This is a genomic window from Pantoea sp. ACRSC, from assembly GCF_022346785.1.
Lineage (GTDB): Bacteria > Pseudomonadota > Gammaproteobacteria > Enterobacterales > Enterobacteriaceae > Pantoea > Pantoea alvi.
In genome coordinates this window covers 56,769-113,819 of sequence record NZ_JAKRNN010000014.1, presented here as the reverse complement: position 1 = coordinate 113,819, position 57,051 = coordinate 56,769, and the positions used below count along the sequence as shown (strand labels likewise).

The 57,051-nt window shown below is 58.7% G+C and carries 53 protein-coding genes and 1 pseudogene (2 of these 54 running past the window's edge); 33 read left to right on the top strand and 21 right to left on the bottom strand.

The features are described 5' to 3' along the window. The 23 genes from viaA to MHZ97_RS14740 all read left to right on the top strand — a co-directional run. Positions 1-1,079 carry the 3' portion of an ATPase RavA stimulator ViaA gene (gene viaA / locus MHZ97_RS14850; protein WP_239315220.1) on the top strand. It extends 382 nt beyond the left edge of the window, so 1,079 of the gene's 1,461 nt are visible here — the last part of the coding sequence; its start codon lies off the left edge, out of view; it ends in the stop codon at positions 1,077-1,079. A 70-nt stretch (positions 1,080-1,149) separates the two neighbouring features. Then, positions 1,150-3,288, top strand: coding sequence for a 5-histidylcysteine sulfoxide synthase (gene ovoA / locus MHZ97_RS14845; RefSeq protein ID WP_239315219.1), 2,139 nt, complete (start codon positions 1,150-1,152; stop codon positions 3,286-3,288). A gap of 103 nt (positions 3,289-3,391) precedes the next feature. Continuing rightward, a complete protein-coding gene (gene asnC / locus MHZ97_RS14840; RefSeq protein WP_033755376.1) occupies positions 3,392-3,853 on the top strand; it encodes a transcriptional regulator AsnC in 462 nt (153 codons plus the stop codon). 153 nt (positions 3,854-4,006) lie between these two features. Further along, the gene (gene mioC, locus MHZ97_RS14835; RefSeq protein WP_239315218.1) at positions 4,007-4,447 is read left to right on the top strand and encodes an FMN-binding protein MioC; all 441 of its coding nucleotides are present in this window, start codon (positions 4,007-4,009) and stop codon (positions 4,445-4,447) included. Positions 4,448-4,888: 441 nt separating this feature from the next. Beyond that, entirely contained in the window at positions 4,889-6,778 is a 1,890-nt protein-coding gene (gene mnmG / locus MHZ97_RS14830) for a tRNA uridine-5-carboxymethylaminomethyl(34) synthesis enzyme MnmG (RefSeq protein WP_103797085.1), read from the top strand. A gap of 47 nt (positions 6,779-6,825) precedes the next feature. Beyond that, positions 6,826-7,443 carry a 16S rRNA (guanine(527)-N(7))-methyltransferase RsmG gene (gene rsmG / locus MHZ97_RS14825; RefSeq protein ID WP_239315217.1) on the top strand — a complete coding sequence of 206 codons (618 nt, stop codon included), beginning with the start codon at positions 6,826-6,828 and terminating at the stop codon, positions 7,441-7,443. Between the two features lie 713 nt (positions 7,444-8,156). Then, positions 8,157-8,537, top strand: a complete 381-nt coding sequence (atpI, locus tag MHZ97_RS14820) for a F0F1 ATP synthase subunit I (protein WP_103797168.1) — start codon at positions 8,157-8,159, stop codon at positions 8,535-8,537. Between the two features lie 8 nt (positions 8,538-8,545). Next, positions 8,546-9,364, top strand: a complete 819-nt coding sequence (atpB, locus tag MHZ97_RS14815) for a F0F1 ATP synthase subunit A (RefSeq protein WP_103797087.1) — start codon at positions 8,546-8,548, stop codon at positions 9,362-9,364. 48 nt (positions 9,365-9,412) lie between these two features. Further along, positions 9,413-9,652, top strand: a complete 240-nt coding sequence (gene atpE, locus MHZ97_RS14810) for a F0F1 ATP synthase subunit C (RefSeq protein WP_003849523.1) — start codon at positions 9,413-9,415, stop codon at positions 9,650-9,652. A gap of 111 nt (positions 9,653-9,763) precedes the next feature. Further along, positions 9,764-10,234 carry a F0F1 ATP synthase subunit B gene (atpF, locus tag MHZ97_RS14805; RefSeq protein WP_033755393.1) on the top strand — a complete coding sequence of 157 codons (471 nt, stop codon included), beginning with the start codon at positions 9,764-9,766 and terminating at the stop codon, positions 10,232-10,234. Between the two features lie 14 nt (positions 10,235-10,248). After that, a complete protein-coding gene (atpH, locus tag MHZ97_RS14800) occupies positions 10,249-10,782 on the top strand; it encodes a F0F1 ATP synthase subunit delta (RefSeq protein ID WP_103797088.1) in 534 nt (177 codons plus the stop codon). 14 nt (positions 10,783-10,796) lie between these two features. Then, complete coding sequence (gene atpA / locus MHZ97_RS14795) at positions 10,797-12,338, top strand: F0F1 ATP synthase subunit alpha (RefSeq protein WP_103797089.1); 1,542 nt, start codon at positions 10,797-10,799, stop codon at positions 12,336-12,338. Positions 12,339-12,390: 52 nt separating this feature from the next. Beyond that, positions 12,391-13,257 carry a F0F1 ATP synthase subunit gamma gene (gene atpG / locus MHZ97_RS14790; RefSeq protein WP_103797090.1) on the top strand — a complete coding sequence of 289 codons (867 nt, stop codon included), beginning with the start codon at positions 12,391-12,393 and terminating at the stop codon, positions 13,255-13,257. 29 nt (positions 13,258-13,286) lie between these two features. Beyond that, positions 13,287-14,684: a F0F1 ATP synthase subunit beta gene (gene atpD / locus MHZ97_RS14785; RefSeq protein ID WP_103797091.1), complete on the top strand. Its 1,398-nt coding sequence runs from the start codon at positions 13,287-13,289 to the stop codon at positions 14,682-14,684. A 24-nt stretch (positions 14,685-14,708) separates the two neighbouring features. Beyond that, the gene (locus MHZ97_RS14780; RefSeq protein WP_033755408.1) at positions 14,709-15,128 is read left to right on the top strand and encodes a F0F1 ATP synthase subunit epsilon; all 420 of its coding nucleotides are present in this window, start codon (positions 14,709-14,711) and stop codon (positions 15,126-15,128) included. 158 nt (positions 15,129-15,286) lie between these two features. Beyond that, entirely contained in the window at positions 15,287-16,657 is a 1,371-nt protein-coding gene (glmU, locus tag MHZ97_RS14775) for a bifunctional UDP-N-acetylglucosamine diphosphorylase/glucosamine-1-phosphate N-acetyltransferase GlmU (RefSeq protein WP_103797092.1), read from the top strand. Between the two features lie 148 nt (positions 16,658-16,805). Then, positions 16,806-18,635 (top strand): glutamine--fructose-6-phosphate transaminase (isomerizing), encoded by a 1,830-nt coding sequence (glmS, locus tag MHZ97_RS14770; protein WP_103797093.1) that lies wholly within the window; start codon positions 16,806-16,808, stop codon positions 18,633-18,635. 324 nt (positions 18,636-18,959) lie between these two features. Further along, positions 18,960-20,003 (top strand): phosphate ABC transporter substrate-binding protein PstS, encoded by a 1,044-nt coding sequence (gene pstS, locus MHZ97_RS14765; protein WP_103797094.1) that lies wholly within the window; start codon positions 18,960-18,962, stop codon positions 20,001-20,003. Positions 20,004-20,091: 88 nt separating this feature from the next. Further along, the gene (pstC, locus tag MHZ97_RS14760) at positions 20,092-21,054 is read left to right on the top strand and encodes a phosphate ABC transporter permease PstC (protein WP_103797095.1); all 963 of its coding nucleotides are present in this window, start codon (positions 20,092-20,094) and stop codon (positions 21,052-21,054) included. Further along, positions 21,051-21,941, top strand: coding sequence for a phosphate ABC transporter permease PstA (gene pstA / locus MHZ97_RS14755; protein WP_103797096.1), 891 nt, complete (start codon positions 21,051-21,053; stop codon positions 21,939-21,941). The genes pstC and pstA overlap by 4 nt, the downstream gene beginning before the upstream one ends. Before the next feature lie 44 nt (positions 21,942-21,985). Next, positions 21,986-22,759 (top strand): phosphate ABC transporter ATP-binding protein PstB, encoded by a 774-nt coding sequence (gene pstB / locus MHZ97_RS14750; RefSeq protein WP_033755421.1) that lies wholly within the window; start codon positions 21,986-21,988, stop codon positions 22,757-22,759. 15 nt (positions 22,760-22,774) lie between these two features. Beyond that, entirely contained in the window at positions 22,775-23,509 is a 735-nt protein-coding gene (phoU, locus tag MHZ97_RS14745) for a phosphate signaling complex protein PhoU (protein WP_033755423.1), read from the top strand. 108 nt (positions 23,510-23,617) lie between these two features. After that, on the top strand, positions 23,618-24,853 hold the full coding sequence (locus MHZ97_RS14740) for an MFS transporter (protein WP_224481580.1): 1,236 nt from the start codon (positions 23,618-23,620) through the stop codon (positions 24,851-24,853). Between the two features lie 21 nt (positions 24,854-24,874). Here MHZ97_RS14740 and yieH read toward each other — a convergent pair whose 3' ends face one another. Further along, positions 24,875-25,540, bottom strand: a complete 666-nt coding sequence (gene yieH, locus MHZ97_RS14735; protein WP_239315216.1) for a 6-phosphogluconate phosphatase — start codon at positions 25,538-25,540, stop codon at positions 24,875-24,877. Between the two features lie 149 nt (positions 25,541-25,689). On the opposite strand from yieH, the gene MHZ97_RS14730 reads away from it, so the two are divergent. Next, a complete protein-coding gene (locus tag MHZ97_RS14730) occupies positions 25,690-27,003 on the top strand; it encodes an NCS2 family permease (protein ID WP_239315215.1) in 1,314 nt (437 codons plus the stop codon). Positions 27,004-27,119: 116 nt separating this feature from the next. Here the strand turns inward: MHZ97_RS14730 and MHZ97_RS14725 are convergent, their stop codons facing one another. From MHZ97_RS14725 to rpmH, 9 genes and pseudogenes are all read right to left on the bottom strand, one after another. Then, the gene (locus tag MHZ97_RS14725; RefSeq protein ID WP_103797099.1) at positions 27,120-27,869 is read right to left on the bottom strand and encodes a 4'-phosphopantetheinyl transferase superfamily protein; all 750 of its coding nucleotides are present in this window, start codon (positions 27,867-27,869) and stop codon (positions 27,120-27,122) included. A gap of 166 nt (positions 27,870-28,035) precedes the next feature. Continuing rightward, positions 28,036-28,626, bottom strand: a complete 591-nt coding sequence (locus tag MHZ97_RS14720) for a malonic semialdehyde reductase (RefSeq protein ID WP_103797100.1) — start codon at positions 28,624-28,626, stop codon at positions 28,036-28,038. Positions 28,627-28,806: 180 nt separating this feature from the next. After that, on the bottom strand, positions 28,807-29,100 hold the full coding sequence (locus tag MHZ97_RS14715) for a type II toxin-antitoxin system RelE/ParE family toxin (RefSeq protein WP_239315214.1): 294 nt from the start codon (positions 29,098-29,100) through the stop codon (positions 28,807-28,809). Next, positions 29,088-29,369, bottom strand: coding sequence for a CopG family ribbon-helix-helix protein (locus MHZ97_RS14710; RefSeq protein WP_103797102.1), 282 nt, complete (start codon positions 29,367-29,369; stop codon positions 29,088-29,090). Before MHZ97_RS14710 ends, MHZ97_RS14715 begins: the two co-directional genes overlap by 13 nt. Before the next feature lie 97 nt (positions 29,370-29,466). Next, the gene (gene mnmE, locus MHZ97_RS14705) at positions 29,467-30,831 is read right to left on the bottom strand and encodes a tRNA uridine-5-carboxymethylaminomethyl(34) synthesis GTPase MnmE (RefSeq protein ID WP_084884316.1); all 1,365 of its coding nucleotides are present in this window, start codon (positions 30,829-30,831) and stop codon (positions 29,467-29,469) included. An 82-nt stretch (positions 30,832-30,913) separates the two neighbouring features. Next, positions 30,914-32,560, bottom strand: coding sequence for a membrane protein insertase YidC (gene yidC, locus MHZ97_RS14700; protein ID WP_239315213.1), 1,647 nt, complete (start codon positions 32,558-32,560; stop codon positions 30,914-30,916). Positions 32,561-32,562: 2 nt separating this feature from the next. Continuing rightward, positions 32,563-32,821, bottom strand: a pseudogene (yidD, locus tag MHZ97_RS14695) (membrane protein insertion efficiency factor YidD). Further along, entirely contained in the window at positions 32,785-33,144 is a 360-nt protein-coding gene (gene rnpA / locus MHZ97_RS14690) for a ribonuclease P protein component (protein ID WP_033755442.1), read from the bottom strand. Before rnpA ends, yidD begins: the two are co-directional and overlap by 37 nt. A gap of 15 nt (positions 33,145-33,159) precedes the next feature. Then, complete coding sequence (rpmH, locus tag MHZ97_RS14685; RefSeq protein WP_003849659.1) at positions 33,160-33,300, bottom strand: 50S ribosomal protein L34; 141 nt, start codon at positions 33,298-33,300, stop codon at positions 33,160-33,162. Positions 33,301-33,897: 597 nt separating this feature from the next. On the opposite strand from rpmH, the gene dnaA reads away from it, so the two are divergent. The 7 genes from dnaA to MHZ97_RS14650 all read left to right on the top strand — a co-directional run bounded on the left by dnaA (position 33,898) and on the right by MHZ97_RS14650 (position 44,109). After that, positions 33,898-35,304, top strand: a complete 1,407-nt coding sequence (gene dnaA / locus MHZ97_RS14680; RefSeq protein ID WP_103797104.1) for a chromosomal replication initiator protein DnaA — start codon at positions 33,898-33,900, stop codon at positions 35,302-35,304. Positions 35,305-35,308: 4 nt separating this feature from the next. Then, on the top strand, positions 35,309-36,409 hold the full coding sequence (gene dnaN / locus MHZ97_RS14675) for a DNA polymerase III subunit beta (RefSeq protein ID WP_103797105.1): 1,101 nt from the start codon (positions 35,309-35,311) through the stop codon (positions 36,407-36,409). Between the two features lie 216 nt (positions 36,410-36,625). Further along, entirely contained in the window at positions 36,626-37,711 is a 1,086-nt protein-coding gene (gene recF / locus MHZ97_RS14670) for a DNA replication/repair protein RecF (protein ID WP_103797106.1), read from the top strand. 17 nt (positions 37,712-37,728) lie between these two features. Then, a complete protein-coding gene (gene gyrB / locus MHZ97_RS14665; protein ID WP_103797107.1) occupies positions 37,729-40,137 on the top strand; it encodes a DNA topoisomerase (ATP-hydrolyzing) subunit B in 2,409 nt (802 codons plus the stop codon). 260 nt (positions 40,138-40,397) lie between these two features. After that, positions 40,398-41,207, top strand: a complete 810-nt coding sequence (gene yidA, locus MHZ97_RS14660; protein WP_239315212.1) for a sugar-phosphatase — start codon at positions 40,398-40,400, stop codon at positions 41,205-41,207. A 284-nt stretch (positions 41,208-41,491) separates the two neighbouring features. Then, a complete protein-coding gene (locus tag MHZ97_RS14655) occupies positions 41,492-42,808 on the top strand; it encodes an MFS transporter (protein WP_239315211.1) in 1,317 nt (438 codons plus the stop codon). Between the two features lie 47 nt (positions 42,809-42,855). Then, positions 42,856-44,109, top strand: coding sequence for a DUF3748 domain-containing protein (locus MHZ97_RS14650; RefSeq protein WP_239315210.1), 1,254 nt, complete (start codon positions 42,856-42,858; stop codon positions 44,107-44,109). Here the strand turns inward: MHZ97_RS14650 and MHZ97_RS14645 are convergent. Then, positions 44,093-44,458: a YceK/YidQ family lipoprotein gene (locus tag MHZ97_RS14645; protein ID WP_224481582.1), complete on the bottom strand. Its 366-nt coding sequence runs from the start codon at positions 44,456-44,458 to the stop codon at positions 44,093-44,095. The genes MHZ97_RS14650 and MHZ97_RS14645 overlap by 17 nt on opposite strands. Before the next feature lie 286 nt (positions 44,459-44,744). Between MHZ97_RS14645 and ibpA the strand changes: the two genes are divergently transcribed. Beyond that, complete coding sequence (gene ibpA, locus MHZ97_RS14640) at positions 44,745-45,161, top strand: small heat shock chaperone IbpA (protein ID WP_033755460.1); 417 nt, start codon at positions 44,745-44,747, stop codon at positions 45,159-45,161. Between the two features lie 82 nt (positions 45,162-45,243). Here the strand turns inward: ibpA and MHZ97_RS14635 are convergent, their stop codons facing one another. Genes MHZ97_RS14635 through MHZ97_RS14610 form a run of 6 tightly spaced genes read right to left on the bottom strand, consistent with a single transcriptional unit; the run spans position 45,244 to position 50,972 of the window. Beyond that, entirely contained in the window at positions 45,244-46,155 is a 912-nt protein-coding gene (locus MHZ97_RS14635) for an EamA family transporter (RefSeq protein ID WP_103797112.1), read from the bottom strand. A gap of 16 nt (positions 46,156-46,171) precedes the next feature. Beyond that, on the bottom strand, positions 46,172-46,672 hold the full coding sequence (locus MHZ97_RS14630; protein ID WP_239315209.1) for a YbaK/EbsC family protein: 501 nt from the start codon (positions 46,670-46,672) through the stop codon (positions 46,172-46,174). A gap of 36 nt (positions 46,673-46,708) precedes the next feature. Continuing rightward, positions 46,709-47,509: a hypothetical protein gene (locus MHZ97_RS14625; protein ID WP_239315208.1), complete on the bottom strand. Its 801-nt coding sequence runs from the start codon at positions 47,507-47,509 to the stop codon at positions 46,709-46,711. A gap of 5 nt (positions 47,510-47,514) precedes the next feature. Further along, positions 47,515-48,213 (bottom strand): class II glutamine amidotransferase, encoded by a 699-nt coding sequence (locus tag MHZ97_RS14620; RefSeq protein ID WP_103797114.1) that lies wholly within the window; start codon positions 48,211-48,213, stop codon positions 47,515-47,517. Next, positions 48,210-49,487 (bottom strand): acetyl-CoA carboxylase biotin carboxylase subunit family protein, encoded by a 1,278-nt coding sequence (locus MHZ97_RS14615; protein WP_239315207.1) that lies wholly within the window; start codon positions 49,485-49,487, stop codon positions 48,210-48,212. Before MHZ97_RS14615 ends, MHZ97_RS14620 begins: the two co-directional genes overlap by 4 nt. An 18-nt stretch (positions 49,488-49,505) precedes the next feature. Continuing rightward, positions 49,506-50,972 carry a hypothetical protein gene (locus MHZ97_RS14610; RefSeq protein WP_239315206.1) on the bottom strand — a complete coding sequence of 489 codons (1,467 nt, stop codon included), beginning with the start codon at positions 50,970-50,972 and terminating at the stop codon, positions 49,506-49,508. A 237-nt stretch (positions 50,973-51,209) separates the two neighbouring features. Between MHZ97_RS14610 and MHZ97_RS14605 the strand changes: the two genes are divergently transcribed. Then, a complete protein-coding gene (locus tag MHZ97_RS14605) occupies positions 51,210-52,664 on the top strand; it encodes a PLP-dependent aminotransferase family protein (RefSeq protein WP_239315205.1) in 1,455 nt (484 codons plus the stop codon). 36 nt (positions 52,665-52,700) lie between these two features. Here MHZ97_RS14605 and MHZ97_RS14600 read toward each other — a convergent pair whose 3' ends face one another. From MHZ97_RS14600 to MHZ97_RS14585, 4 genes are all read right to left on the bottom strand, one after another. Continuing rightward, complete coding sequence (locus tag MHZ97_RS14600; protein WP_239315204.1) at positions 52,701-53,954, bottom strand: valine--pyruvate transaminase; 1,254 nt, start codon at positions 53,952-53,954, stop codon at positions 52,701-52,703. Positions 53,955-54,031: 77 nt separating this feature from the next. Further along, positions 54,032-55,003: a glyoxylate/hydroxypyruvate reductase GhrB gene (ghrB, locus tag MHZ97_RS14595; RefSeq protein WP_103797117.1), complete on the bottom strand. Its 972-nt coding sequence runs from the start codon at positions 55,001-55,003 to the stop codon at positions 54,032-54,034. A 72-nt stretch (positions 55,004-55,075) separates the two neighbouring features. Next, on the bottom strand, positions 55,076-56,356 hold the full coding sequence (locus tag MHZ97_RS14590) for an MFS transporter (protein ID WP_239315203.1): 1,281 nt from the start codon (positions 56,354-56,356) through the stop codon (positions 55,076-55,078). A gap of 35 nt (positions 56,357-56,391) precedes the next feature. Continuing rightward, positions 56,392-57,051: the 3' portion of a sugar kinase gene (locus MHZ97_RS14585; protein WP_239315202.1), read on the bottom strand. Its footprint extends 294 nt past the window's final position; only the last 660 of its 954 coding nucleotides appear in the window; the start codon falls outside the window, past its right edge; its stop codon occupies positions 56,392-56,394.

Sequence of the window (57,051 nt, the reverse complement as noted above, 5' to 3'; positions counted from 1 at the left end):
CGCTGTTTCTGCAACGCTGGCGTCTCAGCCTGACGCTGCAGACGCTGACGCTCAACGAACAGCTGCTGGAGCAGCAGCGCGAACGACTGATGGCCGAACTACAGCAGCGTATGGCGCTGAGCGGCCAGCTGGCGCCCGTGCTGAGCGACAACGACGAGGCGGCGGCCGGGCGCCTGTGGGATATGAGCAAAGCCCCACTGCAGCACGGCGACTATCAGCTGATGCTGGAGTATGGCGACTTCCTGGCGCAGCAGCCGGAACTGCTGGCGCTGGCGCAACAGCTGGGGCGCAGCCGCGAAGCAAAGTCGGTACCGTCGCAGGATGACCCGCTGGAGGCTTTTCACCAGCTGGTGCGCGAACCGGACGCGGTGCCCGAAGAGGTGAACGGCATTCATCAGAGCGACGACGTGCTGCGTCTGCTGCCGCCGGAGCTGGCGACCATTAGCATCAGCGAGCTTGAGCTGGAATTTTACCGCCGCCTGGTGGAAAAACGGCTGCTGACCTACCGGCTGCAGGGCGACGCCTGGCATGAAAAAGTCACTCTGCGTCCGGTCAGCCACCAGCAGCACGAAGAGCAGCCGCGCGGCCCCTTTATTGTCTGCGTCGATACCTCAGGATCGATGGGCGGCTTCAACGAGCGCTGCGCCAAAGCGTTCTGCCTGGCGCTGCTGAAGGTTGCGCTGGCCGATCGCCGCCGCTGCTACGTTATGCTGTTCGCCCACGACGTCATCGGCTACGAGCTTACCGGCGACGACGGGCTGGAGCAGGCGATCCGCTTTCTCAGCCAGCGCTTTCGCGGCGGTACCGATCTCGCCGCCTGTCTGGCAGCGGTGGTTAAACGTATGGAGGGATCGCTGTGGCAGGACGCTGACGCTGTGGTGGTCTCCGACTTTATCGCCCAGCGTCTGCCGGACGAGATCGTGAGCGTGGTGAAGCAGCGCCAGTTGCAACAGCAGCAGCGCTTCCATGCGGTAGCGATGTCGGCGCACGGCAAGCCCGGCATTCTGCGCATCTTCGACCATATCTGGCGTTTCGATACCGGCATGAAAAGCCGCCTGCTGCGCCGCTGGCGGCGTTAGTCACAGAGCAGAAACCCCCATTTGCTATAGTGAATTACCCGCTGTGTTTATTCAGCTAACGGAGTTCACTGTGACACTTGCCCAACACCAACCCAATTTACCGTTACCAACCCGTACGGTACGCCTTTCCGGCAGCAGCGTGGCAGAGAAACGCGCTGAGCTGCTGGCCTATTTCACCCAGACCTGGGAGCTGTATGAGAGCCTGTTCGATTGTCTGGCCGACGACCGCGCCTGGTTCAATAAAGCCATCAGGCTGCGCCATCCGCTGATCTTCTATTTCGGTCACACCGCCTCTTTCTATATCAATAAGCTGATGGCGGGCCGCTATATCGACGCGCGAATCGATGCCCGCATTGAGGCGATGATGGCGATCGGCGTGGATGAGATGAGCTGGGACGACCTTGACGACAGCCACTACGCCTGGCCGACAGCAGAAGAGGTGCGCACCTATCGTGGCAAGGTGAAAAACCTGGTTACAGAATTTATTCAGTCCATGCCGCTGGAGCTGCCGATCGACTGGGAGAGCCCGGCCTGGGTGATCCTGATGGGGATCGAACATGAGCGTATTCATCTGGAAACCTCCAGCGTGCTAATCCGTCAGCTGCCGCTGGAATGGGTCAAACCGCAGCCGCAGTGGCCAGCCTGCCAGCAAGCCCGTCACGCGCGCGAAAGCGTTCCCGCCAATAGCCTGATCGCCATGCCGGGCGGCACCGTGGTGCAGGGGAAACGCGACGATACCTACGGCTGGGACAACGAATATGGCAGCCTGACCACCGAGCTCAAGCCGTTTAAAGCCAGCAAGATGCTGGTAAGCAACGCCGAATTTTATGAGTTTGTTGCCGCCGGCGGCTATCAGCAGCGCCAGTACTGGGACGAAGAGGGCTGGGGCTGGCGCAGCTTCGCCGAGGCGCAGATGCCGACCTTCTGGGTTGGCGATGCGCACCAGCCCGACGCCCTTAAACTGCGTCTAATGACCGAAGAGGTGCCAATGCCGTGGGACTGGCCGGCCGAAGTTAATCAGCTGGAAGCCGCCGCATTCTGCCGCTGGAAAGCGCAGGAGACCGGCGCGTCCGTGCAGCTGCCGTGCGAAGCGGAGTGGATGCTGCTGCGCGAGCAGGTAGAGGGCGATCAGCCGGAGTGGCAGCAGGCGCCAGGCAATATCAACCTTGCATACTGGGCCTCCTCCTGCGCCGTTGACCGTTTCGCTCAGGGCGACTTTTTCGACATCGTGGGCAACGTCTGGCAGTGGACAACCACGCCGATCAACGGCTTTGAAGGCTTCCGCGTACATCCGCTCTATGACGACTTCTCGACGCCGACCTTCGACGGCAAGCATTCGATCATCAAGGGCGGCAGCTGGATCTCTACCGGCAACGAAGCGCTGAAATCGTCGCGCTACGCTTTTCGCCGCCACTTTTTCCAGCATGCGGGCTTCCGCTACGTCGTCTCCTCGCATCAGGAAACAATGACGCTCAACCCCTACGAAACTGACGACATGGTGTCGCAGTATCTCGACTTCCAGTATGGCCCGCGCTATTTCGGCGTCGATAACTACGCCGAGTCGCTGGTGGCGCTGGCGCTGCCCCACTGTCAGGCGCGCGGCACCGCGCTGGATATCGGCTGCGCCACCGGCCGCGCCAGCTTTGAGCTGGCGCGCCATTTTGAAAAGGTGATCGGGATGGATTATTCAGCGCGCTTTATTGACGTCGCGCTGCAGCTCACCTCCGGCGAAGATTTCCGCTACGTGGTGCCGGAAGAGGGTGAGCTGGTGGAGTATCGTCAGGTGCGGCTTAAAGATTTCGGCCTCGACGCCGAGCAGGCGCAGCGTATCCAGTTCGTGCAGGGCGACGCCTGCAACCTGAAGCCTCAGCCCGCGCAGTATGACCTCGTGCTGGCGGCGAACCTGATCGATCGCCTGCGTCAGCCACAGCGCTTCCTGCAGGATATCGCGCCGATGATCCGCTCCGGCGGTCTGCTGCTGCTCTCCTCGCCCTATACCTGGCTGGAAGCGTTTACGCCCAGGGAGAACTGGCTGGGCGGCATTCGCGAAAACGGCGAGGCGCTCACCACGCTGCAGGCGCTGCAGCGGCTGCTGGCAGCGGAGTTTGAGCCGATCGGCGCGCCGCAGGACCAGCCTTTCGTGATCCGTGAAACCGCGCGCAAGTATCAGCATTCGCTGGCGCAGGTCACGCTGTGGCGTAAGCGCTAACGCTCACCGGCAGCGGCAAACGCTGCTGCCGGTGATTGCCTGCCGCCTCTTTTTGCTGCACATTCTCCTCTGTTCAAATAAGAAGAGCTGACATGAGGATGATATGGCCGAATCACTGCAACTGGACAACCTGGATCGCGGGATCCTGAATGCGCTGCTGGACAATGCCCGCACCGCTTACGCCGAGCTGGCGAAACAGTTCAACGTCAGTCCGGGCACTATCCATGTTCGCGTGGAGAAGATGAAACAGGCCGGCATTATTCTCGGCACCCGGGTGGAGATCGATCCGCGCCAGCTGGGATTCGACGTTTGCTGCTTTATCGGCATCATCCTGAAAAGCGCGCGCGACTACCCGGCCGCGCTGAGCAAGCTGGAAGCGCTCGACGAGGTAGTCGAAGCCTGGTACACCACCGGACACTACAGCATCTTTATCAAGGTTATGTGCCGATCCATCGACGCGCTGCAGCAGGTGCTGATCAACAAGATCCAGACCATCGACGAAATCCAGTCCACCGAAACGCTGATCTCCTTACAGAACCCGATCATGCGCACCATTAAACCCTGATCCTTTTTTTTCTGTGCACAACCTTATCCCCGATGAACGCCGCCTGCGCCAACGGCTGCGTTCGCCTCTCTGTTTTTATTAACCCTGTTTTCCACAGGTGGATCACGGCTTGATCACAGCGTACAATGCTCGCCTTTATTCCGGGAGAGCATCATGGCCGATATTACTTTAATCAGTGGCAGCACGCTGGGCAGCGCCGAATATGTGGCCGAGCATCTGGAAGAGAAGTTGCAGGAAGCGGGTTTTTCCACGCAGCTGCTGCACGGCCCGGCGCTGGATGAGCTGCCGCAGCAGGGGATCTGGCTGGTGGTGAGTTCTACCCACGGTGCAGGCGAACTGCCGGACAATCTGCAGCCTTTATATGAGGCGATTGCGGAAACCCAGCCAGACCTGTCGGCGTTGCGCTTCGGCGCCATCGGCCTTGGCAACCACGAATACGATCTCTTTTGCGGCGCCATTCGTTCGCTGGACGCCCTGTTGATCGCTCGCGGCGCGCAGCGTATCGGCGATCGTCTGGAAATTGACGTGCTGGAGCATGAGATCCCTGAAGATCCGGCTGAGGCCTGGCTAAGCGGCTGGATGGGCCATCTTTAAGCGGATCCTTTGCCACAGGGGATCGGGTATTTCAACGGATCCCCAGTTTAAACCTCTGTTTTTATACTATCGCGCTCGCTTTATTTGTGGATAACTAGGCTTGATTGCTGCGTAAAACCGGTAGTTATCCCAAGAATAACCGATGATGCTTTTCTGAGCTGTGTATAAGTCGCCATTTTGATCTCAGCTTATACGGATCAGGATCACCGATCATTCACAGCAAAGGATCCTCGCTATAAGGTTGATAGAAAAAGGGTTTCCCGAGTTATCCACCGAAGTCCGCGATCCTAATAAAGAGATCTAACAGAAAGATCATATACAGAATAAAGATCCTTTCTTTTAAACCCGCAGATCCCGCCGCTTTCACCCTCGGCGGAATTTCAGTAGAATCCACCGCCCAGGGCAACGATCCCTGCCAGTTCATCAACGAGGTACCACTTCATGTTTTATCCAGATCCTTTTGACGTCATCGTAATTGGTGGTGGTCATGCGGGCACAGAAGCCGCAATGGCCGCTGCCCGAATGGGTCAGCAAACTCTGTTACTCACCCATAACATTGATACGCTTGGACAAATGTCCTGCAACCCGGCGATCGGTGGCATTGGAAAAGGACATCTGGTTAAGGAAGTGGATGCCTTAGGCGGCCTGATGGCCACGGCGATCGACAAGGCGGGTATTCAGTTTAGGATACTAAACAGCAGCAAAGGCCCGGCGGTGCGCGCTACCCGCGCACAGGCGGATCGCGTGCTGTATCGGCAGGCGGTACGCACCGCGCTGGAGAACCAGCCCAACCTGATGATCTTCCAGCAGGCGGTGGACGATCTTATCGTCGAAAACGATCGCGTCGTGGGCGCCGTTACCCAGATGGGGCTGAAGTTTCGCGCCAGAGCGGTGGTGCTGACCGTCGGAACCTTCCTCGACGGCAAAATTCATATCGGGCTGGATAACTACAGCGGCGGCCGCGCAGGCGATCCGCCGTCCATTCCGCTGGCGAAGCGCCTGCGCGCGCTGCCGCTGCGCGTCAGCCGTCTGAAAACCGGTACGCCGCCGCGTATTGACGCGCGCACCATCGATTTTTCCGTGCTTACTCCGCAGCACGGCGATAACCCGATGCCGGTCTTCTCGTTTATGGGCGACAGATCGCAGCATCCGCAGCAGGTTCCCTGCTGGATCACCTATACCAACGAGCAGACCCATGAGGTGATCCGCAATAACCTCGATCGTAGCCCCATGTATGCCGGGGTCATTGAAGGGATCGGCCCGCGCTACTGCCCGTCGATCGAAGACAAGGTGATGCGCTTTGCCGATCGCAACGCGCATCAGATCTTCCTTGAGCCGGAAGGGCTGACCAGCAATGAAATTTACCCGAACGGCATCTCTACCAGCCTCCCCTTCGACGTGCAGATGCAGATCGTGCGCTCAATGAAGGGGCTGGAGAACGCAAAAATCGTTCGTCCCGGCTACGCGATCGAGTATGACTTTTTCGATCCGCGCGATCTCAAGCCGACGCTGGAGAGCAAATATATTCACGGGCTGTTCTTCGCCGGGCAGATCAACGGCACCACCGGCTACGAAGAGGCTGCGGCGCAGGGCCTGCTGGCTGGCCTTAACGCCGGACGTCACTCCGCCGACAAAGAGGGCTGGGCGCCGCGTCGCGATCAGGCCTATCTCGGCGTGCTGGTGGATGACCTCTGCACGCTCGGCACCAAAGAGCCGTACCGCATGTTTACCTCGCGCGCCGAGTATCGTCTGATGCTGCGCGAAGATAACGCCGATCTGCGTCTGACCGAAACCGGCCGCGAGCTGGGCCTGGTGGACGACGCTCGCTGGGCGCGCTTCAACCAGAAACTCGAGGCGATTGAGCAGGAGCGTCAGCGCCTGCGCGATCTCTGGGTGCATCCGAAGTCGGAGAACGTCGCGGAAGTGAATACGCTGCTCAACAGCGCGCTCACCAAAGAGGCGAGCGGCGAAGATCTGCTGCGCCGTCCGGAGCTGACCTACGCTCAGCTTACCTCGTTGCCGAGCTTCGGCCCGTCGCTCTCTGATGCGCAGGCGGCCGAGCAGGTTGAGATTCAGGTGAAGTACGAAGGCTACATCGCGCGCCAGCAGGAAGAGATCGATCGTCAACTGCGCAATGAAAATACGCTGCTGCCGGCCGAGCTGGATTATCGCCAGGTCAGCGGCCTGTCGCATGAGGTGATCGCCAAGCTCAACGATCATAAACCTTCCTCGATCGGCCAGGCGTCGCGCATCTCCGGCATCACGCCGGCGGCGATTTCGATTTTGTTGATTTACCTGAAAAAACAAGGGCTGCTGCGCAAAAGCGCCTGACCTGAAACGGGGCGAGTCCTCTCGCCCCCGCTGACTGGATTTATGCTGTGATCACAAAACTCACTTCGCTGCTTAAGGCAGCCGGTATTTCCCTCTCCGATCAACAAAAAGAGCAGCTGGTCGCCTATGTCGGCCTGCTGGACAAGTGGAACAAAGCCTACAATCTGACCTCGGTGCGCGATCCGCAGCAGATGCTGGTGCGCCATATTCTCGACAGCATCGTGGTGGCGCCTCATCTTAAAGGCGAACGCTTTATTGACGTCGGCACCGGACCGGGCCTGCCGGGCATCCCGCTCGCTATCGTGCTGCCGCAGGCGCACTTTACGCTGCTCGACAGCCTGGGCAAGCGCGTGCGTTTTCTGCGTCAGGTCCAGCACGAGCTGGGCTTAAGCAACATTACGCCGGTGCAGAGCAGGGTAGAGGTGTTTCCGTCCGAGCCGCCGTTCGACGGCGTTATCAGCCGTGCGTTCGCCTCGCTGCAGGATATGGTGAACTGGTGTCATCATCTGCCTTCTGCGCAGGGGCAATTTTATGCGCTGAAAGGCGTGCGTCCCGACGATGAGATCGCCAGCCTGCCTGCCGGTTTTCGTCTGGTTGCTGTGGAAGCGTTAAAGGTGCCGGAGCTGGATGGTGAACGTCACCTGGTGGTTATCGGACGCCAATAGCCCTTACAAGCGCAGGGATTAAGGCGTTCCTGCGCGTTTGGCTTATCAAAATCGCTGTGCAAAAATTCGGCAGTTGATGTCGCCGGGCAACGCAATTTTTATCCTGAAGGCCGGGAAATAACGTTAACAGGCCTGGCGGAAATTATCCGAAAAGCTCTGTTACATTTAACGAATAATTCACATTTATTTATCAGGTAGATCACTTCTACCGCTTCAGTCAGGCGGCCAGATAATCACGCGGGAAAATATATCAGGGTAATAACTCCGCGTGCGTAATATCAATTTAACGTTCTTGCGACACTCTGAGATGTCAATCAGCTGTTTTTATCGAAAATAAGGGCAGCCTGACGAGGGTAAAATATTATCCTGCTGTTTTTTAAGGCTTTAACGGCGGCATAATAGACACTGTTGTTGCTCGTCGCCAAATTTAGATGGCGCAGCGCTGTTTAGAATGTGATCTAAAGCACGCTTTAAACGCAAGGCGGAAGCCAGATAAGTGCGGCGCAGGTCCATAATTTCGCCTGGCAATCTTTGGAAAAATAGCCGTTCGGAAAGAAATTTAAATAATTGTTCACCTTTTGGCTACTTACGGATTGAAATCGCAGGTGCGGCCCGTATAATTTGCACGGCTTTTGCTGCTTGACTCGAGTGAGTAAAGGCAGTCTTATACGACACGCGACATACCCCTTATGGGGCAGGGGAGTAACAGCGCCATGTCAGTGTCTCTTTACAGTGTAAAATTCGCCCGAACCGTGCTGGGTATCCAGCTGGTGACTGTTGTCATCATCGGCGCTCTCTTTGCCCTGAAAGATGTCACCTGGGGCGTCTCTGCGCTGGCTGGCGGAGCGGCAGCCTGGCTGCCGAACGTGTTGTTCATGTTTTTAGCCTGGCGCCTGCAAGGGCAATCCCCGGCTTCCGGACGGGTTGCGTGGAGTTTCGCTCTCGGCGAAATCGGCAAAGTCATCGCAACCATCGTGTTGCTCATTGTGGCGTTGGGTGTTTTCAGGGTGGTTTTCTGGCCGCTCGGGATAACCTGGTTATCGGTGCTGGTGGTTCAGATGTTGGCACCGGCGGTAATTAACAACAAAGGGTAAAAGGCATCATGGCTGCAGGAGAAACTCAAACTCCTCAAGAGTACATCGGTCACCATCTGACGCATCTTCAGTTGGACCTGCGTACCTTCGAGTTAGTGAATGCTCACGACGCTCCCGCGACGTTTTGGGTATTAAATATCGATTCTATGTTTTTCTCTCTGGTGCTGGGATTCATCTTCCTGGTGTTGTTCCGCAAAGTGGCGAAGAGCGCTACCAGCGGCGTGCCAGGGAAAATGCAGGCTGCTATCGAACTGGTTGTCGGCTTCGTTGACAGCAACGTGCGCGACATGTACCACGGTAAAAGCAAACTTATCGCCCCGCTGGCTCTGACGATTTTCGTCTGGGTCTTTCTGATGAACTTCATGGATCTGCTGCCTATCGATCTGCTGCCGTATATCGGCGAGCACTGGCTGGGCCTGCCGTCGCTTCGCGTCGTGCCGTCCGCAGACGTGAACATCACGCTGTCTATGGCGTTGGGCGTATTTATTTTGATTCTGTTCTACAGCATCAAAATGAAAGGTGTAGGCGGCTTCGCGAAAGAGCTGACGCTGCAGCCTTTTAATCACCCGATCTTCATCCCCATCAACCTGATTCTTGAAGGTGTTAGCCTGCTGTCCAAACCGGTTTCACTCGGTCTGCGACTGTTCGGCAACATGTATGCGGGTGAGCTGATCTTTATCCTTATTGCCGGTCTGTTGCCGTGGTGGTCGCAGTGGGTGCTGAATGTGCCGTGGGCCATTTTCCACATCCTGATCATCTCGTTGCAGGCTTTCATTTTCATGGTCCTCACGATTGTCTATCTGTCGATGGCATCTGAAGAACATTGATTTTTTTCTCAACACTAAGCGTTTAACTGAAACAAACTGGAGACTGTCATGGAAAACCTGAATATGGATCTGCTGTACATGGCTGCCGCTGTGATGATGGGCCTGGCGGCAATCGGTGCTGCGATCGGTATCGGCATCCTCGGAGGTAAATTCCTGGAAGGCGCCGCGCGCCAGCCGGATCTGATCCCTCTGCTGCGTACGCAGTTCTTTGTTGTAATGGGTCTGGTGGATGCAATCCCGATGATCGCTGTTGGTCTGGGTCTCTATGTGATGTTTGCTGTCGCCTAAAGCCTGTCGCTCCTGGTTCATCATGGCACCGGGTGCGATGATGAACGGTTCTGCCGCTTATCGTTCAGATATCGGCAGAAAAGTTAACTACTTAATTAGAGGCATTGTGCTGTGAACATTAACGCAACAATCCTCGGCCAGGCCATCGCGTTTATCCTGTTCGTCGCGTTCTGCATGAAGTACGTATGGCCGCCGATTATGGCTGCCATCGAAAAGCGCCAGAAAGAAATTGCTGAAGGCCTTGCTTCTGCTGAGCGCGCGAAGAAAGATTTGGATCTCGCGCAGGCCAATGTGACCGACCAGCTGAAGAAAGCTAAAGAAGAAGCTCAGGTCATTATCGAGCAGGCGAACAAACGCCGTACTCAGATTCTGGACGAAGCGAAAACTGAAGCCGAGAACGAACGTAACCGCATCGTGGCGCAGGCGCAGGCTGAAATCGACGCCGAGCGTAAACGTGCCCGCGAAGAGCTGCGTAAGCAAGTCGCGTTGCTGGCAATGGCTGGCGCCGAGAAGATCATCGAACGTTCCGTGGATGAAGCTGCTAACAGCGACATCGTTGATAAACTGGTCGCTGAACTGTAAGGAGGGAGGGGCTGATGTCTGAACTGATTACTGTAGCTCGCCCCTACGCCAAAGCAGCTTTTGACTTTGCTGTTGAGCATCAAAGCATCGAGCGCTGGCAAAACATGCTGGCGTTTGCCGCGACCGTAGCACGCAATGAGCAAATGGCCGATCTTCTCTCTGGCGCGCTGGCGCCGGAAGCGTTATCGGCTTCTTTCATTGCCGTCTGCGGCGATCAATTAGATGAACACGGTCAGAACCTGATTAAGGTTATGGCTGAGAACGGACGTTTGACAGCGCTTCCAGCTGTACTCGAGCAGTTCATTCACCTGCGCGACGCCTATGAGGCGACTGCGGAGGTGGACGTGATTTCTGCCGGTACGCTGAGTGACAGCCAGCTGACTAAAATCAGCGCCGCGATGGAAAAACGTCTGTCACGCAAAGTTAAGCTGAATTGCAAAATTGATAAGTCTGTCATGGCAGGCGTGATCATCCGTGCGGGTGATCTGGTGATTGATGGCAGCGTGCGCGGCCGTCTCGAGCGTCTGGCAGACGCCTTGCAGTCTTAAGGGGACTGGAGCATATGCAACTGAATTCCACCGAAATCAGCGAACTGATCAAGCAGCGCATTGCTCAGTTCAATGTCGTGAGCGAAGCTCACAACGAAGGTACAATTGTTTCTGTAAGCGACGGTATCATCCGCGTACACGGCCTGGCCGATGTGATGCAGGGTGAGATGATCGCCCTGCCGGGCAACCGTTACGCTATCGCCCTGAACCTCGAGCGCGACTCTGTCGGTGCTGTGGTTATGGGCCCGTACGCTGACCTCGCCGAAGGCATGAAGGTTAAGTGTACCGGTCGTATTCTGGAAGTGCCGGTCGGTCGTGGCCTGCTGGGCCGCGTGGTGAACACTCTGGGTGCACCAATCGACGGCAAAGGCGCGATCGAAAACGACGGCTTCTCGCCGGTTGAAGTGATCGCACCGGGCGTTATCGACCGTCAGTCAGTCGACGAGCCGGTTCAGACCGGTTACAAATCTGTCGATGCGATGATTCCAATCGGTCGTGGCCAGCGTGAGCTGATCATCGGCGACCGTCAGACCGGTAAAACCGCGCTGGCGATCGACGCGATCATCAACCAGCGCGATTCTGGCATTAAGTGCGTGTACGTCGCGATTGGCCAGAAAGCCTCTACCATCGCTAACGTGGTGCGTAAGCTGGAAGAGCACGGTGCGCTGTCTAACACCATCGTGGTTGTTGCGTCCGCATCTGAATCTGCTGCACTGCAGTACCTGGCGCCCTACTCCGGCTGCGCCATGGGCGAATACTTCCGCGACCGCGGCGAAGATGCGCTGATCGTATACGATGACCTCTCTAAGCAGGCTGTCGCTTACCGTCAGATTTCTCTGCTGCTGCGCCGTCCGCCGGGCCGTGAAGCATTCCCGGGCGACGTGTTCTATCTCCACTCTCGTCTGCTGGAGCGTGCGTCACGCGTAAGCGCTGACTACGTTGAGCGTTTCACCAACGGCGAAGTTAAAGGTAAAACCGGTTCACTGACCGCGCTGCCGATCATCGAAACCCAGGCGGGCGACGTTTCCGCGTTCGTTCCGACCAACGTAATCTCTATTACCGATGGTCAGATCTTCCTGGAATCGAACCTGTTCAACTCCGGTATTCGTCCGGCGGTTAACCCAGGTATCTCCGTATCGCGTGTTGGTGGTGCTGCTCAGACCAAGATCATCAAGAAACTGTCCGGTGGTATCCGTACCGCGCTGGCACAGTATCGTGAACTGGCTGCGTTCTCGCAGTTTGCTTCCGATCTGGATGACGCCACCCGCAAACAGCTGAGCCACGGTCAGAAAGTGACCGAGCTGCTGAAACAGAAACAGTATGCGCCGATGTCCGTCGCGCAACAGGGTCTGGTGCTGTTTGCTGCCGAGCGCGGCTACCTGAACGACGTAGAACTGGCGAAAATCCTTAGCTTCGAAGCTGCACTGCTGGCGTTCGCGGACCGCGATCACGCTGACCTGATGCAGGAAATCAACCAAACTGGTAACTACAACAACGATATCGAAGCGAAGCTGAAAGGCCTGCTCGACACGTTTAAAGCAACCCAGTCCTGGTAATGTCTGGCGGCCTGTCTGAAAAGGCAGGCCGCAAGGCTTTGAGGAGAAGCTAATGGCCGGCGCAAAAGAGATACGTAACAAGATTGGAAGCGTGAAAAACACGCAGAAAATCACCAAAGCGATGGAAATGGTCGCCGCCTCCAAAATGCGTAAAACGCAGGAACGCATGGCGGCCAGCCGTCCGTATGCAGACACCATGCGCAAAGTGATTGGTCACCTTGCGTTAGGGAATCTGGAATACAAGCACCCTTACCTGGAAGAGCGCGACGTTAAGCGCGTCGGCTACCTGGTCGTTTCGACTGACCGCGGGCTTTGTGGTGGTTTGAACATTAACCTGTTCAAAAAGTTGCTGGCAGATATGAAAGCCTGGTCCGATAAAGGCGTGCAGAGCGATCTGTCGATTATCGGTTCTAAAGGTCTGGCGTTCTTCAGCTCCGTAGGTGGCAACATCGTGGCGCAGGTCACCGGCATGGGAGATAAACCTTCCCTGTCCGATCTGATCGGCCCGGTAAAAGTGATGCTGCAGGCTTACGACGAAGGTCGCATCGACAAGCTGTATGTCGTTAGCAACAAGTTTAATAACACCATGTCTCAGACTCCGACCATTACCCAACTGCTGCCGTTACCGCCAGCGGAAGGTGAAGAAGAGATGAAGGCGAAGACCTGGGATTACCTGTACGAACCCGATCCGAAAGCGCTGCTGGATACCCTGCTGCGTCGTTATGTCGAATCGCAGGTTTATCAGGGTGTGGTGGAAAACCTGGCCAGCGAACAGGCCGCGCGTATGGTGGCGATGAAAGCCGCAACCGATAACGGCGGAAATCTGATCAAAGAGCTGCAGTTGGTTTACAACAAAGCTCGTCAGGCCAGCATCACCCAGGAACTCACCGAGATCGTCTCGGGAGCCTCCGCGGTTTAACCAGGTAAGAATTAGGTAGAGGATTCAAGATGGCAGCTGGAAAGATTGTCCAGATTATCGGCGCCGTAGTTGACGTCGAATTCCCTCAGGACGCGGTACCGCAAGTGTACAACGCCCTTGAGGTTCAGAATGGTGATGCTCGTCTGGTGCTGGAAGTTCAGCAGCAGCTGGGTGGCGGCGTGGTTCGTACCATCGCCATGGGTTCTTCTGACGGCCTGAAGCGCGGTCTGGAAGTTGCTGACCTGAAAAAACCGATCCAGGTTCCGGTGGGCAAAGCGACCCTCGGCCGTATCATGAACGTGCTGGGCGAGCCGATCGACATGAAAGGCGAGCTGAAAGAAGAAGACGGCAGTGCAGTAGAGATCTCCTCTATTCACCGCGCAGCGCCTTCTTATGAAGACCAGTCCAACTCGCAGGAACTGCTGGAAACCGGCATCAAAGTTATCGACCTGATGTGTCCGTTCGCCAAGGGCGGTAAAGTCGGCCTGTTCGGCGGCGCGGGCGTAGGTAAAACCGTAAACATGATGGAGCTGATCCGTAACATCGCGGCTGAGCACTCAGGTTACTCGGTATTTGCCGGCGTGGGCGAGCGTACTCGTGAGGGTAACGACTTCTACCACGAAATGACCGACTCTAACGTTATCGACAAAGTTGCGCTGGTGTATGGCCAGATGAACGAGCCGCCGGGTAACCGTCTGCGCGTTGCACTGACCGGTCTGACCATGGCGGAAAAATTCCGTGACGAAGGCCGCGATGTTCTGCTGTTCATCGACAACATCTATCGTTACACCCTGGCCGGTACGGAAGTATCTGCACTGCTGGGTCGTATGCCGTCAGCGGTAGGCTATCAGCCGACGCTGGCCGAAGAGATGGGCGTGCTGCAGGAGCGTATTACCTCCACCAAGACCGGTTCAATCACCTCCGTACAGGCCGTTTACGTCCCTGCGGATGACTTGACTGACCCGTCTCCGGCGACCACCTTCGCCCACCTGGACTCAACTGTTACCCTGAGCCGTCAGATCGCGTCTCTGGGTATCTACCCGGCCGTTGACCCGCTGGATTCCACCAGCCGTCAGCTGGATCCGCTGGTCGTGGGTCAGGAGCACTACGACGTTGCTCGTGGCGTGCAGTCTCTGCTGCAGCGTTACCAGGAACTGAAAGACATCATCGCCATCCTCGGTATGGACGAGCTGTCTGAAGACGACAAACTGCTGGTGGCACGCGCGCGTAAGATTCAGCGCTTCCTGTCTCAGCCGTTCTTCGTTGCTGAAGTCTTCACCGGTGCGCCAGGTAAATACGTTACGCTGAAAGACACTATCCGTGGCTTTAAAGGCATTATGGACGGCGAGTTCGACCATCTGCCGGAGCAGGCTTTCTACATGGTCGGCGCTATCGAAGAAGCCGTGGAAAAAGCGAAGAAACTGTAATAACGGTTTCCCGGGAGGACAGATATGGCTATGACTTATCACCTGGACGTCGTCAGCGCAGAGAAACAGCTGTTCTCTGGCCTGGTGCAGAAAATTCAGGTGTCAGGTAGCGAAGGTGAGCTGGGTATTTTCCCTGGCCACGCCCCGCTGCTGACTGCCATCAAGCCTGGAATGATCCGTATCGTGAAACAGCACGGCGAAGAGGAGTTTATCTACCTCTCTGGCGGCGTGCTGGAAGTGCAGCCGGGCAGCACCACCGTTCTGGCCGATACCGCTATCCGCGGTACCGACCTGGACGAAGCGCGTGCGCTGGAAGCGAAACGCAAAGCAGAAGAGCATATGAACAGCAGCCACGGCGACGTGGACTACGCTCAGGCCTCTGCGGAGCTGGCGAAAGCCATTGCTAAACTGCGCGTGATCGAGCTGACCAAAAAAGCGATGTAATCAGGCTTTATGCGTCACGAAATGCCAGCCCCTCGGGCTGGCATTTTTTTTGCCCGCGCTTCAGGCTGCGCGCGCCTAATTTCGACCTGAGAAAAATGTAGTAATCTCAGAGGTAAACCGTTTAACTTTCGCATGTCAAAAACTCTGTCAGGATGGTTATGTCTAACAGCGCAATGAGCGTGGTGATCCTTGCTGCCGGCAAGGGTACCCGTATGTATTCCGATCTGCCCAAAGTTCTGCATACTCTTGCAGGAAAACCCATGGTTCAGCACGTGATCGACGCCGCAACCGGCCTCGGCGCGCGGCATATTCACCTGGTCTACGGCCACGGCGGCGACCGCCTGAAGGCGACGCTGACCGAGCCGTCGCTTAACTGGGTGCTGCAGGCGGAGCAGCTCGGCACCGGCCACGCAATGCAGCAGGCCGCCCCCGCGTTCGCTGACGACGAAGATATTCTGATGCTGTACGGCGACGTCCCGCTGATCTCTCAGGAGACGCTGCAGCGTCTGCGCGACGCCAGACCCGCTGGCGGCATCGGCCTGCTGACGGTGGTGCTGGATAATCCCAGCGGCTACGGACGCATCGTGCGTGAAAATAGCGCCATCGTCGGGATTGTGGAGCAGAAAGATGCTTCGCCCGAGCAGCTGAAAATCACGGAAATCAATACCGGCATCCTGATTGCCAACGGCGGCGATCTGAAGCGCTGGCTGGCGCAGCTCACCAATAACAACGCGCAGGGTGAATACTACATCACCGATATTATTGCGCTGGCCCATCAGGAAGGGCGTCAGATCAACGCGGTGCATCCGGCGCGCGTCAGCGAAACCGACGGGGTGAACAACCGTCTGCAGCTGGCGACGCTGGAGCGGGTTTATCAGAGCGAGCAGGCAGAAAAGCTGCTGCTGGCGGGCGTTATGCTGCGCGATCCGGCGCGCTTTGATCTGCGCGGTACGCTGCATCACGGCCGTGACGTCGAGATTGATACCAACGTTATTATCGAGGGCGACGTCACGCTGGGCGACCGGGTGAAAATCGGCGCGGGCTGCATCATCAGGAACAGCGTTATCGGCGACGACTGCGAAATCAGCCCCTATTCGGTGATCGAGGAGGCGAACCTCGCCGCCGACTGCACCGTCGGGCCTTTTGCCCGTCTGCGTCCCGGCAGCGAGCTGGCGCAGGCCGCTCACGTCGGCAACTTCGTCGAAATGAAGAAGGCGACGCTGGGTAAAGGTTCGAAGGCGGGGCATCTGAGCTATCTCGGCGACGCGGAGATCGGCGCCAACGTCAATATCGGCGCAGGCACCATCACCTGTAACTACGACGGCGCGAACAAGTCCAGAACCGTTATCGGCGACAACGTTTTTGTTGGATCTGATACCCAGCTGGTGGCCCCGGTCAGCGTGGCGGCGGGCGCGACTATCGCGGCGGGCACCACGGTGATGAAAGATGTCACCGAGGCGTCGCTGGTTTATAACCGCAAAGAGCAGAACAGCAAAACGAGCTGGCAGCGTCCGGCGAAGAAAAAATAATTTTTAGCGGCCAGCCGCGTGCTGGCCGCAGCAGTAACACAATAATAATCCCCACTCTCTACAAGGCTCGGGGAGCCCGGCAAAGCCGGTTATCAGGTCGTATGACAACGAAAGATGGCCGAAAGCCATCAGGTCAGGAATAACATTTATGTGTGGAATTGTAGGTGCAGTAGCGCAGCGCGATATCGCAGAGATTCTGCTGGAAGGGCTGCGTCGCCTGGAGTATCGCGGGTATGATTCGGCCGGTCTGGCCGTGGTTGATCGTCAGGGCCACGTGACGCGCCTGCGTCGCGTCGGCAAAGTACAGATGCTGGCAGAGGCCGCTGAGCAGCATCCGCTGATCGGCGGTACCGGCATCGCCCATACGCGCTGGGCAACGCACGGCGAGCCGTCGGAGGCCAACGCGCATCCGCACGTCTCAGAGCAGATCATCGTGGTGCATAACGGCATCATTGAAAACCATGAGCCGCTGCGTGAAGCGCTGATTGAACGCGGCTACCGTTTCACCTCAGAAACCGACACCGAAGTGGTGGCGCATCTGGTCCACTGGGAGCAGAAACAGGGTGGCTCGCTGCGTGAAGTGGTGCTGCGCGTTATCCCGCAGCTGCGCGGCGCCTATGGCATGGTGATCATGGACAGCCGCGATCCGTCGCTGCTGGTGGCCGCACGCTCCGGCAGCCCGCTGGTGATTGGCCGCGGCGTTGGCGAGAACTTTATCGCCTCTGACCAGCTGGCGCTGCTGCCGGTGACGCGCCGCTTTATCTATCTGGAAGAGGGCGATATTGCCGAGATCAGCCGTCGCGACGTCACTATCGTCGATCGCGCAGGCAACGCGGTGCAGCGCGCCGAGATTGAATCGAACGTGCAGTATGACGCGGGCGATAAAGGCATCTATCGCCACTATATGCAAAAAGAGATTTACGAGCAGCCGATGGCGATCAAAAACACCTTAACCGGTCGTTTTAGCCACGGCGAAGTGGATCTCAGCGAGCTGGGACCCAATGCAGAAACCCTGCTGAGCCAGGTTGAGCATATTCAGATCATCGCCTGCGGCACCTCCTACAACTCCGGTATGGTGGCGCGCTACTGGTTCGAATCGCTGGCGAATATCCCCTGCGACGTCGAGATCGCCTCTGAATTCCGCTATCGCAAATCTGCGGTGCGTAAAAACAGCCTGCTGATCACCCTGTCGCAGTCTGGCGAAACGGCCGATACGCTGGCGGCGCTGCGTCTTTCCAAAGAGCTGGGCTACCTCGGCTCGCTGGCAATCTGTAACGTGGCTGGCTCTTCGCTGGTGCGCGAATCCGATCTGGCGCTGATGACCAAAGCGGGCACCGAAATCGGCGTCGCCTCAACCAAGGCGTTCACCACGCAGCTCACCGTGCTGCTGATGCTGGTGGCGAAACTGGGCCGCCTGCGCGGTATGTCGGCCGAGCTTGAGCACGATATCGTGCATGGCCTGCAGGCGCTGCCAAGCCGCATCGAGCAGATGCTGGCGCAGGACAAACGCATTGAGCTGCTGGCGGAAGATTTCTCCGACAAGCATCACGCGCTGTTCCTTGGCCGCGGCGATCAATATCCGATCGCCATGGAAGGGGCGCTGAAGCTGAAAGAGATCTCCTATATCCATGCGGAAGCCTACGCCGCTGGCGAGCTGAAGCACGGCCCGCTGGCGCTGATTGACGCTGATATGCCAGTTATCGTGGTGGCGCCAAACAACGAGCTGCTGGAGAAGCTGAAGTCCAATATTGAAGAGGTGCGCGCGCGCGGCGGCTTGCTGTACGTGTTTGCCGATCAGGACGCCGGCTTCAGCGACAGCGACGGCATGAAGATTATCTCCCTGCCGCACGTAGAAGAGGTGATCGCGCCAATCTTCTATACCGTGCCGCTGCAGCTGCTCTCCTATCACGTCGCGCTGATTAAAGGCACCGACGTGGATCAGCCGCGTAACCTGGCGAAGTCAGTGACGGTCGAGTAACCGCTAACGAGCCGCTCTCTTGCTGGAGCGGCTCTTCTTTATCAGTGGACTTTGCGATTAAGGTCGTCAACCGTGCGCTGCAGTTCGCTTATTTGCCGATCCTTATCTTCAAGCTGCTTTGTCAGGCTCTGCTGCTCTCTTTTCAGCGCTTCAACATCTTTTAGTCTTTTCCTTCGGTAGATTTCAGCTTCGCTGTATGTGTCATAAATCTGTCATATTTCCTACATTTCACTGTCATCAAACTGTCCTATTTTCCCTCCTGCAGCAATCACTGACTCCAACTACAACGGCTCCGAGCCTGAGATTAACTCCCCTGGAGGGAACATGACACTGATGCGTAGCACCGTAGCCCGAATCCTTACCGCCACTCTTGCCGTAAGCGCGGTTTCTGCCTTTGCAGCCACCGATCTGACGGGCGCGGGCGGGACTTTCCCGGCACCGGTTTATGCCAAGTGGGCAGCAGAATATCAGCAAGCCACCGGTAGCAAAATCAACTACCAGGGCATCGGTTCATCCGGCGGCGTTAAGCAGATCATCGCGAAAACCGTGGATTTTGGCGCGTCAGATGCGCCGATGAAAGATGAAGACCTGCAGAAAAACGGCCTGTTTCAGTTCCCGACCGTTATCGGCGGCGTGGTGCTGGCCGTCAACATCCCGGGCGTGAAATCAGGCGAACTGACGCTTGACGGCAAAACCGTCGGCGATATCTACCTGGGCAAAATCAAGAAGTGGAACGACGCGGCAATCACTAAGCTGAACCCCGGCGTGAAACTGCCAGATACCAACATCAACGTGGTGCGCCGCGCGGATGGTTCCGGCACCTCATTCGTCTTCACCAGCTACCTGGCGAAGGTTAACGAAGAGTGGAACAGCAAAATCGGCAAAGGCAACACCGTTAACTGGCCGGCCGGTCTGGGCGGCAAAGGCAACGACGGCGTCGCGGCGTTTGTACAGCGTCTGCCGGGCTCCATCGGCTATGTGGAGTACGCCTACGCCAAACAGAACAACCTGACCTACACCAAACTGGTGGACGCAGACGGCAAGCCGGTCGCTCCGAGCGAAACCAGCTTCTCTAATGCGGCGAAAGGCGCAGACTGGAGCAAATCCTTTGCGCAGGATCTGACCTTCCAGAAAGGCAATGATGCGTGGCCGATCACCTCTACCACCTTCATTCTGGTCTACAAAGATCAGGCTAACGCCGAGAAGGGCAGCGAAGTGCTGAAATTCTTCGACTGGGCATACAAAAACGGCGACAAAACCGCGAACAGCCTGGATTACGCCACCCTGCCGGATAGCGTAACTCAGCAGATCCGCGACGCCTGGAAAGCCAACATCAAAGACAGTTCAGGCAAAGCGCTCTACCAGTAAGTGAACAACTCCGGCCGGGCGCGCGTCCGGCCAGATCGAGAAGGGCGGCCTCGCGTCGCCCTGATAACCTCTGAAGAATGAGACTTCTATGGCTGCAACGAAGCCGGCATTCAAAGCCCCCGGTAAGCAAGGTGACATGATTTTCGGCGCGCTGGTCAAGCTGGCGGCGCTGATTGTCCTGTTGCTGATGGGCGGCATTATCGTCTCCCTGATTTTCTCCTCCTGGCCCAGCATCCAGAAATTTGGCTTTTCCTTTCTGTGGAACAAAACCTGGGATGCGCCGAACGAAGAATTTGGCGCGCTGGTGCCGATCTACGGCACCCTCGTGACCTCGCTGATTGCGCTGATTATCGCCGTGCCGGTGAGCTTCGGCATCGCGCTGTTTCTGACGGAGCTGTCGCCAGGCTGGCTGCGTCGTCCGCTCGGCACCGCCATTGAGCTGCTGGCGGCGATCCCCAGCATCGTGTACGGCATGTGGGGCCTGTTTATCTTCGCACCGCTGTTTGCCGAATACTTCCAGACGCCGGTAGGCGAGGTGATGTCGAGCATCCCCTTTGTCGGCGCGCTCTTTTCCGGTCCGGCCTTCGGCATCGGCATTCTGGCGGCGGGCGTTATTCTGGCGATCATGATCATCCCTTATATCGCCTCGGTGATGCGCGACGTGTTCGAGCAGACGCCGGTAATGATGAAAGAGTCCGCCTACGGTATCGGCTGCACCACCTGGGAAGTGATCTGGCGCATCGTGCTGCCGTTCACCAAAAATGGCGTGATTGGCGGCGTGATGCTCGGTCTGGGACGCGCCCTGGGCGAAACCATGGCGGTCACCTTTATTATCGGCAACACCTACCAGCTCGACAGCCCTTCGCTGTTTATGCCGGGCAACAGCATCACCTCCGCGCTGGCGAATGAGTTCGCCGAAGCCGAGTCGGGCGTACACGTCGCCGCGCTGATGGAGCTGGGGCTGATCCTGTTCGTTATCACCTTTATCGTGCTGGCCATTTCTAAACTAATGATCCTGCGCCTCGCGAAAAGTGAAGGAGCGCGCTCATGACGACGATTGAACTGCAGGCTCGTGCCGAACTGGACGCGTCACGCCGCAAAATGCAGGCCTGGCGCAGCACCAAAAATAAGATCGCGCTGGCGCTGTCGCTGCTGACCATGGCCTTTGGCCTGTTCTGGCTGGTGTGGATCCTGTTCACTACCGTAACGCGCGGCGTGGACGGGCTGAGCTGGTCATTGTTTACCGAATCGACGCCGCCGCCCAATACCGCCGGCGGCGGTCTGGCCAACGCCCTGGCGGGCAGTGGCCTGCTGATTTTGTGGTCGACGGTGATCGGCACGCCGCTGGGTATCCTGGCGGGCGTCTATCTGGCGGAATATGGCCGTAAGTCGGCGCTGGCGGAGGTGATCCGCTTTATCAACGATATTCTGCTTTCGGCGCCGTCGATCGTGGTGGGGCTGTTCGTTTACACCATCGTGGTGGCGCAGATGCAGCACTTCTCCGGCTGGGCGGGCGTGATCGCCCTGGCGCTGCTGCAGATCCCTATCGTTATCCGCACCACCGAGAATATGCTGCGGCTGGTGCCGGACAGCATGCGCGAGGCGGCTTACGCGCTCGGTACGCCAAAATGGAAGATGATCTCCGCGATTACGCTGAAGGCATCGGTATCGGGCATCCTCACCGGCGTGCTGCTGGCGATCGCTCGTATCGCGGGCGAAACCGCGCCGCTGCTGTTTACCGCTCTGTCGAACCAGTTCTGGTCCACCGACATGATGCAGCCGCTGGCGAACCTTCCGGTCACCATCTTTAAGTTCGCGATGAGCCCCTTTGCCGAGTGGCAGAGTCTGGCCTGGGCGGGCGTGCTGATTATCACGCTCTGCGTGCTGCTGCTGAATATCCTGGCGCGCGTGGTCTTCACCAAGAGCAAACACGGTTAACCTTCGGCGCTGCCCGGTGCGGCGCCGTTTAAGAGAGACGAGCAATGAGTATCGCGACTTCCAACAGCGGTAAGATCCAGGTGCGTAACCTGAACTTCTATTACGGCAAATTTCACGCGCTGAAAAACATCAACCTGGATATCGCGAAGAACCAGGTCACCGCTTTTATCGGCCCGTCAGGCTGCGGCAAATCCACCCTGCTGCGCACCTTTAACAAGATGTACTCGCTCTATCCCGATCAGCGCGCCGAAGGCGACATTTTGCTGGATGGCGACAACATTCTGGCCTCCAGTCAGGATATCGCCCTGCTGCGCGCGCGCGTCGGCATGGTGTTCCAGAAACCGACCCCTTTCCCGATGTCGATCTACGACAATATCGCCTTTGGCGTGCGTCTGTTTGAAAAGCTGTCGCGCGCCGATATGGATGAGCGCGTGCAGTGGGCGCTGAGCAAGGCGGCGCTGTGGAATGAAACCAAAGACAAGCTGCATCAGAGCGGATACAGTCTCTCTGGCGGCCAGCAACAGCGCCTGTGCATCGCGCGCGGCATTGCGATTCGCCCCGAAGTGCTGCTGCTGGATGAGCCCTGCTCGGCGCTCGATCCCATCTCGACCGGCCGTATCGAAGAGCTGATCACCGAGCTGAAGCAGGACTACACCGTGGTCATCGTGACGCATAATATGCAGCAGGCGGCGCGCTGCTCCGACCATACCGCATTTATGTATCTGGGCGAGTTAATTGAGTTCAGCGATACCGACAGGCTGTTCACTAAACCGGCGCAGAAACAGACTGAAGATTACATTACCGGCCGCTACGGCTGATCGCAGGAGATAAACATGGATAACCTTAATCTGAACAAGCATATCTCCGGTCAGTTCAATGCGGAGCTGGAACACATTCGCACCCAGGTGATGATTATGGGCGGCATGGTGGAGCAGCAGCTTACCGACGCCATCACCGCGATGCACAATCTTGATGGCGAACTGGCGCAGCGGGTGATCGACGGCGACCAGAAGGTCAATATGATGGAAGTGGAGATTGATGAGGCCTGCGTGCGCATCATCGCCAAACGTCAGCCCACCGCCAGCGACCTGCGCCTGGTGATGGCGATCATCAAAACCATCTCCGAGCTGGAGCGCATCGGCGACGTGGCGGAAAAAATCAGCCGCACCGCGCTGGAAAAATTTGGCCAGCAGCATATGCCGCTGCTGGTGAGCCTTGAGTCGCTGGGGCGTCACACCGTCGAGATGCTGCACGACGTGCTGGATGCTTTCGCGCGCATGGATCTGACCGAAGCGATCCAGATCTACCGCGAAGACAAAAAGGTCGACAAAGAGTATGAAGGCATCGTGCGTCAGCTGATGACCTATATGATGGAAGATCCGCGCACCATTCCGAGCGTGCTGACCGCGCTGTTCTGCGCCCGCGCCATCGAGCGTATCGGCGACCGCTGCCAGAACATCTGCGAAATTATCTTCTACTTCGTTAAGGGTCAGGATTTCCGCCACGTTGGCGGCGATAAGCTGGACGAGCTGCTCTCCGGCGACGACGGCTCCAACAAACCCTCCTGATGCTCACCGCCGTGCGCTGCCTGGCGCACGGCCCGCCGCTTTTACTGTCCCACGCAACCGTTTCCTTTATATACTTGACGCACTTTTTCTCGATTAAGGTGCTGATTCATGTCTCTTTCCCGCAGTAAGCAGAGCGTGACCCCTGCAAAGGCGATGCTGGCCGCAGTCAGCGGTTACGCGATGGATGGATTCGATCTGCTGATCCTGGGATTTATGCTGCCGGCGATTAGCCTGTCGCTGGCGCTGGATCCGTCACAGGCGGGTTCGCTGGTCACCTGGACGCTGATTGGCGCGGTGGTGGGCGGTATTCTGTTCGGCCATCTCAGCGATCGTTTTGGCCGCATCCGTATTCTCACCGTTACTATTCTGATGTTCTCGGTTTTTACCGGGCTGTGCGCGGTGGCGCAGGGCTACTGGGATCTGCTGGCGTACCGCACGCTGGCGGGCATGGGGCTGGGCGGCGAGTTTGGTATCGGCATGGCGCTGATTGCCGAAGCCTGGCCGGCGGAAAAGCGCAATCGCGCCTCGGCGTGGGTCGGTATCGGCTGGCAGCTAGGCGTGCTGCTGGCGGCCTTTATTACGCCGCCGCTGCTGGGCGTGATCGGCTGGCGCGGGATGTTTCTGGTCGGCCTGCTGCCTGCGCTGTTCTCGTTTGTGCTGCGACGCAGCATGGGCGAGCCAGAGGCCTTTACCCGGCAGGCAAAGCTGACGCCAGCGCTGTCGTTCTCCACGCGCCTGAAAATGCTGGTGCAGGATCGCGCCACGGCGAAAGCGAGCCTCGGCATCTTTATCCTGACCTCGGTGCAGAACTTCGGCTATTACGGGCTGATGATCTGGATGCCGAGCTATCTCTCCGCTAACTTCGGCTTCAGCCTGACCAAATCGGGCTTGTGGACCGCAGTTACCGTGGTCGGCATGACCTTCGGCATCTGGCTGTTTGGCGTGCTGGCGGACCGCTTTGCGCGCTGGAAAATTTTCCTGCTCTATCAGTTCGGTGCCGTCGCGATGGTGGTGATCTACGCGCAGCTGCGCGACCCCACCGTGATGCTGTTTACCGGCGCGCTGATGGGGATGTTCGTCAACGGCATGATTGGCGGCTACGGCGCGCTGATCTCCGACACTTTCCCGCCGCAGGCGCGCGCCACGGCGCAAAACGTTCTGTTTAACCTCGGGCGCGGCGTCGGCGGTTTTGGCCCACTGGTGATCGGCCTGCTGGCGGCGAAAATCTCTTTTGTCGCGGCGATTACCCTGCTGGCGCTGATCTACCTGCTGGATATCGTTGCCACGCTCTTTTTGCTGCCGAAAAAGCAGGGCAACGACGATTCGCTGGGGGCGATTGGCTAAATGCCTGCCTGCCGCGGGCGATTACTCTGCCACCAGGTGCCAGCCGCGCGCGCGCCATAGCTCTGGCAGCGCGGCCATATCGGTAAAGCGCGTCACCAGCGGGTGGTCGATTTCTGGATTGTGCGCGTCCGCGCAGTAGTAAAATACCGGGATGCCCGCCGCGATGCCGGCGCGGGCGCCCGCTTCGGAGTCATCCACCAGAATGCAGCGATCGACAGGCACCTGCATCTGCCCGGCGGCGTAATAGATCAGCGCCGGATCGGGCTTCCAGCTTGAGATGTCGTAACCGCTGTAAAGACGGTCAGCAAACCAGGGCAGCATCGCGGTCAGCCCCAGCGAATGCTGCATCTTCTTTACCGTGCCGTTGGAGACGACGCACATCGGCACGGTTATTTTCTCCACCAGCGCTTTGGCACCCGGAATTTCCGTCAGCGACGCGTCGAACAGGCGCGCCACCTCGGCGCGGTAGTCGGTTTCAAAGGCCGCCTGCGACAGCGTGGCGTGATGGGTTTCCGCTACGTCGCGAATAATGTCGTAGAGCTGAACGCCTTTATACCTTTCGAACATCTCCTGTAACGAGCAGGTAATTCCGTAGCGCGCGAAGGTGTTGACGTACGCCTGGGTGCAGAGCAATTCGCTGTCCACAAGGGTGCCGTCGCAGTCAAAAAAGACACACTCTACTGCCATCTGTCGCTATCCTTCTGTTTTCGAGAGAGCACACACTTTAACCTAATCGCCGCAGATTGCGATCCCGGAAACGGTTGCGAAAAATCATTGTATTGCCGCGGCAAAGCGGTCAGGATACGCGCCGAGTTCTTTTCATCAGGATCGTTGGCATGAGTAAACAAGGCCTTTTGCAGCGCGTTTTTAAGCTGCAGGAACATGGCACTACGGTGCGCACCGAGATTATTGCCGGTGTCACCACTTTCCTGACGATGGTCTACATCGTCTTTGTTAACCCGCAGATTCTTGGCGTGGCGGGCATGGATACCCAGGCGGTATTTGTTACGACCTGCCTTATCGCCGCGTTCGGCAGCATTCTGATGGGCCTGATCGCCAATCTGCCGGTGGCGCTGGCGCCAGCGATGGGGCTCAACGCCTTTTTCGCCTTTGTGGTGGTCGGCGCGATGGGCTATTCGTGGCAGGTAGGCATGGGCGCCATTTTCTGGGGCGCGCTGGGGCTGCTGATCCTGACGCTGCTGCGCGTGCGCTACTGGATGATCGCCAATATTCCGCTGAGCCTGCGCGTTGGCATCACCGCCGGTATCGGCCTGTTTATCGCCATGATGGGGCTGAAAAACGCCGGTATTATCGTCGCGAATCCCGATACTATCGCCGCCGTCGGCAATCTGACCGCGCACAGCGTACTGCTCGGCGCGCTCGGCTTTTTTATTATCGCTATTCTGGCGTCGCGCAATATCCATGCGGCGGTGCTGATCTCTATGGTGATCACCACGGCACTCGGCTGGGCGCTCGGCGATGTGAAATTTGTTGGCCTCTTCTCCGCGCCGCCGGCGATTACCAGCGTGGTTGGTCAGGTGGATATTAAAGGCGCGTTCAATATCGGCATGGCGGGCGTTATCTTCTCCTTTATGCTGGTTAACCTGTTCGACTCTTCCGGCACCCTGATTGGCGTAACCGATAAAGCGGGCCTGACCGATGAGCAAGGCACGTTTCCGCGTATGAAGCAGGCGCTGTTTGTGGATAGCTTTAGCTCGGTAACGGGCGCGCTGGCGGGTACTTCGTCAGTGACCGCTTACATCGAAAGTTCGTCCGGCGTAGCGATCGGCGGCCGCACCGGCCTGATGGCGGTGGTGACCGGGGTGCTTTTTCTGCTGGTGATGTTCCTGTCGCCGCTGGCGGCGATGGTGCCGGGCTATGCGGCTGCAGGCGCGCTGATCTACGTTGGCGTGCTGATGACCGCCAGCCTGTCGCGCGTGCGCTGGGACGATCTCACCGAAGCGGTGCCGGCCTTCGTAACCGCGGCGATGATGCCGTTTAGCTTCTCCATTACCGAAGGCATCGCGTTGGGCTTTATCGCCTACTGCGTGATGAAGCTGGGCACCGGCCGCTGGCGCGAGATCAGCCCCTGCGTGGTGGTTGTGGCGCTGCTGTTCGTGTTAAAAATCGCCTTTATCGACGCGCATTAACAGGAAGGCTCAGGCTCTGTCGCAAACCGCTGAGTCGTCTGCAAGCGGGTGAGATGAACCGAAGCGCAAAGTGCTGGAAAATTGCCCTGTAAAAAAAGCCGCTTAAGCGGCTTTTTTTATAGCTCTGGATGGAGGCTGCGCTCCCGCGGTGAGCTGGTCAGACGCAGCGTGCGCGGCCCGATATTGGGCTTGCTCATCTCTACGTCGCGCAGCGCATGCCACTCGCGCGAGGCATCGATTTCCCACAGGTGCAGCCGCTGGGTGGCGGCCGACAGGGCGCATGACCACACCAGCGTCGGCTCGGCGTCGCACACCGCCTGAATATCGGGATAGCTCGTCGAGCGCAGGCGTCCGGCCGCGGGCTGCAGCCGCAGCGAGGCCATATTATCGTTACCTTCGCCGGTCAGCTTAAGAATGCTCTGGCGCAGCGTCCAGATCTGCGTCACCGCTTCCATAAAATCCTGCTGCGCATTAATCCAGGCGCGCTCGCCAGACGTAAGCGACTGCATCAGCTGCTCCTGCGTCTGGCGGCTATGGGCGCGTACGATCTCCATATCCAGCCCGGCGCGTCCGCCCTCTTCGGCAAGGAGCACGCCGACCATATTGCCGGCATAGGCGATGCTGAAATCGGGCAAATCGCGATCGGCAAAGGCCGGGCGGCCATTGCTGTGGGTAACGAGAGCAGGAAGGGTGCTGATACCGTAAACGCGCAGCATCAGCTGCGCCAGCATCAGACGGGCAAGCAAAAAACGTCCACGGTGTCTGTCAGGCAGCTGTCGTGCCTGATCGAGAACATCCTGCGGCATGCGCATGGCGTCAGCGACAATGCCGCGATCGCCCATCCAACGTACAAAATGACCCGCCATCTGTCGCTCCGTGAAAATGGTCACTTAATCATCAGGGCGCATTGTAAGAATTTTCTGAGGATAATGCATCCGGCATCCAGCAGAATGGCGCAATATTCAGAATCGGCTGATAAAAAGAGGCGAAAAAAGAGAGGCCGCTACGCGCTTGCGCAGCGGCAGATTAGCGTCAGGCCAGCTTGCACGCCTGTTCAAAACCCAGACGCGGCAGGCGCGGATGCAGCTTCTCGCTATCGCCGTAGCCGAGGTTAATCAACATATTGACCTGCCAGCTGCTGTCGGCGAAGAACGCCTCGTTGATTTTCGCCGGATCGAAGCCTGACATTGGACCGGCATCCAGCCCAAGCGAGCGCGCGGCCAGGATCAGATAGCCCGCCTGCAGGCTGCTGTTGCGAAAGGCGGTCTCTTTCACCAGTTCTGGACTGCCGGTAAACCAGCTGCGCGCATCGGCGTGTGGAAACAGCTGCGGCAGCCGATCGTAAAACGCCATATCGTGAGCGACGATGACCGTTACCGGCGCGCTCATGGTCTTCTCTATATTGCCGGACGAGAGCGCCGGCTTCAGCTTCTCTTTGCCTTCCTGCGAGGTGACAAACACAAAGCGGCCTGGCGAGCAGTTGGCCGAGGTCGGGCCAAGCGCGGTCAGCGTATAGAGCTGCTCCAGAATGCCAGCTTCGAGGGGTTTGTCCTGCCAGTAGCTATGGGTGCGGGCTTCGTTAAACAGCTGGTCGAGTGCGGTGTTGTCGAGCGGTGTATGCATTCTACTCTCCTTGGGTCAGGCGGAAGCAGCCGCCTGAGAGATGCCATTGTGAAGGCGTATCCGGGAAAACCGGTGCTTACCGTTTATACCCTAACGGCGGTTCGTCGCCAAATAACAAAGGTGCAAACAGACGGGGATGGGCTGAAGAGGAGGGAGAAAGTGCACAGTTTGACGTTGGGATTAGTAGCCAGCTTCTTTCTGGTGGCGGAAGGCTAAAATATAGATACGATCTTCATGCTGTTCATAACGGTATAGCGCGACGTAGCCTGAATCGCCGAAGTCAATCAGGAGCTCTCGTAGTTGAGGTGCTTCGAAAAAAGGTCGGCCGATTTCTGGGGTTTTTTCCAGTTGTTCAAATTGCTTTTCAAGCACCTGACCCGCTTTAAGCGCCGCAAGTGGATTCTTATTCATTAAAAACTCACGGCAACGCGCCAGCCCGCTAGCGGCGCGTTGGGTAACAATTACTTGTGGCATTCAGGAATATCCGTTTCCGCCTCCGTCCCCCAGTTGCGTAACCAGCTTTTCACTTCTTCACCGGTGAGATGCAGGCCCGTTTCCTGATATTCACGCCATGAATCCAGGGCCTCTTGCTTAAAGCTTTCACGCGCCTCTTCTCGCTCGATGTACTGAGCAATAGCGGTGACCATGAGGTAGTGCGGGCTGCGGTCCCGAGAATCCGCCAGTTTTTTCACGCGCTCTTTAAGAAGGCTGTCAATCTTCAGTGTGGTGCTGGTGGTTGGCATAATGCGATCCTCGTATGACCTGTAAGGTGTTACCTTTTACTATTCTAAAAGGTAACACCTGAAGCGCAATAAATGAACAGCCCAGCGTCGGTACCGATCATTTACCAATACAGAAGCTGGAAAAAATCCGCCCCAGCAAATCATCTGAGGTGAACTCGCCGGTGATCTCACTCAACGCCTGCTGTGCCAGCCGCAGCTCTTCCGCCAGCAGTTCGCCCGCCCACGCGCCCAGCAGCTGCGCCTTGCCCTGCTGTAAGTGAGTAGCCGCTAACTCTAGCGCCTGAAGATGACGGCGACGCGCCAGGAAGCCGCCTTCCATATTGCCGGAAAAGCCCATCGACTGCTTAAGATGGTCGCGCAGCGCGTCGACGCCTGCGCCGGTACGCGCCGAAAGGCGAATAAGTGAGTGATGATTTACTTCTGTCAGGCCCAGGGTTTCGCCGGTGACGTCCGCCTTGTTGCGCACCACGGTAATCGGCAACGCCGCAGGCAGGCGCGAGACGAAGTCGGGCCAGATCTGCGCCGCTTCCGTGGCGTCGGTCGTGGTGCCGTCTACCATAAACAGCACGCGATCCGCCTGTTCAATCTCCTGCCAGGCGCGCTCGATGCCGATGCGCTCAACTTCGTCGCTGGCCTCACGCAGCCCCGCGGTATCGATAATATGCAGCGGCATGCCGTCGATATGAATATGTTCACGCAGCACGTCGCGCGTGGTGCCGGCGATATCGGTCACGATCGCCGCTTCGCGCCCGGCCAGGGCGTTAAGCAGGCTCGACTTACCCGCATTTGGCCGACCCGCAATCACCACCTTCATGCCTTCGCGCAGCAGGCTGCCCTGACGCGCCTCGGCGCGTACGGCGTCGAGATCGACAATCACCTCATCAAGCTGCGCTTCGATTTTACCGTCGGAGAGAAAGTCGATCTCTTCATCGGGGAAGTCGATAGCCGCTTCGACGTAGATACGCAGATGGGTGAGTGCTTCCACCAGCTGGTTGATGCGGGTAGAGAAGGCACCCTGCAGCGAGTTAACTGCGGAACGTGCCGCCTGCTCGGAGCTGGCGTCAATCAGATCGGCGATCGCCTCGGCCTGCGCCAGGTCGAGCTTGTCGTTCAAAAAGGCGCGCTCGGAAAATTCGCCCGGCTGGGCGATGCGCACGCCGGGCAGCGCCACGATACGCTTCAGCAGCAGATCGAGGATCACCGGGCCGCCGTGGCCCTGCAGCTCCAGCACATCTTCGCCGGTAAAGGAGTTCGGGCCGGGAAACCACAGCGCGATGCCCTGGTCCAGCACGCTGCCGTCAGCATCTTTAAACGGCAGATAGTCGGCGTAGCGCGCCTTTGGCAGCTTGCCGAGCACCTGCTGCGCCACCTCGGCGGCGCGCGCGCCGGAGATGCGCAAAATACCGACGCCGCCGCGTCCGGGAGGCGTCGCCTGGGCGACGATAGTATCGCTGTGGCTCATGGGATTTTCTCTCGCTAAAAAAATAAGGCGGTCTTATCGACCGCCTCAGGGTAAACCAGATTGTCAGACGGGCGTAAGCGCGTTACGCCTTCTTCTTGTCGCGGCTGTGCAGACCGCGTTTTTCCAGCCCGCGATAAATCAGCTGCTGCTGGAGAATGGTTACCAGGTTGCTGACGATGTAGTACAGCACCAGACCTGACGGGAACCACAGGAAGAACACGGTAAAGATAACCGGCATATAGGTCATGATCTTCTGCTGCATCGGATCGGTCACGGTGGTCGGTGACATCTTCTGAATGAAGAACATGGTAATGCCCATCAGAATCGGCAGAATGTAGTAGGGGTCCTGCGCCGACAGGTCGTGGATCCAGAGGACAAACGGCGCATGGCGCAGTTCAACCGAGCCAGACAGCATATAGTAGAGCGCAAGGAAGATCGGCATCTGGATAACCAGCGGCAGACAGCCGCCCAGCGGGTTGACCTTCTCCGCTTTATACAGCGCCATCATCTCCTGGCTTTGCTTCTGCTTGTCGTCGCCCAGACGCTCGCGCATCGCCTGAATCTTCGGCTGCAGCATACGCATTTTCGCCATCGAGGTGTACTGCGCCTTCGTCAGCGGGTACATGATGCCGCGCACGATAAAGGTGATAACGATGATGGAGAAGCCCCAGTTACCGATAAAGCTGTGGATAAACTTCAGCAGCTTAAACAGCGGCTGAGAGATAAACCACAGCCAGCCGTAGTCAACGGTCAGGTCGAGATGCGGCGCAACGGCAGCCATCTTGTCCTGAATTTCCGGGCCGACCCACAGCGTAGCGCCCAGATCCTGCTGCTGACCCGCAGCCACGGTGACCGGCGCAGATTTATAGCCGATCGCCGCAACGCCGTTGCCCAGGTTGCTGGTGTAGAGCGCGTTGTTGCCAGCGGTACGCGGCACCCATGCGGTAGCAAAATATTGCTGCAGCATCGCCACCCAGCCGTTGCTGGTGGTGGCGTTCAGGTTTTCGTTGTCCGCGATGGTATCGAACTTATACTTTTCGTACTTCTCTTCGCTGGTGGAGTAGGCCGCACCGCGGAAGGTATGCAACGCAAAGTTATTGCTGCCGGTGTCACGATGCTTCGGCAGATCGATAGTCTGTTTCAGCTGACCAAACAGCGACACTTCCAGCGGCTGCTGGGTGGTGTTGTTGACGTTATAGGTCACGTCCACCGCGTATTCGCCACGCTTGAAAATAAAGGTTTTGGTGTAAACCACGCCATTTTCAGCGGTGAAGGTCATCGGCACGCGCAGTTCGGTCTGGCCGTCAGCCATCTCGAAGTGATCCTGCTGAGCGGTGAACAGCGGACGCGCGCCGTTGTTCGGGTTATCGGGACCGTTACGGCCAGTGAGTCCGCTCTGAGCCTGATAAACGAAGGATGGCGTGGTCTCCAGCAGCTGGAACGGCTGGTCAGAACCCAGTTTGTCCGGGTAGGTCAGCAGCTGAGCTTGCTCAACATCGCCACCGCGGGTGTTGATATTCAATGACAGGACATCAGTCTTAACGGTGATCGTTTTGCCCTGGCTGCTGGCCGGAACGCCCTGGCTGGCGGCATCACCTGCTGCGCTGTTGGTGTTTTGCGTGGTCTGGGTCTGCTGCGGCTGCGGAGCGTGGTCCGTCTGCCAGGCTTGCCAGATCATGAAAGACACGAACAGAAAAGCGATGAGAAAAAGATTGCGTTGCGAATCCATCGTTAATGTTCTCTGGTATCAAAGGTTTTTTGGCGGCACAGGATCGTCACCACCCGGGTTCAAAGGGTGGCATTTTAATACGCGTTTGAGTGTCAACCAACTGCCTTTTATCAGGCCAAACCTGCGTAACGCCTCAATTCCATAATGAGAGCAGGTTGGCTGAAACCGACAGTGTGGTCCCAGCAAGGGGCTGATGCCGCGCTGATAGACGCGGATCAGGACGATCAGGAGCCGCGCGCCAGGCGACAGTGACGACGCCATAACTTCTCCAACGCTTCCGCCAACATACGGTTGTCGAGATCGGCAATCCCCTTTTTCGCTACAACGACGAAGTCCATCGCTGGCAGTTCATGCTGAAGCAGACGAAAGCTCTCTCGGGTCAAACGTTTGATCCGGTTGCGTTCGTGTGCGCGCTTGACATGCTTTTTAGCGACGGTAAGACCGATGCGGGGATGCCCCAGCGAATTAAGGCGGCCGAGGATGGTGATTTGCGGCGTGCCAGCCCGTTGTGGCTGCTGGAAGACGAAAGTGAAATGAGTGGGAGTTAACAAGCGTAACTCCCTGGGAAATGCGAGCTTAACCACGAGGGTTAGCTTTTATTACTTAGAAACGGTCAGACGAGAACGGCCTTTAGCACGACGACGTGCCAGAACCTGACGACCATTTTTGGTTGCCATACGAGCACGGAAGCCGTGAGAACGGTTGCGCTTCAGTACGGACGGTTGAAAAGTGCGTTTCATGGCGATTTCTACCTAAACTTGAAAAATTTCACTGGGTGACGCGTTTTTGGGCCAGTAAAACGACCGACGCCTCAATGTGTCTTTAATAAAGAGGCGGGATTGTAATAATTGTACAGTCCAGAGTCAATTTACTTCGCTGGTCGCGGTACCTGGAAGCCCGGATACAGCCCGCTGAGTCCGGGCATTGGGCATAACGCGACAACGCCGGGGGAAGAATTATACGGCCTCCGCTTTAAAGCGCAAGGATCCCACGGGATCTTCTTACGATCGGGCCGCTGAGGATCCGCGTGAAAACGAGAGGCGGCCTGAAAAAGCCGCTATTTTTCGACGATCCCCGCAGCTTTTTTCGCCAGCAGGCGTAAACTGTTTTACCTGTCCACGGCCTGTGGATAAAAAGGATCAAAACTGTGTAGAAAGTGAAGATCTCTGCCTCGCTTTGCGCTATGATCCGCCCTTCCGCTGACGATCCGGTCGCGATCCCAGGGACGGAAACCGCTGATAGCGGTCGCAGGCGCTTTCTACCGTCTGTGTCAAAAATGAACGTTTCTTTATTAGCGCCTACTATTTCTTATCGATTTTGTACAAGTGGAGTCCGCCGTGTCACTTACGCTCTGGCAACAGTGTCTTGCCCGTTTGCAGGATGAGCTTCCTGCCACCGAATTCAGCATGTGGATTCGACCGCTGCAGGCGGAGTTAAACGACAATACGCTGGCCTTGTATGCACCAAATCGGTTTGTGCTCGACTGGGTACGAGATAAATACATCAATAACATCAACGGGCTGCTGAACGAATTCTGCGGCGTGGACGTGCCTTTGCTGCGTTTCGAAGTCGGGACGCGCGCCGTACAGCAGCAGCCTGCGGCGATGAGCCAGCCGGCGATGGCGAGCGTTAGCGCGCCCGCACCGGTCGAGAGCCGTCCTGCGCCTGCGCAGATTCTGCGCCCAAGCTGGGATAACGTCCCGGCACCGGCCGATGTGACCTACCGCTCTAACGTAAATAACCGTCATAACTTCGATAACTTCGTTGAAGGTAAATCCAACCAGCTGGCGCGCGCGGCGGCGCGTCAGGTGGCGGACAATCCTGGCGGCGCTTACAACCCGCTCTTCCTTTATGGCGGCACCGGCCTGGGCAAAACCCACCTGCTGCACGCGGTTGGCAACGGCATTATCGCGCGCAAGCCGAATGCCAAAGTGGTCTATATGCACTCCGAGCGCTTCGTGCAGGATATGGTGAAGGCGCTGCAAAACAACGCCATTGAAGAGTTCAAGCGCTACTACCGCTCCGTTGATGCGCTGCTTATCGATGACATTCAGTTCTTCGCCAATAAAGAGCGCTCGCAGGAGGAGTTTTTCCACACCTTCAACGCGCTGCTGGAAGGCAATCAGCAGATCATTTTGACCTCTGACCGCTACCCTAAAGAGATCAACGGGGTGGAAGATCGCCTGAAGTCGCGCTTCGGCTGGGGACTGACGGTCGCCATCGAGCCGCCAGAGCTGGAGACGCGCGTGGCGATTCTGATGAAAAAAGCGGATGAAAACGATATTCGTCTGCCGGGCGAAGTTGCCTTTTTTATCGCCAAACGCCTGCGCTCCAATGTCCGCGAGCTGGAGGGGGCGCTGAATCGCGTAATCGCCAACGCTAACTTTACCGGCCGCGCCATTACCATCGATTTTGTGCGCGAAGCGCTGCGCGATCTGCTGGCGCTGCAGGAAAAGCTGGTGACCATCGACAATATCCAGAAGACGGTGGCGGAGTATTACAAAATTAAGGTCGCGGATCTGCTGTCCAAGCGCCGTTCGCGCTCGGTCGCGCGTCCGCGCCAGATGGCGATGGCGATGGCGAAAGAGCTGACCAACCACAGTCTGCCGGAAATCGGCGACGCATTTGGCGGCCGCGACCACACCACGGTGCTTCACGCCTGCCGCAAAATCGAGCAGCTGCGCGAAGAGAGCCACGACATAAAAGAAGATTTCTCTAATCTCATTCGAACTTTATCCTCCTGACGCTATGAAATTTATTGTTGAACGTGAACAGTTGCTAAAGCCGCTGCAGCAAGTCAGCGGCCCGTTAGGCGGTCGCCCGACGCTGCCGATCCTGGGAAATCTGCTGATGCAGGTCAACGACGGTACGCTGTTGCTGACCGGCACCGATCTGGAAATGGAGATGGTGGCGCGCGTGGCGCTGACCCAGCCGCACGAGCCGGGCGCAACCACCGTCCCGGCGCGTAAATTCCTCGACATCTGTCGCGGACTGCCCGAGGGCGCAGAGATTAACGTTACGCTGGAAGGCGAACGTATGCTGGTGCGCTCCGGGCGCAGCCGCTTTTCGCTCTCCACCCTGCCGGCCAGCGACTTTCCTAATCTGGACGACTGGCAGAGCGAAGTGGAGTTTACGCTGCCGCAGGCGACGCTGAAGCGCCTGATCGAGGCGACGCAGTTCTCTATGGCGCATCAGGATGTGCGCTACTACCTCAACGGCATGCTGTTTGAGACCGAAGGCGAAGAGCTGCGCACCGTCGCTACCGACGGCCACCGTCTGGCGGTCTGCTCGATGCCGATTGGTCAGGCGCTGCCGAACCATTCGGTGATCGTGCCGCGTAAAGGGGTGATTGAGCTGGTGCGCCTGCTGGATGGCGGTGAGACGCCGCTTCAGGTGCAGATTGGCAGCAGCAATATCCGCGCCCACGTCGGCGACTTTATCTTTACCTCGAAGCTGGTGGATGGTCGCTTCCCCGACTATCGTCGCGTACTGCCGAAAAACCCGGACAAGGTGCTGGAAGCGGGCTGCGATATTCTCAAGCAGGCTTTTGCGCGCGCGGCCATTCTGTCGAATGAGAAATTCCGCGGTGTTCGCCTCTATATCACCGAAAATCAGCTGAAGATCACCGCTAATAACCCTGAACAGGAAGAGGCGGAAGAGATGCTGGACGTGACCTACGGCGGCAGCGAGCTGGAGATCGGCTTTAACGTCAGCTACGTGTTGGACGTACTGAACGCGCTGAAGTGCGAGAACGTGCGTCTGCTGCTGACCGATTCGGTGTCGAGCGTGCAGATCGAAGATCTCGCGAGTCCGGCCGCCGCCTACGTCGTAATGCCCATGCGGTTATAGAATATATCGGCCTGGCTTACTTGCCATTCTGGTCGCGGGCAGTGCTCGTCCCTGGTCACATACTTCAGTATGCGCCCAGGGCCTGCGCGCTGGCCGCAACCTGAGTGGCTGCAACGCCGACGGCCTGATGATGGTGAGGCCGTTATCGGGCTTCGCCGTTGGCCACAGGCTGCTTAAAGGCGATACCTCTTTGTGCCCTTCACGCTGGACTGATTCATGGCTTTAACCCGCCTCCTTATCAAAGACTTTCGTAATATCGAGCAGGCCGATCTGGCGCTGGCGCCGGGATTTAACTTCCTGGTCGGCGCAAACGGCAGCGGCAAAACCAGCGTGCTGGAGGCGATCTACACGCTTGGCCACGGTCGCGCGTTTCGCAGCCTGCAGGCGGGACGCGTGATCCGCCACGACGAAGCCGCCTTTGTGCTGCACGGTCGCATTGAGGGCAGCGAGCGGGAAATTTCGGTTGGCCTGACCAAAAACCGCGCGGGTGACAGCAAGGTGCGCATCGACGGCAGCGACGGCCATAAAGTCGCGGAGCTGGCGCAGCTGCTGCCGATGCAGTTAATTACGCCCGAGGGGTTTACTTTGCTCAACGGCGGCCCCAAATACCGTAGAGCCTATGTCGACTGGGGCTGTTTTCACAACACACCCGGTTTCTTCAACGCCTGGAGCAATTTGCGGCGCCTGCTAAAGCAGCGCAACGCCGCGCTGCGTCAGGTCACGCGCTACAGCCAAATCCGCGCCTGGGATCAGGAGCTGGTGCCGCTGGCGGAGCAGATCAGCCAGTGGCGCGCGGAATACAGCGAAGCCATTTCAGCGGAGATCGTCGCCACCTGCGGGCAGTTTTTGCCAGAGTTCGCGCTGAACTTCTCTTTCCAGCGCGGCTGGGACAAAGAGAGCGCCTACGCCGAGCTGCTGGAGCGCAATTTCGAGCGCGATCGTGCGCTGACCTATACCGCCAGCGGCCCGCATAAAGCGGATTTCCGCATACGCGCCGACGGCACGCCGGTTGAAGATCTGCTGTCGCGCGGCCAGTTAAAACTATTGATGTGTGCATTGCGTCTGGCGCAGGGCGAGTTCCTGACGCGCCAGAGCGGACGCCGCTGTCTTTACCTGATTGATGACTTCGCCTCCGAGCTGGATGACAGCCGTCGGCGCCTGCTGGCGCAACGACTGAAAGCCACGCAGGCTCAGGTGTTTGTCAGCGCTATCGCCACCGATCATGTCATCGATATGAGTGACGAAAAGGGCAAGATGTTCCGCGTGGAACAGGGTAAAATAGCGGTTCAACCTGAAGATTAAATGAGCGAGAAACGTTGATGTCGAATTCTTATGACTCCTCAAGTATCAAAGTTCTGAAAGGGCTGGATGCGGTACGCAAACGTCCGGGTATGTATATCGGCGATACGGATGACGGCACCGGTCTGCACCATATGGTATTCGAGGTCGTGGATAACGCAATCGACGAAGCGCTCGCCGGTCACTGTAGTGATATCGTCGTGACCATTCATGCCGACAATTCCGTTTCCGTTCAGGATGATGGCCGTGGTATTCCCACCGGCATTCACGAAGAAGAGGGCGTTTCCGCTGCGGAAGTGATCATGACCGTGCTGCACGCAGGCGGCAAGTTCGACGATAACTCCTATAAAGTATCGGGCGGTCTGCACGGCGTGGGCGTCTCGGTTGTGAACGCCCTGTCGCAGAAGCTGGAGCTGACCATTCGTCGCGAAGGCAAAGTGCACCAGCAGACTTACGTGCACGGCGTGCCTGAGGCACCGCTGAACGTCACCGGCGAAACCGATCTGACCGGCACCCGCGTGCGTTTCTGGCCGAGCCACGAAACCTTCACCAACGTTGTCGAGTTTGAATACGACATTCTGGCGAAGCGCCTGCGCGAACTCTCGTTCCTGAACTCCGGCGTATCAATTCGTCTGGAAGACAAGCGTGACGGCAAAGCCGATCACTTCCACTACGAAGGCGGCATTAAGGCGTTTGTCGAATACCTGAATAAAAACAAAACCCCTATCCATCCGAATGTGTTCTATTTCTCCACCGAAAAAGATGGCATTGGCGTGGAAGTGGCGCTGCAGTGGAATGACGGGTTCCAGGAGAACATCTACTGCTTCACCAACAACATTCCGCAGCGCGACGGCGGCACGCACCTGGCGGGCTTCCGTGCGGCGATGACGCGTACCCTGAATGCCTATATGGACAAAGAGGGCTACAGCAAAAAAGCGAAAGTCAGCGCCACCGGCGACGACGCCCGTGAAGGCCTGGTCGCCGTGGTGTCGGTTAAAGTGCCGGATCCGAAGTTCTCTTCACAGACCAAAGACAAGCTGGTTTCTTCTGAAGTGAAATCGGCGGTGGAACAGCAGATGAACGAACTGCTGAGCGAATACCTGCTGGAAAACCCGAGCGACGCGAAAATCGTGGTCGGCAAGATTATCGACGCCGCCCGCGCCCGTGAAGCAGCGCGTCGCGCACGCGAAATGACGCGCCGTAAGGGTGCGCTCGACCTGGCGGGCCTGCCGGGCAAGCTGGCGGACTGCCAGGAGCGCGATCCGGCGCTCTCTGAAATCTACCTTGTGGAGGGTGACTCCGCGGGTGGCTCGGCGAAGCAGGGCCGCAACCGTAAGAATCAGGCGATCCTGCCGCTGAAGGGTAAAATCCTTAACGTAGAGAAAGCGCGCTTCGACAAGATGCTCTCTTCGCAGGAAGTGGCGACGCTGATCACCGCGCTCGGCTGCGGCATCGGCCGCGACGAATACAACCCTGATAAGCTGCGCTATCACAGCATCATCATCATGACCGATGCGGACGTCGACGGCTCGCACATCCGTACGCTGCTGTTGACCTTCTTCTATCGTCAGATGCCGGAAATTATCGAGCGTGGCCACGTCTATATTGCGCAGCCGCCGCTCTACAAGGTGAAGAAAGGCAAGCAGGAGCAGTACATCAAAGACGATGAGGCGATGGATCAGTATCAAATCGCTATCGCCCTGGACGGCGCGACCCTGCACACCAACGCCAGCGCGCCGGCGCTGGGCGGTGAGCCGCTGGAAAATCTGGTTGCGGAGTTCAACAGCACCCAGAAGATGATCAAACGTATGGAGCGCCGCTATCCGGTCGCGCTGCTGCGCGCGCTGGTTTATCACCCAACGCTGAGCGATCTGAGCAATCAGGCGGAGGTTCAGGCCTGGCTGGAGGCGCTGGTGGCCTTCCTGGCCGAGCGCGAAACCCACGGCAGCAGCTATGTCGCCCAGGTCCGTGAAAACCGCGAGCAGAACCTTTTCGAACCGGTGCTGCGCGTGCGCACGCACGGCGTCGACACCGATTATACGCTGGACGCCGAGTTCATTCAGGGACCGGAGTACCGTAAAATCAACTCGCTGGGCGAGAAGCTGCGCGGCCTGATTGAGGAAGACGCCTACATCGAGCGCGGCGAACGCCGTCAGCCGGTCGCCAGCTTTGAGCAGGCTATCGAATGGCTGGTGAAAGAGTCGCGTCGCGGCCTGTCGGTACAGCGCTATAAAGGTCTGGGCGAGATGAACGCCGAGCAGCTGTGGGAAACCACAATGGATCCAGACAGCCGTCGCATGCTGCGCGTCACCATCAAGGACGCTATCGCCGCCGATCAGCTCTTTACCACGCTGATGGGCGATGCGGTCGAGCCGCGCCGCGCCTTTATCGAAGAGAACGCCCTGAAAGCGGCCAATATCGATATTTAAGCCAACAGACGGCGACTAAAGCTAAAGTGTGGGTGACAGGAACCGAAGAGCAAAGCGTCCCGCGACAGGATGTCGTGGGCCGAGCGGTCAGGGACGACGAACAGCGACTTTGCGATCGGTTTCTGTCACCCACGCCGTCTCCAGCTTGCAAACCCTTCCCAACCGGAAGGGTTTTTTTATGCCTGAATGGCCGCCAAACTGGTCAGAGTGAGCTGAATCGCGCTAGCATTTAAGCCAAACCCTGACTCAACGAGGAAGCTATGGCGATTAAACTGGTTGCAATTGATATGGACGGCACGCTGCTTAACCCGCAGCACGAGATCACCGCTGGCGTTAAGTCAGCTATCGATCGCGCGCATAAAAAAGGCGTTGCCGTGGTGCTGGCGACCGGGCGTCCATACGTGGGGATCCAGCGCTACCTGATGGAGCTCGGCCTGGTGGATGACGGCCAGTACTGCATCAGCTACAACGGCGCGCTGGTGCAGCAGGCCAAAGATGGCGAGTGTGTGGCGGAAATCACGCTGGGTTTTGACGACTATCTCTATATTGAACAGCTGGCACGCGATCTGGGCGTCCATTTCCAGGCGTTCGACAAATCCTCGCTCTATACGCCGAACAAAGATCTCAGCGAATACACCATCCATGAGGCGAGCCTGACCGGCATTCCGGTGCGCTACCGCGCAGTGGAAGAGATGGACCGCGCCACGCGTTTTCCCAAGCTGATGATGATCGATAAACCCGCTCTGCTGGATAGTGCTATTCAGCGCCTGCCGGCTCAGGCGCAGCAGAACTACACCCTTCTCAAGAGCGCGCCGTATTACCTGGAGATCCTCGATCGCCGCGTAAACAAAGGTCAGGGCGTTAAAATGCTGGCAGAGAAGCTGGGCCTGGCGCGCGACGAGGTAATGGCGATCGGCGACCAGGAAAATGACCTGGCGATGATCGAGTACGCCGGCATAGGCGTCGCAATGGGCAACGCCATCGACTCCGTTAAGCAGATTGCGCAGTTCGTTACCAAAACCAATATGGAAGACGGCGTCGCGCACGCTATCGAAGAGCTGGTGCTCTAACCCTTCCCGGACGGCATTCCGCCGTCCAGCCTCGCATTTTTCGCTTTCCGCGCGGGCCTGCTGGCCCGCATTGTCTGTTTTGTGATCTGTATTGTAGTACAAATTTAATTTTGAATACTACAATCAGCGTCACTCTTCTCAGCTGAGATCAAACCGCTAATGAAGGTCGATCGCACAGCGTCGCAGCGCTGATGATCGAACGCAGCCGTTACAGGCTGCGGCATGACTATTAAAAAAAACAAACGGTTACCTGCTGCTACCCTACCTGAACTGAGGATCTTGCGATGAACAACCCTCTTCACCTCAGCACCATTAAGAAAATGAACCTGCGCATCATGCTGTTTATCATGCTGCTCTACCTGATCGCCTATATCGACCGCGCCAATATCTCGGTCGCCGCGCTGCAGATGAATGCCGATTTAGCCATGACCGCTGAAATGTACGGCATCGCCGCCGGTATCTTCTATGTCACCTATATCATCTTTGAAGTGCCGAGCAACGTGCTGTTGACGCGCGTCGGCGCGCGCCGCTGGATCGCGCGCATTATGGTGAGCTGGGGCATCATCGCCGCGGGCATGAGCCTGGTGCAGACGCCGACGCAGCTCTACGTAATGCGCTTTCTGCTCGGCGCGGCGGAGGCGGGTTTTACGCCCGGCATCATCTTTTATCTGAGCTGCTGGTATCCGCGCAGCGACCGCGCGCGCGCCATGTCGCTGTTTTATATCGGCGCGGCGCTGGCGTCGGTGATCGGCCTGCCGCTGTCGGGCAGCCTGCTTAATCTGCACGGCATGCTGGGCGTCGAAGGCTGGCGCTGGCTGTTTCTGCTGGAAGGTATTCCGGCGTTCGCGCTCGGCATCGTCACCTGGTTCTACCTCGACGATGCGCCAGCTAACGCGCGCTGGCTGACGGCGGAGCAGCGCAGCTACCTGCAGCAGACGCTGGCGCGCGACGAGCAGCATTCAGCGATACGCGATCATAACTGGCGCATCGCGCTGAAAAGCAGACGCGTCTGGACGCTGAGCCTGCTGTGGCTGCTGCAGGCTTTCGGCACCATCGGCGTAACGCTGTTTCTGCCGATGATTGTCAAAGCGGTCGCGGCGGAGCGCAGCAACCTGACGGTCAGCCTGCTGTCGGCGGTGCCTTTTCTGTTCGCCTGCATTTTTATGTACCTTAACGGACGCCATTCCGATCGCACCGGCGAACGGGCGCGCCATCTCGGCTTGCCGCTGATGGCGGCGGGTCTGCTGCTGCTGGCGGCGCTGGCGGTGCCGCAGCAGTGGATGGCGTATCTGCTGCTGGTGCTGATGGTCGGGCTGAACTGGGCCATTACGCCGGTATTCTGGGCGGTGACTACCGAAACGGTCTCCGGCGTGGCGGGCGCGGCGTCGGTGGCGCTGATCAATGCGGTGGCGAATATCGCCGGGCTGGCTTTTCCGCCGGTAATGGGACGTATTAAAGACGCCACCAGCAGCTATAACGACGGCCTGCTGATTGTGGCGGGCGCGCTTATCCTCGGCGGGGTGCTGGGGCTGTTCGTCGGGCGTAAACGGGCAATTGAGGGCGTCGACGCGCCGCAGCCGAAATCAGAGCTGCATCTTTAACGCTTTTGGCGTAGCGTGTGGGGCAACATTTTTAGTCAGGTTGCCCTATGCGCGAAAAACAGATCACCTTTAGCCCGCGACATCATCAGCTTACCAACAGCAACGTCTGGACCGCCGACAGCCAGTGGCTCGCTTTTGACGTGCGTCCGTCGGGCGCCTCCTTTACCAGCGAGACCATTGAGCGCGTCAACGTGCAGACGGGCGCGGTCGAGGTGCTCTATCGCGCAACCGACGGCGCCCACGTGGGCGTGGTAACCGTCAGCCCGGATCTGCCGCCGCGCTATCTGTGCATTCACGGCCCGGAACAGCCCGACGAGCGCTGGCATTACGATTTCCATCACCGGCGCGGCGTAATCGTGCAAAACGGCCGCGCGCAAAACCTCGACGCCTGCGATATCACGCCACCCTTTACGCCCGGCGCGCTGCGCGGCGGCTCGCATGTGCATCTCTTCAGCCCGGACGGTACGCGCGTCAGCTTCACCTACAACGATCACGTGATGCATGAGAAGGACCTGAAAGAGGATTTGCGCAACGTCGGCATCGCGCTGCCGCTGCGCGCGGTGGATCCGATTAAACAGCATTCTCGCGAATATGGCGGCAGCCACTTCTGCGTGCTGATCAGCCGCACTACCGCCACGCCGCGTCCAGGCAGCGACGAGATTAACCGCGCCTGTGAAGAGGGCTGGATCGGCACGCGCGGCTATCAAAAGCCGGACGGCAGCTGGCAGCGCTGGGCCATCGCCTTTATCGGCGACACGCTCTCCGCCGCGGGCGATAAACAGCCGGAAGTGTTTATTGTCGATCTGCCGGAGGCGCTGGAGGCGTACGCCATGCCGGGCGACGAACCGCTGGAGGGCACGGAGAGCAGCCTGCCCGCGCCGCCCGCCGGCGTGCACCAGCGTCGCCTGACCAATACGCCGCGCGGACTGGCCCAGCAGCCGCGCCAATGGCTGCGCAGCGCGCCTGACGGCAGCGCCATCGCCTTTTTAATGGCGGACGAGCAGGATGTGGTCCAGTTCTGGACGGTGTCGCCCAACGGCGGCGAGCCGCGCCAGGTGACGCGGCTGGCGCATTCGGTGCAGTCGGCCTTTAGCTGGCATCCGCAGGGCGTGGCCGTCGCGTTTATTAGCGACAACCAGGTGATGCGCTGCGATATCAGCAGCGGAGCCTGTCAGCCGCTGACCGACCGCAGCGAAGAGCCGCCGAGCGGCGACGCGGTGGTCTGGTCGCCGGACGGGCAGCTGATCGCCTTTATGCGTGAGGTCGACGGCTGGCGCCAGCTCTTTACTGTGTCGGCGTAGCCGCAGGATAGGGTGCGGCCTGCGCCAGATTTTCCTGCGTGTGGTTGAGTTTTTCGCTTTGAAGAATGCGCTCACGCGGGGAATCGATCGATTTATCGTCGTCGCTGCGCGCGTAGTCCCACGGCAGCAGCAGCGTATCCAGCACGGCGGAAAAGGGCAGATCGATTAGCGCCAGCGGCTTCAGCGCCCAGCTGCTCTGATCGTCGACCAGAATATCGGCGCTGGCGCGCGTGCCCGGATAGTAGCCCTGATTCGGGCCGGTATGCGACATGACGCTGGAGCATCCTGTAAGCGTAAAGGTGCAGCAGGCCAGCGCGCCTGCCAGAGGAAATGCCTTCAATCTTTTCATCTTCATCATCCCTTCAACTGTGGCGTTCGCCCCGGCTGAGTTAGCTTGTCCGCTAACGTCCTCACTCTACGGCAAGGTGCGCTATGTCAGACGAAAGGTCCCCTGAGTGTATGCCACTTCAGCGGATTGGCGAAAAAAATTGCGTTTCGCCTCTTGAAACCAGTCTGGGCATACCCATTTTTAAGCTACGGACGCGCTCGCTGTCGCCGACAGGGACATCGGGGCGCCGCTCAACCTGTCCATGGTGGAAGGTTGCCAAAACTTGCTGAATATCAGGAGTCATTCCATGCGTAATTTTGATCTTGCTCCACTTTATCGCTCTGCTATCGGTTTCGATCGCCTGTTTAACCTGCTGGAGTCCAACCAGAACCAGAGCAACGGCGGCTATCCTCCGTACAACGTCGAACTGGTCAGCGAAAACCACTATCGCATTACCATCGCGGTAGCAGGCTTTGCCCAGAACGAACTGGATATTACCGCTCACGATAACGTTCTGATTGTGCGTGGCGCACATCCTGAAGAGCAGACCGAACGTAAATATCTCTATCAGGGTATCGCCGAACGCAACTTTGAGCGCAAATTCCAGCTGGCCGACCATATCGTGGTCCGCGATGCACGCCTGGAAAATGGCCTGTTGAGCATCGATCTGGAACGCATCGTCCCTGAAGAGGCGAAACCGCGCCGGATTGAAATTCTGAACTAATCAGAATCAACGAGAAAAAAACGCCGCTTTCGCGGCGTTTTTTTATGGCTGCGGTGCAGCCATCGTGCGCAACGCCGCGCCGTTAAGGATGGGTGCGCATCGCCAGGCGCTGGCTCACCAGACCGCCGAAGACATTCACCAGCAGGCCGAGGATAATCACCGCTGCCCCTAGCATCTGCTGCGCCGAGAGGTGCTCCCCCAGCACCAGCGCGGCGCTGAGAATGCCGATCACCGGCACCAGCAGCGACAGCGGGGCGATGCGCCAGGTCTCATAGCGGCTAAGCAGGTTGCCCCAGATGGCGTAGCCAACGATGGTGGCGATAAAGGCGAGATAGATCAGCGCCAGTACCGTTTGCAGCGAGATGTGCGTCAGGCTGAATACTATCGCCTCTTCTCCCTCGAACAGCCAGGAGCAGGCGAAGAAAGGCAGCACCGGCACCAGCGCGCTCCACACCACCAGCGACATCACCGGCACCTTGCGATTGCGCAGGATAATCTTGTTGGTGATATTGCCCAGTCCCCACGACAGCGCCGCCGCCAGCGTCAGCATCATGGTCGTCAGCGTAATGCCCGCGGCCGACTGCCCCTCCATGCCCGCTGTCGCCAGCATAAACATCCCCAGCGTCGCGATCAGCACGCCGGCAATATGATTCCAGCGCAGCTTTTCCGCCAGCAGCAGCGCGCCCAGCAGCAGCGTGAAAAACGCCTGCGCCTGCAGCACCAGCGAGGCGAGCCCGGCGGGCATGCCGAGCTTGATGGCGAGAAACAGAAAAGCGAACTGACCAAAGCTGATGGTCATGCCGTAGACCACCAGCCAGCGCAGCGGAATGACAGGGCGAGAGACAAAAAAGATCGCCGGAAACGCCACCAGGGAAAAGCGCAGGCCCGCCAGCAAAAAGGGCGGCATCCCCTGCAGGCCGAGCTTGATCACCACGAAATTAACGCCCCACGCCACCACGACGCACAGCGCCAGCAACATATCTTTAACTGACATAACCTTTCCTCAGCCGTCAGGCGCTAACCGCCACGGGAGTGGCGATATCGGCATAACAGGCTTCGCCCACGATACGGCGATAGTCCTCTGCATCAAGGGCGATCGACTTCTCCAGCACACCGGCGTTGAACCACAGCGTGCCGACGTCGCGCAGGCGCGTATCGACGCGCAGCGCCAGCCGGTCATCAAAACTAAATGGCGGCACCGCGCCCATTACGCAGTCGGTCAGCGACTGCGCCATCTCGGGCGCGGCGAAGCTCGATTTTTTGCCGCCGATGGCGCGTGCGGCGCTTTTAAAATTGATTTTGCAGTCGCCCGGCACAATCGCCAGCAGAAAGCGCGGTTCGGCACCGTCTGGCATCGCGACCTCCAGCACCATCGCCTTCGCCGCCTGGTTAAGCGCATTGCCGCGCAGCGCGCTAATGGTGTCGGTCTGGCCGATAGCCTCATGTTCTACCACGCGATAGTCCGCTTCGTGCCGATCCAGCAGGTCGGTAATGTTTGCAAATGTCGTCATCTCTTCTCCTCGTCTTGCAAGGCTGCGCGCTGGGCGTCAGCTCCACGCGATGGCGTGTTTCATTTTTTTATCGGTCAGGCCAAAAAAGAAGCCCATAGTGATGCGGGTATCGCCTTCTACCCGATCGATCTCGTGGTAAAAGGCGGGATTAAACAGGTAGATATCGCCGCTGCGCGGCACGAACTCGCAGGTTTCGCTCTGCATCACCACGCCGCTCTGGTAGCCGAGTTCGCCCGGCGTTTTAAAGCGCTCGTCATCCGGCGACCATTTTTTGTTGAAAATGCGCAGCCCGCCGCCCGCGTTGCACTCCTGCAGGCAGACCACGCAGCTCAGCTGGTGCAGGATCTGCGTCACCGCCAGGCCCGTTCCTGCGGCGTCGCGGACGATATTGTCGTTGTGCAGCGGATTGGCGACGCCGTCGGCGTGGAAGCGCACGATGGAACCGGCGTAGTCCCCCAGGGCTGGCTCATGGGCGGTTTGCAGGCTCTCCAGCTTTAGCGCGTGGCGCACCCACTCATAGATCTGCAGGCGCAGCGCGGCGAGCGACGGCGGCAGCGACGGCGCGATATCGCGCCATTCAGTAAAGTAGTTCTCCGGGGCGGCGGTATGTTTCGCCAGATAGGGGCCGAGCGTAGTGAGCGCGCCGTTGGGATAGTGCGACACGCGGATCTGCTCGCGGCAGCGCTGCAAATCTGTCACCACCTCCTGACGATCTTCATCGGTCAGGAAGTTGCGCAGCACCAGCAGCGGCACGCGCGCCGTGACAATATCGTCCAGCCAGGTGCGTTCTACATACATGCTGGGATTGATCACGCGTATCTGATTGAAAATAGCCATGATATTTACTCCCCCAAAGGAATCTCGCGTAGTTCATGGTTAGCCATGCGTCGCCAGCCGGCGGCGTCGCCCAGGGTTGGAACAGGTTCAGACGAAATGTAGGTACAGCGCGCCTGCTGCAAAACGTGCAGCGTGAAGTAGTGCGGATAAGGCGTATCCTGCGGGTGCCACTGCCAGGCCCATGCCCGGTCGCGCGTCACGAAAATCGCGTTGCCGGCGCTGCCGCCTGGCTCGACCTGCGCCAGCTTGTCGCGCAGGTAGTCGCGCGTGAAGTCGGCCGGGGTGATGCGATCCACCAGATATTCCAGATATTCCGCCGAGTCAAAGCGGGAGGCCGCCATGCCGAGCCGGGCGTAGACCGTCGGCATAAAGCCGTTATGCATCATGTACCAGCGCGTGCCCGCGCTGTCGCGCAGCAGCGGGTGGGCAAACTCCAGGCCCTGGTTTTTACTCAGCGTGGCGTGGCGCACATGCACCGCCAGAAAGCGGCCTTTGATGCTGTCGACATCAATGTCGGGCAGCGCGTCGGCAAAGGGGCCGCTGCCGCGCAGCGTGCGGATCTCGCCCGCCTCCAGCCATAAACATCCCCAGCCGTTCGGGTGTTCTTTGATCGGCCCGTCATGACAGGCGGTTTCGCCGCAGCTCATGGCGCGCGCCGCCTCCAGCACCTGCGCCGCGTCGAATTCGCCCTGCGCCAGAATCATTCTGCACACAATAAATTTCCTTCTGAAAAGCGAGATGCCGCGCGCACCACGCTGTTAAAAACGGCCAGAATGTCGTCCCGGCCGGTGGCCGACAGGCGCAACGTGCCGAGAATGCCCGCATGGCGCGTTAAATCGGCATAGAGCGACGAGCGCCGCGACACCTGTAAGCCGGGAAAGGTCAGCGGCGGCAGCAGCGCGCCCTGATGATGTTCGGCGATCCAGCTTTCCGCCCGGCGGAGCTGGGCCGGCTGACGCAGGCGCAGCTGGCCAACGGCCCGCGGCGGCGCGGTGAAGCGCAGCGCGGGCATCTCGCCGCCCGCTTCAAGCCGGAACGCGACCGCCACCCAGTCGATGCCGGTTGTCTCTTCGACCAGGCTGGCAACGCCCATACCGGAGAGGCGAAAGCCCATCTCAAGAAAATGCGGCACGCCATCCACCATGATGAAGTCGATATGAAAGGCGCCGAGCCGGTAGCTGAAGGTTTCGCAGCAGAACGCCATCAGGCTGGCAAAGGCGGGCGGCAGCGTGCTGGCGGCAACGGCGACGTGGCCGGATTCGTAAAAACTGATGCCGCCCTGAGCGTCGCGATGTTGTTCGATCACTTTCTGGCAGCAGGTAAGGGCATAGGGATGCCCGTCGTGTACCACGCCCTGCAGTGAATACTCGTCGCCGTCCAGCCAGCTTTCGACGATAAACCCGCTAAAGCTGCGCCCGCCGTAGTTCATGGTCTCTTCCAGCATCCGCACCACGCCCGCCAGGCGTTCGGGCGCCTCCACCAGCCAGATCCCGAGCCCGCCGCCACTGTCTACCGGCTTGATAACGCAGGGATAGATCAGCGCCTGGTGGGCATCAAGAATGCTGAGAGGCGAGGCGAAAAACCGGAACTCCGGCTGCGGAAAGCGCGGCCAGGCTTTTTTCAGCGCCATCCGCTGGGCATATTTATCCAGCGGGATAAAGGTGCGCGGCGCATCGGGGCCAGCCAGTATTTCCCGCACCCGGCCGGCGCTGGCGTTGTAGGCTTCAAAGCCGGCCAGCACCACGCGCGGATGCTCCAGCAGCCCGGCATGCAGGCAGGCCTGCAGCACTTCCCAGGGATTTTCCGGCCGATCGAGGCGGACGATCAGATCAAACGGCAGCGTCAGGCTAAGCGACTGGTAGTCGACGAAATCACTCATCTCCGCCAGCACGGTAAAATAGCCGTCGCGCTTCGCCACCTCGCAGTAGGGGTTCTGGCCGTCGCGCGTGGCGCCTATTTGCAGGAAAATTTTTCTCATCGCTTCGCCTTACCGGGATCAGCGCCCGGAGATCACTTCGGTCACGGTATCCTGCAGGACGCCGTGGTTTACCTGAATCACCGCCTTATGCGGATCGAAGCGCAGCACGCGCGACAGCGGATCGGCGCTTTTGCCCTCCAGCAGCGAGCTCACCTGACTGCTGCGCCAGCAGTGGCGCAGCTGAGCAAGATCCAGTCCGGAAAGCTGGCCAAGCTGCTGCGCCAGCGCCGCGTCGTCGCGTTCGCCGGCAAGCAGCTGGCGAATCGCCGCCTCGCCCAGCCCGATCTGCTGCTGCGTCAGCCAGCTGCGCAGCTGGCTGCCCTGCGCAATAAAGGGCGAATAGATCATGCAAACCAGCTGGGTGTCGTCGAGGCCAAACGTCTCTTCGGCGAAGCGCGCCGCGCGCTGGCGCTGCTGTTCAATCGCCGCGTCGTCGCGATAGCGCGCCGCCATTTCGGCGATCAGCTGAGGCGGAAAATCTTTCTGCTCCATGAGTCCCAGCGCGAAGCGGACATATTCGCGAATGCCTTCGGCGTAGCTGCGCTGCAAGAGCGTTTCCGCGCGCAGGCCGCGAATATGCGCCATCAGCGTCGGGTTGCCGCAGTCCGATTCAGAAAAGCTGAACATAAGCGGGTCAAAGCGGAAGCGCATAAAGTCGTTGAGCAGCGCCCAGTGCGCGCCGGCTTCATAGGCGGTGTCCTGGTAGATATTAAAGAACAGCGGATCGCGCGCTAGCTGATGCATGATGCGGCGCGCGGGCGTCACCGCCTCCTCGCCGTGAATAGCGGCCGAGTAGCGCAGGGCCACGCCGTCGAGCGTCTGCAAAAAGCCGCGAAAGCCCTGATCTTTCTCCGCCGTCGGCGCGTCGAACAGGCGCGAAAGGTGCCGCGCCCAGGCGACATAGGCGGTCTGCTCCTGCGGCGAATCGCCGGTGATAATCATGTCCACGCCGCCGTTATAGTGTGCCGCCAGGCCAAACGAGTTAACCATGCTGAGGTTACAGGCGTTGCAGAAGGTGGAGCGCGCGTCGGCGCGGAAGCGGTGGCCGTTCATCAGCACGTCGCTGCGGTTTTGCTGGCGCACCGAGGCGGGCAGGGGAAGATGACGTTCGAAAGGGCGGATCTGCTGGCCGTCGACGATCAGACTTTCTACGAAGGCGTCATGGTGAATAGCCAGCGCGCGGTAAACGCGGTCGATATTCTCCATCACGCTGTCGCTCATGGCGGCGTGGCGGTTGGTGCTGATGCGCAGGCGAAAGGTATCGCCGCGCTGCTGCCAGATCAGGCCCTGGATGTAACGCACGTAGGCCACCATATAGCTGCTGTCTTTCCCGCCGCCGTAGGCGAGCAGAACGCAGTTGCGCGACAGATGCTCGCTGTCCGGCAGGGCGGCAAGCAGGCGATGAGAGCACCGTTTAGCGGAATCGATGATTGCCGGCGTCAGGTAGCCTTCAATTTCTCTCATCATGGTGGACAGATTATTCATTTTTCGCGTTTTCCTTTGGCTGATAAATTCGTTTATCTGCATGGAACCTGCTGATTCCATGAAAAACAGGCCATTAAGCGGTGTAGCAATGAATGCCTGGGCGAAGGCGGACGTCAGGGAGCCGGACGCGGCAAACGAGACGGTTGCGCGTCATAAATAATTAAGAGATGCAGCCTAAAGTACTTTGAATGTACTCTCTTGAATACGCACAGATCAGTACGATATGGGGTGGAACAGATGCCCGTTGAAACGGACCAGCAGGAGAGTCAAAGCAGTCGTTACCGCCAGATAGCTGAGCAGATCAAGCAGGCTATCCGCAGCGGATCGCTGCTGCCCGACAGCCGGTTGCCTTCGGTGCGCACGCTGGCGACGCAGTACAGCGTCAGCCTGACGACCGCGCTAAAAACGCTGCGCACGCTGGAGGATGAGCGCTTTGCGGTGGCGAAGCCGAAATCGGGCTTTTTCGTCGCGGCGCGGCAGGGGCACCAGGAGACGGCGCCGACGCAGCTGGCACAGCCGCGGCTTGTTGCGCCGCTGGATGAACAGACAGAGATGCACCTGGCGATCCTCGGCTCGGAGTGCCGCGTTCGTCTCGACCTGGCGAACGGCGACAGCTCGCTCTATCCGGTTAAAAAAATCGGGCTGCTGATGCGCCAGATGGGATACAGCAAACCGGCGCTGTTGGGCAACACCGTTAAGGGCACCGGCTATTTGCCGCTTAAGCATGAAATCGCGCGTCGCGCGGTGGAGTACGGCTGCAATATCAGCGCCGACGATATTCTTATCACCAACGGCTGTATCGAGGCGGTGTCGCTGTCGCTGCGCGCCACGCTCAGGCCTGGCGACGTAGTGGCGGTAGAGTCGCCCTGCTACTTCGTGCTGCTGCAGATGCTGCATAATCTCAACCTGCGCGTGATCGAAGTTGACGCCGGGCCGGAAGGCTACGTCGACGTCGAAAAACTTACCGCCTTGTTTCGCCGCCGTGCGGTACAGGCCTTTCTTACCATCAGCAACGTCAACAATCCGCTCGGCAAATCGATTCCCAACGAGCAGAAGGCCTATATCGCCCGTCAGGCCGATGAGAACGACGTGGTGATCGTCGAAGATGATATTTTTGGCGATACCGCATTTGGTGAGCGGCGGCCTTTTCCGATGCGCGCCTTTAGCCCCAACGCCATTCTCTGCAGCGGCTTTTCCAAAACCATTGCGCCCGGCATTCGCATCGGCTGGGTACACAGCGTCAACTACATGCGCAAGATCGCGTCGCTGAAATATACCTCGACCATGGGCACCTCAACGCTGTCGCAGGCGGCGATCGCCGAGCTGCTGCGCAGCGGCGGCTATGACGCCCATTTGCGCAAGCTGCGGCGCGAACTGGCCGGCCAGATTCAGCAGATGCGTCAGTCGCTGCTGCGCGAATTCCCGCCGGGCACGCGCGTTTCAGAGCCGGAAGGAGGCTATGTGCTGTGGGTGGAGATGCCGCACCGGGCGCTCAACGTGCGTGCGCTGTTCCTCAAGGCGCGCAACGCCGGTATCGGTATTGCACCGGGCCATATTTTCGCCACCGACGATCGCTACGACCACTGTTTTCGGCTCAACGCCGGCTTCGGCTGGAATGAAGAGGTGGAGCAGGCGATCCGCCAGCTGGCGCAGTGGTGTCGGGAGTCGCTGGTGGAGGTGAAAGAGGGGTAAGCGCCGGACACGCCGGCGCACGTTTAAAACTGCGAATCAAAGCTGCTCTGCAAACGCCTTTTCAACCTCTTCCGCCAGAATCGTCACCGCGCGCTCAATATTCTCAGCGTCCGGCACATAGTTCATGCGCATGCACTGATGCGTGTGCGGCCACGCCTGCTCCAGGCCGGGGAAGAAAAAGTGGCCCGGCACCATCAGAACGCCGCGCGCCTTAAGGCGCTGGTAAAGCGCTTCGGTGCTGATCGGCAGATCGCGGAACCATAGCCAGAGAAAAATCGCGCCTTCCGGCTTGTGGATCAGGCAGCGATCTTCTGACAGATGGCGGCGAAGAATAGCGATGGTTTCGGTCACTTTGGCCTGATAGAACGGCTTGATCACCTCCTCCGACAGCCGCAGCAGGTCGCCGCGCTGGATCATCTCCGCGGCGATCGCCGGGCCGATACTGCCGGGCGCCAGGCTGATAATGCCGTTCATATTACTGAGGGCGCTGATAGTCTTTTCGTCGGCGACGATAATGCCGCAGCGCGCGCCGGGCAGACCGAGCTTCGACAGGCTCATGCAGAGAATAATATTGGGATTCCACAGCGGACGCGCGTCGCTGAAAATAATGCCGGGAAAAGGCACGCCGTAGGCGTTGTCGATCAGCAGCGGCACATCGTGCAGCTGCGCCAGCGCGTCGAGCTGCATCAGTTCGTCGTCGGTCACGACGTTGCCGGTCGGGTTGGTAGGACGCGACACGCAGATCAGGCCGATATCGTCATGCATCGGCAGATGTTCGAAATCAACGTGATATTTAAACTGGCCTTCCGGCAGCAGCTCAATATTGGGTTTGGCGGAAACGAACAGCCCTTCGTCCAGTCCGGCATCGGCATAGCCCAGGTATTCCGGCGCCAGCGGAAAGAGCACGCGCTTTTTGCTGCCGTCGGCGCGGCGGCCGGCGAACAGGTTAAACAGATAGAAAAATGCGCTCTGGCTGCCGTTGGTCAGGGCGATATTTTTCGCCGTAACCGGCCAGCCCAGTTCGCTGCTGAGCAGCGTCGCCAGCGCGTTCAGCAGCGTCGCTTTGCCGCGCGGGCCGTCATAGTTGCAGAGCGCTTCGCTCAGCTTGCCCTCGTGATGCATCTGCTGCAGCAGCTGCTGAAAATAATCATTCATCGCCGGGATCTGCGCCGGGTTGCCGCCGCCGAGCATAATAGTGCCGGGGGTACGCAGGCCTGCGCCCATATCTTCCATCAGACGTGAGATGCCGGTGGGCTGGGTAAACTTGTCGCCGAACTGAGAAAAAGACATATAGAAGTTAAAAATGTGTGACGAATGGGGGATCAACGATAACGCCCGCCAGCGGCGGGCGCAATGGAAAGGGCAGATTACTTAAGTATGTCTGGGTTAACGCAGTTCTTTTCCACCTTACCGGTCAGCGCGGCGATCAGGTTTTCCACCGCGTCCTGCGCCATGCCGTAGCGCGTTTCGTGGGTGGCGGAACCGATATGCGGCAGCGTTACCACATTAGGCAGCGAGAAGAGCGGCGACGCGGTCAGCGGCTCCTGCTCGAACACGTCAAGGCCCGCCGCGTGGATGGTGCCCTCTTTCAGCGCGGCGATCAGCGCCTCTTCGTCTACCACCGGGCCGCGTCCGGCGTTGATCAGGATGGCGCTCGGCTTCATCAGCTTCAGCTGTTCCGCGCTGATCATATGGTGCGTCTGCTCGGTCAGCGGCAGGCTGATGCAGACAAAGTCGCTCTCTTTCAGCAGCGTTTCCAGATCGCAGCGCTGCGCGCTAAAGCGCGACTGCGCCTCTTCATGTTCGCGACGCGCGTTATAGAGAATCTTCATGCCAAAGCCGAAGTGCGCGCGCTGCGCCAGCGCCATGCCGATGCGGCCCATGCCGAGAATGCCGAGGGTCTTGTGGTGTACGTCGATGCCGAATTTATCCGGCCCGATGCTTTTGTTCCACTGGCCCGCTTTCACCCACGCGTCCAGTTCGGTGACGCGGCGCGCGCTGCTTAGCACCAGCGCCATCATGGTGTCGGCCACCGTTTCGGTCAGCACCGTCGGGGTATGCATCAGCAGCACATGACGCTGGTTGAGCGCCTCGACGTCGAAATTGTCGTAGCCTACCGATACGGTCGAACAGGCGCGCAGCTTCGGCATTTTTGCCAGCAGCTCGCCGTCGACCTTGCCGCCGGAGCCGATCAATCCCTCAGCCTGCGCCAGCGCGTCAGCGTGCTGCTGCTGGCTTTCCGGCGACAGATCTTTGATTTCGGTTACGCTGAAGTGGGCGTCGAGCCGGGCACGCAGATCGTCCGGCAGGCTTTTATACAGAATCACGGATGGTTTCATCGTTCGCTCCCTGTAAAACGTGTGACGGGCGACACGCAGGTCGCCCGGAGAAGAGGGTCAGCGCTTACGCTTTCAGGCGTGTTTCGCGCCGTGCAGCGGCGGCGTTTTGTTTTCCGCGGGCTTGACGATCAACGTCAGCCACACCGATACCAGCAGCGCTGCGCCCATGAAGATATAGGAGGCCGCCGGACTGCCCGTCGCTCCATTAAGATAGCCGACAATCCAGGAACCGACGAACGAACCGAGCGCGCCCATGCTGTTGATCAGCGCCATCGCGCCGCCGGAAACGTTGCGCGGCAGCATCTCTGGAATGATGGCGAAGAAGGGGCCGTAGGGCGCATACATAGCGCCGCCCGCGATCACCAGCAGCGCGTAAGAGAGCCAGAAGTTGTCGGAGCCGACCAGATAAGAGCCGAGGAACGCCAGCGCGCCAATCAGCAGCAGCGGCCAGACGAAAAGCTTGCGGTTCTGCATTTTATCCGACGCCCAGGAGACAACGATCATCGCGATGGTCGCCGCCAGATAAGGCACCGCCGACAGCCAGCCCGCTTCCACCATGCCCATCTCCGTGCCGTTGCGCAGAATCGACGGCAGCCACAGCACAAAGCCGTAGACGCCGATGCTCCAGGCGAAATACTGCATGCAGAGCAGGATAACGTTGCGGTTGCGGAACGCTTCGCTGTAGTTGCGCACCGCTTTGATATTCTCCTGCTCTTTTTTCAGCTGGGCGGCCAGCGCGGCTTTTTCTTCCGTGCTCATCCAGCGCGACTGCTCAGGCTTATCCTGCACCATAAACCACCAGGCGACAGCCCAGATCACCGCCGGGATCCCTTCGAAGATAAACATCTCGCGCCAGCCGAACGCGTCGATCAGATAGCCGGAAACCACCGACATCCAGAGCACCGTAACCGGGTTACCGAGGATCAGAAAGGTATTGGCACGCGAGCGCTCCGATTTGGTGAACCAGTTGCTGATATAGATCAGCATCGCGGGCATCACCGCCGCTTCCACTACTCCAAGGGCGAAGCGGATCGCCGCCAGCATCGGGATATTGCTCACCACGCCGGTCAGCGACGCGCAGACGCCCCACAGCACCAGGCACCAGAAAATCAGTTTTTTCACGCTGCGGCGTTCGGCGTAAACCGCGCCGGGGATCTGGAAAAAGAAGTAGCCGAGAAAGAAGAGCGCGCCCAGCAGCGAGGACATGCCCTTGGTGATGCCAAGGTCGTCGTTGATGCCGGCGGCAGAGGCGAAGCTAAAGTTTGCTCGATCCAGATACGCCAGACTGTAGGTGATAAACACGATGGGCATGATATACCACCAGCGTTTCGGCGCGATTGTCTGCGTTTTCATGCGGTTCTCCTCTGATATTACGGTTCGGATGCAGGCTAGAAATCGCCTAACTCGCTGCGCGTTGGCAGCCCTTCGCTGTCGCCGATCACCTGAATCGCCAGCGAACCGATTCTGTTGCCGCGCTTAATCGCCTGCGGCAGCGTTTTACCTTCCAGCAGCGCGCTGATCACGCCGACGGCGAAACCGTCGCCCGCGCCAACGGTGTCCACCACGTTCTCGACGCGGATCGCCTCAACCTGGCCCTGCTCGCCCTGCGCGGTTTTATACCAGGCACCGTCGCAGCCGGTTTTAATCACCACCGCTTTTACCCCTTTATCGAGGTAGAAATCGGCGATCGCTTCCGGCTGACGATAGCCGGTCAGGATATAGCCCTCTTTTTCGCCCGGCAGCACCCAGTCGGCATATTCCGCCAGGTGGTTGAGCTGCTGACGCATCTCCTCTTCGCTGCGCCACAGCACCGGCCGCAGGTTAGGATCGAAAGAGATGGTTTTGCCGCGCGCGCGCATCTCTTTCGCGCTGTGCTTCAGCAGCGCCAGCGAGCTGGCGGAGAGCGCCGCGGCGACGCCGCTCAGATGCAGATGGCGCGCGGCGCCGAAGTAGTCGCTGTTGAAATCGTCAACGGAGAGATGGCTGGCGGCGGAACCTTTACGGAAATATTCCACCAGCGGATCGGAGCCGTCATCCACTTTGGATTT

What these genes read in the sequence shown, in the direction of transcription:
- MHZ97_RS14725 (WP_103797099.1), bottom strand. Translation starts at nt 27,869, where the DNA reads ATGGCGGGTCATTTTGTACGTTGGATGGGCGATCGCGGCATTGTCGCT.
- MHZ97_RS14720 (WP_103797100.1), bottom strand. Translation starts at nt 28,626, where the DNA reads ATGCATACACCGCTCGACAACACCGCACTCGACCAGCTGTTTAACGAA.
- MHZ97_RS14730 (WP_239315215.1), top strand. Translation starts at nt 25,690, where the DNA reads ATGAGTAAACAAGGCCTTTTGCAGCGCGTTTTTAAGCTGCAGGAACAT.
- MHZ97_RS14600 (WP_239315204.1), bottom strand. Translation starts at nt 53,954, where the DNA reads ATGTCTTTTTCTCAGTTCGGCGACAAGTTTACCCAGCCCACCGGCATC.
- MHZ97_RS14655 (WP_239315211.1), top strand. Translation starts at nt 41,492, where the DNA reads ATGAACAACCCTCTTCACCTCAGCACCATTAAGAAAATGAACCTGCGC.
- MHZ97_RS14615 (WP_239315207.1), bottom strand. Translation starts at nt 49,487, where the DNA reads ATGAGAAAAATTTTCCTGCAAATAGGCGCCACGCGCGACGGCCAGAAC.
- phoU (WP_033755423.1), top strand. Translation starts at nt 22,775, where the DNA reads ATGGATAACCTTAATCTGAACAAGCATATCTCCGGTCAGTTCAATGCG.
- pstC (WP_103797095.1), top strand. Translation starts at nt 20,092, where the DNA reads ATGGCTGCAACGAAGCCGGCATTCAAAGCCCCCGGTAAGCAAGGTGAC.
- asnC (WP_033755376.1), top strand. Translation starts at nt 3,392, where the DNA reads ATGGCCGAATCACTGCAACTGGACAACCTGGATCGCGGGATCCTGAAT.
- ghrB (WP_103797117.1), bottom strand. Translation starts at nt 55,003, where the DNA reads ATGAAACCATCCGTGATTCTGTATAAAAGCCTGCCGGACGATCTGCGT.
- glmS (WP_103797093.1), top strand. Translation starts at nt 16,806, where the DNA reads ATGTGTGGAATTGTAGGTGCAGTAGCGCAGCGCGATATCGCAGAGATT.
- MHZ97_RS14620 (WP_103797114.1), bottom strand. Translation starts at nt 48,213, where the DNA reads ATGATTCTGGCGCAGGGCGAATTCGACGCGGCGCAGGTGCTGGAGGCG.
- MHZ97_RS14610 (WP_239315206.1), bottom strand. Translation starts at nt 50,972, where the DNA reads ATGAATAATCTGTCCACCATGATGAGAGAAATTGAAGGCTACCTGACG.
- MHZ97_RS14625 (WP_239315208.1), bottom strand. Translation starts at nt 47,509, where the DNA reads ATGGCTATTTTCAATCAGATACGCGTGATCAATCCCAGCATGTATGTA.
- MHZ97_RS14780 (WP_033755408.1), top strand. Translation starts at nt 14,709, where the DNA reads ATGGCTATGACTTATCACCTGGACGTCGTCAGCGCAGAGAAACAGCTG.
- MHZ97_RS14645 (WP_224481582.1), bottom strand. Translation starts at nt 44,458, where the DNA reads ATGAAAAGATTGAAGGCATTTCCTCTGGCAGGCGCGCTGGCCTGCTGC.
- MHZ97_RS14650 (WP_239315210.1), top strand. Translation starts at nt 42,856, where the DNA reads ATGCGCGAAAAACAGATCACCTTTAGCCCGCGACATCATCAGCTTACC.
- yieH (WP_239315216.1), bottom strand. Translation starts at nt 25,540, where the DNA reads ATGGCAGTAGAGTGTGTCTTTTTTGACTGCGACGGCACCCTTGTGGAC.
- MHZ97_RS14590 (WP_239315203.1), bottom strand. Translation starts at nt 56,356, where the DNA reads ATGAAAACGCAGACAATCGCGCCGAAACGCTGGTGGTATATCATGCCC.
- dnaN (WP_103797105.1), top strand. Translation starts at nt 35,309, where the DNA reads ATGAAATTTATTGTTGAACGTGAACAGTTGCTAAAGCCGCTGCAGCAA.
- pstS (WP_103797094.1), top strand. Translation starts at nt 18,960, where the DNA reads ATGACACTGATGCGTAGCACCGTAGCCCGAATCCTTACCGCCACTCTT.
- atpD (WP_103797091.1), top strand. Translation starts at nt 13,287, where the DNA reads ATGGCAGCTGGAAAGATTGTCCAGATTATCGGCGCCGTAGTTGACGTC.
- MHZ97_RS14630 (WP_239315209.1), bottom strand. Translation starts at nt 46,672, where the DNA reads ATGACGACATTTGCAAACATTACCGACCTGCTGGATCGGCACGAAGCG.
- mnmE (WP_084884316.1), bottom strand. Translation starts at nt 30,831, where the DNA reads ATGAGCCACAGCGATACTATCGTCGCCCAGGCGACGCCTCCCGGACGC.
- mnmG (WP_103797085.1), top strand. Translation starts at nt 4,889, where the DNA reads ATGTTTTATCCAGATCCTTTTGACGTCATCGTAATTGGTGGTGGTCAT.
- gyrB (WP_103797107.1), top strand. Translation starts at nt 37,729, where the DNA reads ATGTCGAATTCTTATGACTCCTCAAGTATCAAAGTTCTGAAAGGGCTG.
- ibpA (WP_033755460.1), top strand. Translation starts at nt 44,745, where the DNA reads ATGCGTAATTTTGATCTTGCTCCACTTTATCGCTCTGCTATCGGTTTC.
- glmU (WP_103797092.1), top strand. Translation starts at nt 15,287, where the DNA reads ATGTCTAACAGCGCAATGAGCGTGGTGATCCTTGCTGCCGGCAAGGGT.
- yidA (WP_239315212.1), top strand. Translation starts at nt 40,398, where the DNA reads ATGGCGATTAAACTGGTTGCAATTGATATGGACGGCACGCTGCTTAAC.
- MHZ97_RS14710 (WP_103797102.1), bottom strand. Translation starts at nt 29,369, where the DNA reads ATGCCAACCACCAGCACCACACTGAAGATTGACAGCCTTCTTAAAGAG.
- rpmH (WP_003849659.1), bottom strand. Translation starts at nt 33,300, where the DNA reads ATGAAACGCACTTTTCAACCGTCCGTACTGAAGCGCAACCGTTCTCAC.
- MHZ97_RS14635 (WP_103797112.1), bottom strand. Translation starts at nt 46,155, where the DNA reads ATGTCAGTTAAAGATATGTTGCTGGCGCTGTGCGTCGTGGTGGCGTGG.
- MHZ97_RS14740 (WP_224481580.1), top strand. Translation starts at nt 23,618, where the DNA reads ATGTCTCTTTCCCGCAGTAAGCAGAGCGTGACCCCTGCAAAGGCGATG.
- pstA (WP_103797096.1), top strand. Translation starts at nt 21,051, where the DNA reads ATGACGACGATTGAACTGCAGGCTCGTGCCGAACTGGACGCGTCACGC.
- yidC (WP_239315213.1), bottom strand. Translation starts at nt 32,560, where the DNA reads ATGGATTCGCAACGCAATCTTTTTCTCATCGCTTTTCTGTTCGTGTCT.
- atpH (WP_103797088.1), top strand. Translation starts at nt 10,249, where the DNA reads ATGTCTGAACTGATTACTGTAGCTCGCCCCTACGCCAAAGCAGCTTTT.
- pstB (WP_033755421.1), top strand. Translation starts at nt 21,986, where the DNA reads ATGAGTATCGCGACTTCCAACAGCGGTAAGATCCAGGTGCGTAACCTG.
- atpA (WP_103797089.1), top strand. Translation starts at nt 10,797, where the DNA reads ATGCAACTGAATTCCACCGAAATCAGCGAACTGATCAAGCAGCGCATT.
- atpB (WP_103797087.1), top strand. Translation starts at nt 8,546, where the DNA reads ATGGCTGCAGGAGAAACTCAAACTCCTCAAGAGTACATCGGTCACCAT.
- MHZ97_RS14715 (WP_239315214.1), bottom strand. Translation starts at nt 29,100, where the DNA reads ATGCCACAAGTAATTGTTACCCAACGCGCCGCTAGCGGGCTGGCGCGT.
- atpG (WP_103797090.1), top strand. Translation starts at nt 12,391, where the DNA reads ATGGCCGGCGCAAAAGAGATACGTAACAAGATTGGAAGCGTGAAAAAC.
- MHZ97_RS14605 (WP_239315205.1), top strand. Translation starts at nt 51,210, where the DNA reads ATGCCCGTTGAAACGGACCAGCAGGAGAGTCAAAGCAGTCGTTACCGC.
- recF (WP_103797106.1), top strand. Translation starts at nt 36,626, where the DNA reads ATGGCTTTAACCCGCCTCCTTATCAAAGACTTTCGTAATATCGAGCAG.
- atpI (WP_103797168.1), top strand. Translation starts at nt 8,157, where the DNA reads ATGTCAGTGTCTCTTTACAGTGTAAAATTCGCCCGAACCGTGCTGGGT.
- mioC (WP_239315218.1), top strand. Translation starts at nt 4,007, where the DNA reads ATGGCCGATATTACTTTAATCAGTGGCAGCACGCTGGGCAGCGCCGAA.
- atpE (WP_003849523.1), top strand. Translation starts at nt 9,413, where the DNA reads ATGGAAAACCTGAATATGGATCTGCTGTACATGGCTGCCGCTGTGATG.